Below are 57671 nucleotides of genomic sequence, written 5' to 3'. Positions count from 1 at the left end.
GCACAAGCCAATTCACATAACGGTGTTACATGGTGTAACGCCAGCTTGCCCGCGCTTACCGCCCTACCCCAACAGCCAAAAACATACGACCTAATACTGCTTTCAGCGGTATGGATGCACTTGCCAGAAGCTGAACGACCACCTGCATTGAAACGGTTAGCAGAGTTGCTTTCGGAAAACGGAACTATGTACATAAGCCTTCGGTTCGGCCCAAACGATGAAGCACGGCCTATGCACCCTGTAAGCTATGAGGAATTGGCTATCTTGGCGAAAAATAATGGACTAACTGCACGCAATTTAAACCCGGTTCCGAGTCAGGATAGTTTGAAGCGAGATGATGTGAAGTGGATTACGGTTGAAGTGGTGAAGGGATAATGACTGCTACAAATTATTTGGTTACCGGTAGAAACCAGCAATACCTTCTACATAAAATTCGCGATGCCCTAAAAAACGCTACAAGTATAGAAATAGCAGTTTCGTTTATTCGTATGTCAGGGCTAAGCCTCATCATTCAAGATATTGAAGATGCGATGAATTCAGAAGAACGCGATGTGAAGTTGTCATTGCTGACTTCAGACTATATGAACATAACTGAACCACAAGCGTTAAAGCGTTTGATGTTGCTTAAGGAGCGAGGCGCTGACATCCAAATCTTTGAAAGCAAGCAGGCCACCAGCTTTCATTTAAAGTCATACATTTTTGTCAAAAATAGTGGCGAAGCACTAATTTCAGCCAGAGCATTCGTTGGCTCTAGTAACATCAGTAAAACTGCCCTTACCGACGGTATAGAGTGGAACTATCGAATTGATTACCCGAATGATCACGACAAAGAAGCCATCGCCCGAATTGAAGAAATTCGAAAGCAGTATCGATACCTTTTTACATTGCCCCAAGTTAAGCCATTAACTTACGACTTAATAGCTGATTACGAAATTAGATACAACACAGCAAGGGTTGTTACACCAATTCAATCTGCAGCGTCACTGCCAGATGAGAAAGAGCATGAAATTCCGGAACCAAGAGAACACCAAGTAACTGCACTAGCGGCGCTTAATCAGGCCCGAGAAGATGGTGTTCAAAAAGGTTTAGTAGTACTAGCAACAGGTATGGGTAAAACCTACTTAGCGGCTTTTGATGCTGCGCAGGTAGATGCTAAAAAAGTACTCTTTGTAGCACATCGAGAAGAGATCTTACTTCAAGCTGAGGCTAGCTTTCTTAAAATACACCCAAACAAAAAGGTAGGTAGATACAGTGGAAAACAGAAAGATGAAGAGTATGACTTTTTGTTTGCCTCTATCCAAACCATCGGGCAGGTCACTCATCTAGCTAAGTTTACTGTTACTGCTTTCGACTATATTGTTGTGGACGAGTTTCATCACGCCGCAGCAGGTGGTTATCAACGTTTACTGGAGCATTTCACACCGTCATTTTTATTAGGGTTAACCGCTACGCCTAACAGAACTGATGGGAGCGATATCCTCAAGCTATGCGATAACAACCTTATTTACCAGCAAGACTTGTTTGATGGCGTAAAAGCAGAGGCATTGTGCCCTTTTACTTACTTCGGAATATTCGACAAGGAAGTAGATTACGAGCACCTACCTTGGCGCAATGGTAAATTCGACCCTGAAAAGCTTTCTAATAAACTAGCAACTAAAGGCCGTGCAAAGCATGTGCTTTCTGAGTGGAAAGTAAAGTCGCAAGATGTATCACTGGCTTTTTGCGTGTCCCGTAAACACGCCGATTACATGGCAGATTACTTTAATCAACAAGGTGTAGCAGCTGCGAGCGTCCACTCTGATTCATCTCTTACGCGCAGCGAAGCCCTAGAAAAGCTTAACAACGGCGAAATTAAAATACTGTTCTCGGTAGACCTATTTAACGAAGGCGTTGATTTACCAAAGATAGATACCGTATTAATGCTTAGGCCTACTGAATCAAAAATTCTCTTCCTACAGCAAATGGGGCGTGGCCTTCGTAAAAGCGAAGGAAAAGATAGGCTTATTATTTTAGATTTTGTGGGAAATCATCATAGCTTTTTAAACCGCCCAGAAATGTTGTTTGCTAGCATTATAGATGGACCGCAAAACCGCAGAAAAATAGTCGACCTTGCAAAAAGTGCAAACAAACTACTTCCAGCCGGTTGTTACGTTAACTTCGACTTAGAGTTTATCGATTTCCTTACAAGCCTTTCTGAAGACGAGCTAGATATTCAATACGACAGGTTAAAAGAAACGCTAGGCAGAAGACCCACCTACACTGAGTTCTATAATGCGGGCGCGAGTCTAGAAAAACTTAGACGAAATCGAGGATCATGGTGGGAGTTTGTTGATAGCAAAGGCGACCTTAAAGCTGACGAACTGGAAGTGCTTGAAGAGCACCTACAGTGGTTTAAAGACCTAGCTGTTACTCGTACTTCGAAATGCTACAAGTTGGTGTTACTTACCACTCTGATTGAGCATAAAGCTTTTCAGTCACAGGTAAGTATTGATGACTTAGCAGAATGGGCCCGGCAGTGGTTTTTAGATAACCCAGAATGGATTTCAGACTTACCGGAAAGTAAACAACAACTAGCCTCGTTAAGTAAATCAGAATGGCGAGCCCACTGGCGTACTAACCCGGTAAAATTTTGGTGTACTGAAGAGCCTGAATCGAAGATTGCTTGGTTTGATATTAGTAATCAGCAATTCCATTTCAAACAAAGTATTTCAGCAATTCAACATGATTTGTTTTTATCAATGACCTTTGAGATTAATAAACAGCGCCTTGCTAGTTACAAGCACAAAAGGTTATCTATAACTACTCCTTCTACAAGTAATGTTGTCCAGTTTCCCGAGAGAGTACAACTACCATTTTTCCCAAATATAAAAATAGCTTGCGGTCATTTCAAAACGGGTAATGCCGAGGTATCTGAGCTTGTAAATGCGCCATTTGGTTATGGGAATATAGATAACTCTCGACATTTCATCGCCCGTGCATCTGGTAATTCTATGAACGGCGGTAAGAACCCTATTTATGATGGTGACTACCTGCTTTTAGAGCAAATCACACCAAATAATGCTGGTAGTATTAGCAATACGACAGTAGCCATCGAAAGGCAGGATGAAACTGGCGACAATCAATACTTACTGCGGAAAGTACTTAAAAATCCAGATGGCTCGTATACCTTGAGAGCAGCCAATCCAGATTATGATGACATGATAGCAAGTGAAGAAATGGTGACATTCGCGCGCTTAAAAGGAAAAGTCGACCCACTGGAGCTGTTTGTAGGACACGAGCTAATGCGAGAAGAGATACCGCCACTTTTCAACGAAGAATTTAATCCTGGTAACTGGCAATCTGGTCATGTAGTCCTTAAAGAGAAGAATGTTCAGATTTTGTTAGTTACTTTAAACAAACAAGGAAAAGGCAGCGAACATCAGTACCACGATTACTTTATTGACGATAAACATTTTCATTGGCAGTCGCAAAATAGCACTTCACCAAGTAACAAGCGTGGAAGAGAAATAGTTGAACACCAGAAATTAGGTAGCCACGTTTACCTTTTCGTTCGAGAGGGCAAATTGAGAGGGAAAACAGCTTCACCTTTTATGTTCTATGGCGAGGTGAAATATATTAGTCATGAGAGTGAAAAGCCGATGAATGTGACATGGGAATTATTGAGTCAGTGAATGAGATTAATACCTACTTCTTAATTCAAATACCTTATTAAAGGTTGGATAATATTAACCTACAGTATTTGAGAACAAGGATGTTTAGGTATGCCGAGAAAACACCATTCTATTTCAGATCTTCTTTTACAAGCACCATGGTGGGTATCTGTTGTAACAGCTGCAATCGTATATATCGTAATGGGCTTTATAATTCCATCAATAGAAACTAACAATCAGTTTTTAGATATTGTTTTTAATGCAGTCGCAGTGCCTGCGCCCTTTTTCAGTATTGTATTCCTACTTTTAGCGCCTCTCTCGTTTTTAAACTCCCGTAGAAAAATAGAATTGTTAAACCAGCAAACTAACTTAAATTCAATTCGAAAACTTCACTGGAAAAATTTTGAAGAACTTGTCGCAGAAGCATACAGAAGACTGGGATACCAGGTTACTGAGGGTGGGTTCGGGCCAGACGGTGGTATCGATTTAGAGCTAAGAAAAGACGGAGAGGTTTCACTAGTTCAATGCAAGCATTGGAAGACTCAGAAAGTAGGCGTAAATGTTATTCGTGAAATGTATGGTGTACTTGCTGCTAGCAATGCTACTCAAATCAATATCATTTGTTCGGGAAAATTTACTCAAGAGGCCTATAGTTTTGCAGCCGACAAACCTATATTTCTTATAAGTGGGAACGAACTTGAAGCACTAATCCGAGATATTCAATCGCCTGTAGCCAAATCCGAAGAGAAGCAAGCTTTTTGCCCTCGTTGCGGAAAAGACTTGGTCGAGAGAGTTGCGAAGCGGGGCGTCAATCTGGGCAAAACGTTCCTAGGGTGTTCTAACTTCCCTAAATGCCGTTACACAAAACAGACGTGAACGCGCGACCTTTGCCTCCGGAGTGCAAAGGCCAGCACTCATTTAAAGCGACTAAATTCTTCATCGAACACCTCACGCAGTGGTTTTATCACCCGCTTTTTTTAATACAGTAATTATTGGCGCTAATTGAGTTTATAATAGCGGTTAAACCGTTTTTGAATTACATCGACCAACGTGAGTAGAACATGGCCCATAAAGTACGTTATAAGTTTAAAGGTGTGGCAAAAGAGATTAATTTTTCTTACAGCCGCTATCAAAATATGCATGAAGCCGTGGCCGATGCTGAGGGAATAGATCTTTCCCAGTTCCTGCAAACTGAACAGCAACTATCCGCTATCAGTAAAGACAAAAAAACCGTAAGAAACTTCAGAGATACCGAATTTGTAAAAATGGGGTTTTCTGACTTGTACTTCTTAAAGAACGGTCAAGAATGATGGTGGGCCGATAGGGTTCGAACCGCTGATTCCGGAGTCTGATACCATCAATCAGCTTTTGATTGATGATCTTCAACCAACCCATGAAAAACCTCAATAGCCATATCAAAGCTTTCATCGTTGTTGAAATAAAGCTGACTTAGTCGGCTTTTCTTTATTTTGTAGGTAGCGCTGGCAAAGGCTAGCGCTTCTCTAAAGCTGCTAAACTCTTCATCGAACACGTTAAACACCTGGTGCTGCGGCTTTGACACCCGCGTTGTGCTGCCGTTTATTTCATAGTCGAACCCAGCAAATTGAAGGCGTGAAAGGGTTTCTTTGCCTAATCGCATGCCGCCTTTAAGGCTTATTTGAAATGCCGCGTCCATTTCTTCAATTTCTTCCATGCTCCAGTGGTTAAACACCCGAATAGCCTTTTTGTACTTTTCTGCCAATCGCTTTTTTAAGGTGTTTATTCTGGGTTCTAGGGTGCCGTTGTTTTCATTTTTTAGCAGGTCGAAGCATTCATTGCATGAAGGCACGGAGATGAAATCGGCCTGTAGGTGCCCGCTTTGCCAGTCGTGAATGAATTTTATGGGCGGGATAAAGTCTTGGCGCGCAGTTTCGCAGCCGCAATAAAAACAGCGCCCGAAGTCTTCTGAATTCAAAGCTCGTAGTGGCTGGTAGAATTTTTGGTAATTCTTTACTGACATGCTGCCATTTGCTTGAACGTTGTTGCGAAAAAATAGGGCTATTTATGGTGGTTACGTTAACACAGCACGCCTTTGGTGAAAGTTAATTGTGGCGCTTTAAAATGAAAAAAGCGCCACCTTTTGGTAGCGCTTTGCTTTATAACTTACGGGTCACTTAATCACTATTTAAAAGTTAACCAGTATTTATGACCTGTTCGGTAAAGCCTACAATCGCGATGGCTTACTGTGTGGGTCGCCTTCAATGTGATCTTTCGGCCCACGTGGTTTTGGTTTTGCGGCTATAGGCACATCTTCTTCGGCTTCTTCTTCAAGATCCCAGCTGCCCTCTTCGCTCCACGGGTCGTCGTCTGGGAACTCGCCAATGTTAATTTCTTTTACCGAATAGTCGGGCTGGTAACGCATGTCGTAGTTTGCGGCCCGTACAATTGAAATACACAGCATAAAGGCTACAGCTAACAGTGGTACGCCACCAATTATCGAAGCGGTTTGCAGTGTTTCTAACCCGCCCACAAACATAAGTACGAAGGGCATGAAAGATAGCGCAAAGGCCCAGAATAAACGGTTCCAGCGCAGTGGCTCTTCGTCTACTTCTTTTTGTACAACGGCAGCCAAAATGTATGAAATGGAATCGAACGTCGTGGCGGTGAATATAAGCGCCAGTAGCGTGAATACAGAAATCACTAAGTAGTCGAGCGGCAGCGTATGCAGCATGGCAAAAATGGCCGCTGTTGGGCTTTCTTGGTTCAGTATAGTAACTACATCCAGTTCACCCGATAGCTGTAGGTACAGGCCATAATTGCCCATTACCATGAAGAATAAGAAGCAGCCCATGGTGCCGAAGAACATTGAGCCCGCCACCATAGTACGAATGGTACGGCCCCTTGAAATACGGGCAATAAATAAGCCTACACTTGGCGCGAACACCAGCCACCAAGCCCAGTAGAAAATAGTCCAGTCTTGCGGAAAGTGAGTGTCTTCAAAGCCGTTGAATTCGGCGAACGGCTCTAGCCATGTGGCCATTTTAATGATGTTACTCATTACTCGGCCAAGGGCGTCTAGGCCGGTATTGGCCATAAATAGTGTGGGCCCAACAATGAAGATAAATAGCAGTAACCCTACGGCCAGCCAAAAGTTAATGTCTGACAGCAGCTTAATGCCTTTTTTAAGGCCAACATACGCGCTGTAGCCGAATATGGCGGTACAGGTTATTAGCACGACTACCTGCGTAGTCAGCGATTTAGGTACCCCGAATAGTTCGTGTACCCCTTCGTTTATCATAGGTGCCGCCAAGCCTAGCGTGGTGGCCCCGCCACCTAACATACCGAAAATAAAGCTGATATCGATAATTTTACCTAACCAACCGTGAGCCATTTTCTCGCCGATTACAGGCATGAGGGCTTCGGAGATTTTAAGTACGCTGTGGTTACGTACGTAGTAGAAGTAAGCAATAGGTACCGCAGGAATAAGGTAGATAGCCCAGGCTAACGGCCCCCAGTGAAATATGCCGTAGGCCGCGGCCCATTTCGCGGCTTCAGGGGTTTCGCCTTCTATGTGAAACGGGGGCGCTTGGTAGTAGTACACCCACTCAATCATTGACCAGTACAAGATAGACGCCCCAATACCGGCACAAAATAGCATAGCGGCCCAGGATACGGGCGAGAACTCGGGCTTTTCTTCTGGGTCGCCCAGTTTTATTTGGCCGATATCGCTGAACATGATGTAAACCATGAAGCCACCTGCGCCCACACCGAGTAACAGATATAAAACGCCTAGCTTACTGGTAACAAACTCTTTGGCCGTGGCTACCCACTGGGCGCCTTGGTCGGGCCAAATGATAAGAGGAATGGTGACGGATAATAGAAGAAAGAGTGAGCCAAAAAACGTAGGCTTATCGATTACGCTAAATGCGGTTTCCTTTTCAGTGCTAGCCTTTGATGAGGCTGCCTCTCGGGTATTACTACTCATACACGATCCTTTGTTTTATTTTTATAGATGCCATTATGCTGTACCGCTTTAAACGGGCAATCTTCGAAAACAGTTTATCAGAATAGTGTGAATTGAGAGGGCAATGATTTTTTAGGGAGCTCGCGCGTTGTTAGCAAGTAGTTTTAAAAAAAGGATTATTAACGAAGAGTTATGCGCGTAAGTGCTTTAGCCCAAGTCAGTTGGGCTAAAGCGTTCTTATGTAGACCATACGTTATTTATTCGCGTGCTGAGTTTCAGGTTTAGCCAGCCATTCTCTGCCTTTTAGCATACCTTCCCAATAAATGGGTGGAAGCAACTTTTCTTTTAAATACCATGCTAGGCGCGACGGTTTCGTACCGTCGAGTACCCACGTCGGCATGCTGTTAAGAATTTTTCCGCCGTAGCCAAATTCGGCCAATATCACTTTACCTCGCTCTACAGTAAGCGGGCAGCTGCCATAACCGTTGTAGATGGCTTTATCTGTTTGCACACCGCGCTCGTAAAGCAAGTTATTGGCAACCACTGGGGCTTGCATGCGCGCCGCCGCGGCTGTTTTAGCATTAGGGGCGTTTATGGCGTCGCCAAGGGCAAAAATATTTTCAAACGACTTGTGCTGCAGCGTTGACTGGTCGACATCAATCCAACCAGTGCCATCAACAAGCGGGCTAACTTTGATAAAATCTGGCGGGGACTGGGGCGGAACCGCGTGCAGCATGTCGAATTCAGTTTCAACAAGCGGGGCGTCTGGGTCTGCCACCTTCTTAAAAGAAGCCACTTTTGCTTTGCCATCCACCTTCACCAGCTGGTGTTCAAAGTTAAGCGTTGCGTGGTATTTTTTAACGTATTCCATAAGTGCCGGCACATATTCTTTTACACCAAAAAGTACGGCGCCCGTGTTGTAGAACTCAACGTTAATATCGTTTAGCACGCCTTCTTTAAACCAGTGGTCGCAAGACATATACATGGCTTTTTGCGGCGCACCTGCACACTTAATTGGCATTGGCGGCTGTGTAAATACTGCCTTCCCCTTTTTAAGGTTTTTTACCAATTCCCATGTGTAGGGCGCCAAGTCAAAACGGTAGTTCGACGTCACACCATTTTCACCTAGGGATTCGCTTAAGCCTTCCACTTTATTCCAATCTAGCTTAATGCCGGGGCAAACCACCAAGTGTTCGTATTTAATGGTGCGGCAGCCGTCTACCACTATCATGTTTTCTTTTGGCGCAAAGGCCGCTACGCCGGCTTTTATCCATTTAACATTATTAGGAATAACAGAGGCCACAGTGCGCACAGTGTCGTTAGCGTTAAATACGCCCCCGCCGACTAGCGTCCAGCCAGGCTGGTAGTAGTGCACTTCATTGGGCTCTACTATGGCGATATCTAAATCTGGACATCGCGATTTCAAACTAGAGGCAACAGCAACACCGCCCGCGCCCGCCCCTACAATCACTACCGCATGAGAGTGATCGGCATGGTCGCTGGGTGTTTCACCGCCGTTTTTTAGGCGTCGCACTACCCCGCTTAAGTCATAGCCGGCTTTCTGCGACATACAGAGTATGTCTTCATAAGAAAGGGTTTTGGTTGCGGTCATGGCCCATAACGTAATAGAGCGTGTGCCCGTTCGGCAGTAGGCAAATACGGGGCCCTCTAACTTTTGTAAGTTCGCTTCAAACGTTATTGCGTCTTGCTGGGTTACTTTTCCGCTAACTACTGGCTGATATACGCAGGATAAACCCAGCGACGATGCTTTGGCTTCTATTTCCGCAAAGGTAGGCTGGTCTGCCCCTTCACCATCAGGGCGGTTACAGATAATAGATTTAAACCCTGTTGCTTTTATTGCCTCTAGATCATCCACTGAAATTTGAGGGCAGACAGATAGCTGTTGTGTTACGTTGGCATATTGCATAACTCACCCCTTCAAATGGCATTCACAGGAATTTTGATGAACTGCTTACCACCTTCAGATTTTTCGCCGAACTGGCCGTTTCGAAGGTTTGCTTGAATGGCGGGTAACAGTAATTTCGGTACCGCAAGGGTTGCATCTCTTGCTTCGCGCTTTTCCACATATTCCTGAAGGGTTACTTCTGGACGAATTTGCTTGTTCGTTTCCTTAGCTTCTTTGATAGATACTGTTGATAGCGGGGCTACACCCTCTTTAGGATAATCATGACCAAGGTAAACGGTGGTGTCGTCTGGCAGGGTGAAGAAGCGCTGGATAGTGTTGTAAAGTTGCTCAGCACTGCCACCCGGGAAGTCGCAGCGCGCCGTCCCTAAGTTAGGGGCGAACATGGTGTCGCCTACGAATATTTTGCCGTCTACCAAGAAGCTTGCGCAGGCTGGGGTGTGCCCCGGCGTGTGCCATACTTTTACTTCATATTTACCGATATTGAAGGTGTCGCCTTCTTCGAAAAGCACATCGAATTGACTGCCGTCTCTTGGCGTGTCGTTCGCCGTTTCAAATACGTCTAGCCAGGTATCTAATACCGTTTTAATACCTGAGCCAATACCAATTTTGCCGCCAATTTTAGACTTTAAATAGTGCGCTGCGGTAATGTGATCGGCGTGCACGTGGGTTTCTAAAATCCACTTATTCTTAAGCTGGTTTTGGTTGATGAAGTCGATAACTTTGTCGGCGCTTTCCATTGACGCGCGACCCGAAAAGATATCGTAATCGGCAACAGAATCTATCACGCCACACTCTTTGGAAGCGGGGTCGAATAGCACGTAGGTAAACGTGGCCGTTTTGTTATCGTAAAAGGTTTCAACGTTCATGGGTGTTCTCCTAAAGAAGTTCTTTGGTCATGATGAAAACGGCAATAACTAGCGTGAAGAATGCAAAGAACTTCTGCAAAGCTGCACCGTCTAGTTTTCCCGCTACCTTCGTGGAGACAGCCATCCCAATAAACGTGGCTACCAGCATAAGCGGCAGCAAAGGCATCTCCAATTGAATTCCGGTTTGTAGGTCGCCAATGAAGCCAAGCAACGACTTTAGGGCGATGATGAATAGCGACGCGCCCACCGCATTCTTCATGGGCATGCCTAAAATAAGTACCAAGGCAGGTATAATTAGAAAGCCCCCGCCCGCGCCGAGTATGCCGGTAACAACACCAACTACGGCGCCTTCAATAACTATCAGCCCAACGTTGGGTTGTTTATTCTCAATAACCTGTGTTGCTGGCGCCGATTTGCTGTAAGCCTTTTTTAACATCATGGCAGCCGAGGCCAACATGAGCATGGCGAATAGCACCATGATGCCCAGGTTTTTATCTATGGTTAGCGATTGAACAGAAATGGTTTCGGGAATGGCGGGCATGAGGAAGGCCCGTGTTAGATAAACAGCAATGATGGAAGGTACAGCAAATAAAATAGACGCTTTAACGTCAACTAAACCCTCTTTGAAGTACCTTATTGCGCCGAATGCGGCTGTGGCACCAACAATAAGCAATGAATAGCCGGTGGCGACATCTGGCGTAACGCCCATTAGGTAAACAAGGATAGGCACGGTAAGGATAGAGCCCCCTCCGCCTATTACGCCTAAAACCATTCCCATTAATACAGCAGCGATGTAGCCAAGAATAATCATATCGACACCTTATTTCATTTTGTTATATCATAGAACAAAATATATAATAATGTACATCTCAAATATATATTTAATTTTCGTGCTGCTGTAATATCAAGACAATTGAACTTAGCGTTTATGATAAATTCCATGAAAATCAATACTTTTACTAATTTAGCGTTTCGCGTTTTGATCTATCTTGCGCTGCGAAAAAATCATCTAGTGAAGACAAACGACATTGCTGATGCGTATTTCGTGTCTTTCAATCACTTAAAAAAAGTCATTACGCTGCTTATTGAGCAGGGGTATATCACTGGCACAAAAGGGCGCGGTGGTGGTATTACGCTGGCAAAAGAAGCGGAAGAAATTAATTTAGGCGATGTTTTTCGCCTTACCGTAGAAGACGTGGCATTGGCAGAGTGCTTTGCATCGCCAACGAATAAATGTGTTATTTCCCCCGCGTGTCGCTTGAAGTCAATTCTTCAAGATGCTGCTGATAAGTTCATTAGCGAGCTTGACCGATTTACGCTGCACGATTTAGTGAAAGACAGAGAGGGCGCACTAGCCATGCACCTTGCCATCGATTTTATAGAAGTTGAATAGCAGGCCTTATTTAGGCTGCTGTTCGTAATATGTTTTTATGATAGCGCTTTTTGATTAAGGCATTACACAAGTAGGTTTAGGAGAGAAAATTGGAAAACTGGACATCAACGCCCTTCGAGCCGCTTGCCGGTTTGGCAGGCGGGCTGCTTATAGGTTTATCAGTAGTTTTATTACTGCTTACCCTTGGCCGTATTGCAGGTATTTCAGGTATTGCCGCAGGCGCGATGACACAGCGCGGCATTGAACGCTACTGGCGCTTGGCGTTTTTAATAGGTGTTGTGCTATCTGCCGTGCTTTATATTGGGTTTACCGGCGGTATGCAGGTTCAAACGCAAATGAGCTCGGCGTGGCTGGTTGTTGCTGGCTTGCTAGTGGGCTTTGGTACACGCCTTGGCTCTGGCTGCACATCGGGCCACGGAGTGGCTGGCCTTTCAAGGTTATCACCCCGCTCTATTGTTGCCACGCTCACGTTTATGGGTGCGGCTGTACTTACCACCACAATTATCAGACACCTGTAAATTAACTGAGGAAAGAAAACATGAGAGTAATTATCGCCTCGCTACTTTGCGGGCTGTTGTTTGGCCTAGGCCTGTTAATTTCAGGTATGAGTAACCCTGCTCGCGTGCTTAATTTTTTAGATTTAAGTGCCAACTGGGATGCCACGTTAGCATTTGTAATGGGCGGTGCTATTTTGGTGGCTGCGCCAGGTATGTATTGGGTACGCAAGCGCAACAAGCCTTTGTTTGCCGATAAGTTTGATATACCAACTAGCAAAACTATCGACGCTAAATTGATATTAGGCTCTGCCGCATTTGGTATCGGCTGGGGTATCAGTGGTTTTTGCCCAGGCCCTGCCGTAGTTGCTATTGCGTCGCTTCAAACTGATGTGCTGATGTTTGTAGGAGCAATGATCATTGGCATGCTGGCGCAGCATTGGTTGAAGCCTAAATCGGCATAAAACATAACTGCCTCTTTTTGCGGCTTTATCCCCTGGTGGGGATAAAGTCATAATTATCCCCACCAAGGGATAAACTGTGGCTGCCACTTACAAAAAGTGCAAATGGCTCACTTAACGATTTGCGGTTTTCCCTTTCAATAAGCCCACACCCAAGGCGGCCATTGTTACGGCAATAACGCCGTTTAGATAGTTGAAAAAGGCATAGGGTGCATAGTCGAGAACCTCAACCCCAAGGGTGGCAGAATAGAATGCTCCCGCTGTTGTCCAAGGAACAAGCCCTGTGGTCATGGTGGCGCCCTCTTCTACCGACCGTGACAGCACAGCAGGGTCTAGCTTCTGTTGTTCGTATTTTGCTTTGAATAACTGGCAATTTAATATGATTGAGATGTAGGCTTCGCCCATAGCCACATTGCCCAAAAAACCAGAGGTTATGGTTACCGCAATTAAGCTTGCTGTGCGCTTCACCCGTTTGATAATGCCCGCCAACAGCGCCGATAAAAAGCCTGCACCGTGCAGTATGCCGCCTAATGCGATTGCCATTAAGGCGAGCAGTAAGGTCCAGCTCATACTGCTGATGCCGCCCCGCCCAAGTAGAGCATCTAAATTCGCGATACCCGTATTTTTAGGGGTATTCTCCCAAAGCGCGTTGAGTACGCTTGTGGTATTGGTATCTTGGTAGAAAATGGCGATGATAACGGCAAGCAAAATGCTGAATGACATGGTGACTTCAGCCGGCACTTTTTTAATGCTTAGCACCGTAAGTAGCACCAGCGGTAACAGTGTTATATAGGGTGCAAGGTTATAATGCATGGCAAGCGCTGCTTTAATTTCAAATACCTGACCCGCATTTAAACTTTCGCTTGCGTAGCTAAAACCTATCACTAAAAAAATGACCAATGCGAGAAGGAAGCTAGGCACCGTAGTAAACAGCATACTATACATATGCTTATAGAGGTTCGTGCCCGCACTCATAGCCGCGAGGTTGGTGGTATCAGAAACCGGCGACATTTTATCCCCAAAGGTTGCGCCACACACCACCATTGCCGCCACAATGGGAGACGGTATGTTCATGGCTTCACCAATGCCCATTAACACCACGCCCATAGTCCCCACGGTTCCCCACGATGTGCCTGTTGATACCGACATTACCGCACAAAGAATTAACCCCACTGCCAGAAACACACTGGGATTTAGCCAACTTAACCCGTAATAAATGAGCGTTGAGATAGTGCCGCTTTGCATGAAGCTGGCGATAACCATTCCAATGAGTATGAAGATATAAATGGCCGGCATGGCCCGCGTTAATGCGCTTGTCATTAATTCGCGAATTTGCAGGTACGTGTATCCCAAACTAAAGGCATTCGCTCCAGCCCAAAGCAAACAAAGAAAAATTAATGCATGCAGGCTAATACCCAAGCCGAACAATCCACCTGCTATTAGCGCGACAATGACGCCAAAACAAAGCAGTGACTGAGCAAAACTGGGGCTACGCAAAGATGGAGGCGACGATAGTGACACGTGGGTACGCTTAAAAATTAAGTGGTAAGAACAGTATAACGAACTTGTAATGCGTTGTGATGACTTTCACATGCTTTTAGCTTGAGGGGAAACGTTCATGCTTTCAAAGGGAAATGGCCCGCCCTAGAGGATTCGAACCTCTGACCTCGGCCTCCGGAGGGCCGCGCTCTATCCAGCTGAGCTAAGGGCGGTTTGTACTAACAGTGCAGTCACTGTGTGGCGCATATATTAATGTTCTACGATATTACACATAGGATGCGAACGGGCGTAATGATACTTATGGCACAGGCTGGCATCAACTGATTTATTAAAATCTCTTTAGACCACTTGGTTCTAGTGTTAAAAATCCTTACTTTTTATAGGTAATTGGCCTCAAATAGTTGTTCAGGCCCAATTTACCGTTATAATCTGGTCAGTTATATTTTAAACAAACTCATCCTTGCCTGGAGACAGATGTGAAATTAAAGACTTGGTTAACTGTGGCTGCTACTGCGCTAACTGTTTTTGCAGCACAAGCACAAGAAATGAGTAATGATGAAATTGCCGAGCGTATTAAACCGCTAGGCCAAGTACACGTTGCAGGTGCAGCAGCACAAGGCAGCGCGGCGGCAGCTGGCGGCGCAAAATCTGGTGAAGACGTTTACAACTCAGCGTGTGTTGCATGTCACTCAGCAGGCGTATTGGGCGCACCTAAGTTTCAAAATGCAGCTGACTGGCAGCCTCGTCTGGATGAGCGCGGTCTTGACGGTGTATGGCAAAACGCATTAAACGGTATTAACGCCATGCCTCCTCGCGGAACATGCGGAAACTGTTCTGATGACGAAATTAAAGCAGCGATCGAGTATATGATTGAGGGTATCTAATACCCGCACAATCCCTACAACTTGATGGAAAAAGTAGCGTTTTACCTGCTATTCGGGTAATTTAACCTGTTGGGGTAACGTTACTTTTTAACTGGCGAGCGGAATGTCAAAAGATTCGACGCAATATGAGTTGACGGAAGAAGAGCTGCGCGAACTTATACCGCAGCTTCAGCAACTCACCGACAAGTATAAGCGCGCTGAACGTGTTCAGAAGGCGCTTTTTGATATTTCTGAACTTGCCAGTTCTGTAAGTCACCTAAACCGCCTTTACTCCGCTATTCATGAAATCATTGCAGACTTCATGAACGCAGACAACTTCTTTGTTGCCTTTTACGAACCAGAAACCCACGTTGTCGATTTTGCTTACTTTGTTGATGAGTTCGACGAAAAAACCGTTAGGCAATTACCCGCTGAACAGCTTATGGATGGCATGACCGGTTATATTCTGAAAACCGGCAATCATTTATTTTACAAACGCGATGACGAGGAACGTTTAGCTGCCGAATACGGTATTAAACTTGTAGGCTCGCCACCCGTTGAATGGCTGGGCGTACCGCTAAAACGCGGCAGTCAAGTTATTGGGGCAATGGTAGTGCAAACCTATGATGAAGGTGTGCATTATTCACAAGAAGATTTAGAGGTCCTGCTTTTCGTTTCACAGCATATTGTGACCACGGTAGACCGAGTAAAAAATAGAGAGCTCACCGAGCGTACCATCCGCGAAAGAACCCGTCAGCTGCGAAAAATTAACGATGACCTACAGGAAGAAATTCTTGAGCGCCAGAAAGTAGAGTCGTTGCAACAAGCACTTTTCGAGATTTCTGAGCTGGCCGCTAATCTTGAAGGCGATATGGATGCGTTTTATTCCAGTTTGCATGTGATTTTGGCAAGGCTAATTAGTGCACCCAACTGCTACATCGCCATTCACAATAAAGAAGAGGACTTGTTAGAGTTCCCTTATTTTAGCGATACCAAACAAAGTGAAATTAACGCCAGGCCACTTGGATTGGGGCTGACAGAGTTTGTATTGCGTACTGGACAGGCAGAGCTTATCAACCCGCCAAGGGTACTGGAGCTTGCAGAGTCGGGAGAGATTGACGTTTCGCTAGCGCAAACGATGTTGAATAGCGCAAATTCATGGCTAGGCTCGCCACTTGTTGTTGATGGTGAAATAGCGGGTGTTATCGCGGTACAAACCTACGGAAAACTAGCGAAATACAATTTACGTGATCAAGAGCTTCTCCGTTTTGTATCTCACCATATTGCCGTTGCCATTGAGCGTAAACGCAATACCGAATCAATGCAGCGCTATAACGTGCAGCTTGAAGAACGTGTTAAAGAGCGCACCGCCGAACTTAACCGCACCAACAAATTCTTAAAACAGCAGATTGAAGAGCGTAAGGAAATTGAGCTTAAGCTGATTCACGATGCGCATCACGATGCCTTAACTGACTTGCCTAACCGTTCCATGTTTACCAGCCGCTTGGAGCTTGCCATAGCCAGCAAGCAACGTTACAGCGATAGCATGTTTGCGGTACTGTTTATTGACTTAGACAGATTTAAGGTTATTAACGACACCCTTGGCCACCACGCTGGCGACGAGTTCCTTATCGAAGTAGCCCGGCGTATAACGCTGTGTATTCGCGGCCATGACTTACTGGCCCGTTTAGGCGGCGATGAGTTTGTTGTGCTTCTTGATAACTTTGAAGATGAGGCAGATGTAGAAGAAGTCGCTAATCGCATTATTTCGTCTATTTCTGAGCCGTTTTTACTTGATGGTCGTGAAATGTATTCTGGCGCAAGCATAGGTATCGCTCATCTAGAGAGCTATTATCGCAGCGCAGATGAAGTACTACGTGATGCTGACGCTGCCATGTATCAAGCAAAGACTCTTGGCCGCGGTCGCTTTGTGATGTTCGATAAAAGTATGCGAGACAGGCTTATTGAAGAGCTTGAGCTTGAAAATGAATTTAGGCGAGCACTACGAGAAGAAGAGTTCGACTACTTCCTGCAGCCTGTCATTAAGCTTAACGATAACAGCACGCTTTACAGAGAGATGTATGTCCGCTGGTCACACCCCGCTTATGGCAAGATAGCCAGAGAGCAATTCAGGCAAGTGGCCGAGCAAAGTGGGCTTACATTAGACCTCGATCTGTTCCAGCTCACAAAAGCCTGCGAATTGCTTAACCACTACGCTAAGTCCGATGAGCCTATCAACAAGATTGCGGTGAACGTTTCAATAAACCATCTATTACAAGCCTCTATGGTTAACCAAATGCTAAATGTAATAGAAACCTCTGGCATCACTCCGAATCAATTAGTGTTCGAATTTGATGAAAACGATTTAAACCGACGCTCTCAGTTCATCCTTCCTGCTATCAAGAAATTAAAGCGTGCAGGCGTGACTTTGGTGTTAGACAACTTTGGAAGTGGCTTGGCCTCGCTAAGTTACTTGTTTGCCTACCCCTTCGACTTTATAAAAATTGATCATCGATTTGTGAAGTCGCTTCCCCGCTCTCAACGTAATTTGAAGCTTATTCAGTCTGTCATGCTTATTTCTGAGCATTTGAAGTTTCAGGTTATTGCAGAGGGTGTTGACTCTCAAGCCCAGCTTGATGCCCTCAATGACATTGAGTGCATTTATGGGCAAGGCAAAGTATTGAAGCATGCAAGAGTACTTGATATGGCTTCGTTAGCAAGTTAAAAGTAAGCACTTACTATCATCAAAAAAAACATAAAATTAGCGCTTTTCTCTAATCTCTACTTTTTACTTTTTACTTTTTACTTTTTACTTTTTACTTTTTACTTTTTACCAAGAATATCTCGAAGATTAGCGATACCCACCTGCCCTTTTTGCTGACGCTCTTCTTTGGTAGCTTTGGGCTTTTGATTTTCCCACTGGAGATCATCGGGCGGAAGTTCGAATAAGAACCGGCTCGGCTCTGGATTAATGACTTCTCCGAACTGCCGACGCTCTTTGGCATGGCTGAAAATAAGTTCACGCTGGGCTCGGGTAATGCCTACATATGCAAGCCTACGCTCTTCTTCAACATTATCCTCATCAATACTGCTTTGGTGAGGTAACAGTCCTTCTTCCATGCCCACTAAGAATACAATAGGAAACTCCAAACCTTTGGAAGCATGCAGGGTCATGAGCTGAACTTGGTCCCCTTCCCCGTCGTCTTCGCCTCGCTCCATCATGTCACGAAGAATAAGACGGTTCACCACCTCAGTTAGCGTCATAGGCTGATCTAGGTCGTTGCCTTCCAACATGTCGTTAACCCAACCAAATAACGTACTTACGTTGGCCATGGCCATTTCAGCGGCTTTGGGGCTGGCACTCGTTTCATACAACCACTCTTCATATCCCATGGTGCGGATCATCGTACGAACGGCTTCTGCGGTATTGCCACGCTCTGCGTTATCCGATAACTCCACCACCCAGCGTGCAAAGGCAGAAACTGAATGAAAGGCTTTATCGGGCAGCACGCTATTTAAGTTAGGGTGCGTCGCCGCCTCAAACATTGACACGCCCAAGCTATTGGCAAAGTTACCTAGTTTCTCAAGCGTGGCGCGGCCTATACCTCTTCCAGGCGTGTTAATGATACGCAGCAAAGCGTTATCATCGTCCTGATTCACTAATAGTCGCAAATAGGCCATGATGTCTTTCACTTCGGCCCGGCCAAAGAAAGACATACCGCCGCTTATCTTGTAAGGAATGCGGTTGCTCATTAGCAGTTTTTCGAAGATACGGCTTTGATGATTTCCGCGATACAAAATGGCGTAGTCTTTAAATTGAGTGCGGTTCATAAACTTATGAGCCAGCAATTCTGCCACTACACGCTCGCCTTCATGCTCTTCGTTTTTCGCTTCGATGACTTTTAGCGGTTCACCGTACTGCAACTCTGAAAACAGGGTTTTATCGAACAGGTGCGGATTGTTTTGGATAAGAATATTCGCGCAATGCAGGATACGGCCTGACGAGCGATAGTTTTGCTGCAGCTTAATAACGTTTAAACGGGGAAAATCCTGCTGTAACAAATGCAGGTTCTGTGGCTTTGCGCCCCGCCACGAATAAATAGACTGGTCGTCGTCGCCAACCACGGTAAAGCGTGCGCGCTCGCCCACCAATAATTTTACTAGCTCATACTGGCTGGTGTTAGTGTCTTGATATTCGTCTACCAGCAGATAGCGAATTTTACTTTGCCACTTTGCTCTTATTGCTTCACTGCTTTTTAGCAGTAGTGTGGGAAGCAAAATAAGGTCGTCGAAGTCTAGCGCGTTGTAGGCCTTTAAATTGTCTTGGTATCGCTTGTAGGCTTCTGCAAACTCTCGTTCACCCGTGCTGGTTGCTGACCGTAATAAGGCATCGGGCAAGATAAGGTCATTTTTCCAATTTGAAATGCAGCTTTGTAAAAGCTGAAGCTGATCTTTGTCGCCATCCAGAGTGTCAGACGTTAAATCATTTAGTAGAGCAAACGAGTCTTTATCATCGAACAACGAAAAGCCTGGTTTTAACCCTAAGTCTTTCACGTGGGCTTTAATAATGGTTAAGCCCATAGTGTGGAAGGTAGACACTTTGAGCCCGCGCGCCTCGGGCTTGCCCAAGGTCTGCGCCACACGCTCTTTCATTTCACGAGCAGCTTTGTTAGTAAAGGTAACAGCCGCAATATACCGGGCTGGCATATCACAGTTTCGCACTAAATGAGCAATCTTGTTGGTAATTACACGGGTTTTACCACTGCCTGCCCCAGCCAGCACCAAACATGGCCCAGACACATAGGTTACGGCAGATTCTTGAGCTTCATTTAGTTTCATTTAATTCCTAAAACAACGTTCACGAGGGTTCAACACAGTTTTCATTGCATGTCGTGTCGATACCGATAGAATAGCTTTAATATTTTGAGCTGCGCATTATAAGGGAATTCCATGTTGGATCCGAAGAAACTCGAAGATTTAGCGAAACAAATTGCTGATGCCGTACCACCCGGCGTAAAAAACATGGCTGAAGAAGCTGAGGCCCGCGTAAAAACTGTTTTGCAGTCGCAGCTATCTAAGCTTGATTTAGTGACGCGTGAAGAATTTGATATTCAAAGCCAGGTGCTTATTCGCACTCGTGAAAAACTAGACGCGATGGAAGGCCGCATTGCTGAGCTTGAAGCAAAACTAGCAGAAAAGTAGACATTGGTACTTCTAGAAACCTGAAAGCGCCTTTACGGCGCTTTTTTGTTGAACTATATGAACCGAAATATTAAATCTATAACTGCTCTTTTTTCCAAGGTTTTTTAAGCCCTTGGAAGGCTACATCAAGATCTCTAAACCTTTCTGTTCAACAAGGTTTAAAAGCTTTAGAGATGTGCCTCGAGGCTTTTTGCTTCCTTGCTCCCACTGCTTTATGGTCGAAGGCGTAATATTTAAATAGGCAGCAAAAACGGCTTGGCTTACTCTGGCTCTTTCACGTATAGCTTTTATCCGCTGTCCGTCATATTGCTCAACTTTAGGTAAACATAATGCATCGAATTGATACATTGTCTGCTTATCCATAATTCCAGCTTCGCTCAGATCTTTTGCCGTACGGTGTACTACATCTAAAATGCCATCTTTCATGTTATCTCACCTCTTCAACACTACCTGAATCAATAGCTTTTTTAAGCTGCTCATCGCTATAGTTAAATAGCTCTTTAGCTAAGAGTTTTAAAGCCTTCATGTCTTTGACACTAACGTTCGAACGAGTACTTTTGGAAAAGCCGTAGATAAAAAAGGCTTTAGTATCAACTTGAAATGCTATTAGGGTTCTTAAACTTCCACTTTTACCTCGCCCACCACTAGGACGGGTTTCTTAAAAACATTCGCACCTAAATCTGCGTCAACTAATCCCTGTTGCATCTCTGCAATCGCTACTTTTAGCAAGCTATCTGATAAGCCTTCTTTGCTCGCCCATCTCTTAAACCACTTTAATTTATATATGCGTATAGATTCCATTCGACACCAAAAGTATAACACTTAGTATCACACTTTGTGCACAAATTTTAAAATACTCAGTGTAGTAAAGCGTGTACCTGTTTAAGCTAGCAAACACTTTAAACAGGCTATCGATTAGGAAAAAGGGGACTTTGGTACAGGTTGAAGCAGGCTTTTAGCGCTGTAATTTATAAAAATTATACTAGCGCTAAATAGCTACCAATGTTGTTGATAAGTTTTACCTTACTAAACCAAATAAAAGTGAAGTGCTGTACCTAGGGTAACGGCTAAGCCGATATAGTGGTTTTCGATAAACGCGGTAAAGCAGCCTTCACGCTGGCGGCGTTTAATAAGTTGATATTGACGCACACATAGTAAAGCCGAAAACAGAACGGCGATATAGTAAGGCCAAGTGGCATTAATAGCGCAGCCTATAAACCATAGAATGGTTAGCGCCAGGGCTTGTAGCAGCATGACTATCAGCACGTCGTTTTTACCAAACAATATGGCGGTAGACTTAACACCTATTTGCAGGTCGTCGTCGCGGTCTACCATGGCGTACATAGTGTCGTACGCTACTGTCCATAGTAAGTTGGCAACGAACAACCACCACGCGTAGGTAGGTACACTTTCCAACACTGCCATAAAAGCCATAGGAATGGCCCAGCCAAAGGCGGCCCCCAAAACCACCTGCGGTAAGTGGGTATAACGTTTCATGAAGGGATAGCTTGCAGCCAGGAGCAAAGCAATAACCGACAGCGCAATGGTTTGCCAATTGAGAAACAGCACAAGCACAAATGCTATGGCGATAAGCACGCCAAATAGCTGTAGCGCTTGTTTAGATGTGACCTCTCCGGTTGCCAACGGTCGCTGCGCCGTGCGCTTTACGCTTCCATCCACTTTTCTGTCTGCATAGTCATTAATCACGCAGCCTGCTGAACGCATAACGATAACGCCAGCTACAAAAATTAGCGTTATACCTAACGACGGCAAACCCTGAGCAGCCATTAAAAGCGCCCACAGGGTTGGCCATAGCAGTAAGTAAATACCTACGGGTTTATCTAAGCGCATGAGTCGCGCGTACGCATTCCAATTGTGTTTCATAATTGTTTTTCGCTTTGTATGTTACTGCCCGCGGGCTGACGATACGCCGGACAAGCCGGAAGGAAAACCTCGGCCACTATCATGCTGTAACTGTCTAACGTAAACAACGACCGTCTACCCCACAAAGTTTCATTGCTATTTATACCAAATTGCGAAGCCGAAACCTGACATACTTCAAAAGCAGAGCGGATAAAGCGCGCATCATTGAAAAGACGCTTTCCCAACGGCTCTTGACCTAGGTTCGATAACTCACTATCAACAAATGCTTGGGGAATGATAGAGCGCGCAAATACCCAAGGGGTGTGATCGCCACACAGCAATATTTCCCGGGCTTGATAGCTGGTTTGACCGTTAACGTGCAAAAGAGACAGTTCGTTACTATGAGGGGTTTGAGTTTGTTGACCTAGTAGCTCTAACGCAAAATGTTCGCTTGATGATTGCACACGCTCGGTAAGTGAACCCGTGTCTAATAGCCAGCTGTTAAGCTGTAAATGAGGAATTGTGACGTCAGACGGTGCTTGCCAATTAACCGGCAGACCCACTGGAAAAGTGGCATTAAAACTCACACGAAAAACCCGAATAATGAATCTGTTAGTATGATAACACGTCATATTCAAATATTTTCATTAGGTTAAACTTTTGCAGTAGTGTGTTTAATCTGAGTTTTGCTAAACTACTAGAGAATTTTTAACTTTGGTGTTCCGGACTTCACTATGCTTAAGTCGTTAGTTTTACGTGTTTTTGCACTTGGTTTGTTGGTTATCTGCAGTAACGCGGCAGTGGCTCAAGATAAATCCAATTTTGCCTATTTAAGTTTAGAGCCAGAAATTGTTACAAACTACATTAGCGACAGTGCACAAAAGCTAGGCTACGTTCGCGTATCTGTGGAATTGATGATCAACGATGTGAGTCAATTGGAAATTGCCGAGCACCATCTACCTTTGCTGCGTTCGACAGCAATTGAGATATTCGGCCAACAGCCAGCGGAAAAGGTCAAATCACTTACCGGCCGTGAAGACATCCGTCGCTCTATTCTGAAAGCTCTTCAAGAACACATGCTTCAAGAAACCGGTGGCGAAGTGGTGAAAAACGTTATCTTCACGAAGTACCTTTATCAAGGCGGTTAAGCTATTGAGCTATTGAGCTATTGAGCTATTGAGCTATTGAGCTATTGAGCTATTGAGCTATTGAGCTATTTTCAAGAGTGTATAAATAAGCGAGCTTTCATTGAGCTCGCTTTTTTGTATCTATTGAAGCTTATACCAGTCCGCATAGATAGGATTGCTTCAGCCTTTGACTGTAAAATTACCCATTCGTAATAGACGTCACTGATAACGGTTTGCTATTGCTAACGCTTTTCAGAGCCTAAGCTTAACGCCCCTGCCAGTAAACAGCCTGAAATAAGACCCGCCGTATGTGCCGCATTTGCCATATTTACCCAAAGAATGTCAGCGTAACCTAAAACTAACCATACCAGCATGAAGCCAACTATCGAGTTTGGTAACGACAAGCCCCAGCTTGGTCGTAACCAGCCCAACCACCACACGAAGCCCATTACGGCATAAACCACCCCCGAAAGTCCGCCAAACAAATATAAATTAGCCTGAACCGGGTCGCTAAAGATAGCTTGAGCGGCATTTGAAATAGTTGCCGAGACTAAGAACACGATAAGTAGCATACTCACCCCAAGCGTACGTTCTATCTTGGCGCCTAGCATGCCCCACCAAAGCAGGTTAAATATAATGTGTAATGCTGAGAAGTGAATAAACGCTGGTCCCAGCAGTCGCCACCACTCATGATTTTCCGATAAGACTGAGAATGGCTGCATGAGCAGATGTTGTGCAATAGGCGAAAATAGCCCTAATAACGACAACGTATAAACCGCAACACAAAGAAGAAACACGACTGAGGTAAAAGGCGCTTTTATTGCATCGTTAATGATGTTTTTCACTGAGAAGCCGCTACCAGAAGGCGCTAACTGAACATTTTTACCACTGTCCCAGGCTGCTTGCTGATATTTAGGATGAGTTGGGTTTGACAAAAAGTCTTCTGCAATAACTTTTGCGCGATCGACATGTGCATGATCATCAAGCACAACAACAAACTCTTTATCACTCTGCATTACCGTTGCCGATATACTCTGGCTGGTTAGGTAGTTAGCCAGAAGGTGCGCGGGACTTTGTTGATTAAACGCAATTAAAGGATGGCCCATAAGCTACTTGTTACCCTGAAGCATGAAATGAATTAACGCGATATAACGTTGAATGAAGGTGTAATACATAACACCTTTATACTGGAATGTATTACGTGTGAAAAGCATAAAACAAAGGTGCACATTGTGCACCTTTGTTAAATGATTAGGCCGTTTCTACCGGGTTAGCTAATCGCCAAGCTTCAAACCCACCATCCATACTATAGACGGTTTCAAAGCCCTGCTGAGCTATTACCTGCGCAGCCTGTTGACTACTTACGCCGTGATAGCAAACAACCACCACAGGCATGTCTTTAGGCGTCTGCTCGATAAACGCAGCAAAGTTGTCGTTGTTTAACGGCGAAGCATTCGGCATATGCCCATTAGCAAATGATTGAGGATCGCGTATGTCCACAATGGCGACGTCGCCTTGAAAATTTGCCACATCGTCTACGCTAATGTGTGTAAATGTTGTCATTATTGCCAGTCCAGAATAACTTTACCTGATTGTCCTGACCCCATGGTATCAAACCCTTTCTGAAAGTCATCAATAGAAAAGGTATGGGTGATAATGGGTGATAAATCCAAACCACTTTGCAGCAGGCTTGCCATCTTGTACCAGGTTTCAAACATTTCTCGACCGTAGATACCCTTTATCACTAAGCCTTTAAAGATAACCTGATTCCAGTCAATAGCCACGTCTTGTGGCGGAATACCTAGCATCGCTATTTTGCCGCCGTGGTTCATTTTGTTAAGCATGTCTCTGAACGCAACAGGCACCCCTGACATTTCAAGGCCTACGTCAAAGCCTTCTGTCATACCCAGGTCGTTCATCACATCTTTTAAATCTTCTTTGCTGACGTCAACAGCGCGGGTCGCGCCCATTTTCTTAGCAAGTTCAAGACGGTATGGATTAATATCGGTGACAACAACGTGACGTGCGCCAACGTGCTTTGCCACTGCCGCTGCCATGATACCAATTGGACCAGCACCAGTAATAAGTACGTCTTCACCCACTAAATCAAAGCTTAATGCCGTGTGGACTGCATTTCCAAATGGGTCAAAAATGGACGCGAGATCATCACTGATATTGTCTGGTATTTTAAATGCGTTGAACGCAGGAATTACCAAATATTCGGCAAAAGCGCCTGGACGATTAACGCCTACACCTTCAGTGTTACGGCATAAATGCACACGCCCAGCACGACAGTTACGGCAGTGACCACATGTAATGTGACCTTCACCAGATACGCGATCGCCAACGTTGAAACCTTTTACTTCTTGGCCCATGCCGACCACTTCGCCTACATACTCGTGACCCACTACCATTGGTACTGGGATCGTATTTTGCGACCACTCGTCCCAGTTGTATATGTGCATGTCGGTACCGCAAATAGCGGTTTTGCGAATTTTAATCAGCAGGTCGTTATGGCCAACTTCAGGCTTTGGCGTATCTTGAAGCCAAATGCCTTTTTCTGCTTTCGCTTTAACTAGAGACTTCATGAAATCACTCCCATTTCACGACCAACTTCGATAAACGCATCAATAGCTTTATCAACGTGCTCTAAGCTGTGGCCTGCTGACATTTGGGTACGAATTCGAGCTTGCCCCTTTGGCACCACTGGGTATGAGAAACCAATAACGTAAATGCCTTTTTCAAGCAGCTTGTCTGCCATTTCGCTTGCTAAACGCGCATCGCCTAGCATAACTGGGATTATCGCGTGGTCTTTACCTGCAAGCGTAAAGCCCGCCTCTTCCATACGGTTACGGAAATGGTTGGCATTTCGCCATAGATTAGCGCGAAGCTCATCGCCGTCTTTCATCATTTCAAACACTTTAAGTGATGCAGAGACGATAGGTGGCGCTACAGAGTTAGAGAAAAGGTAAGGACGAGAGCGCTGGCGTAACCATTCAACCACTTCTTTCTTGCCCGACGTGTAACCGCCCGACGCTCCGCCTAGCGCTTTGCCAAGAGTACCTGTGATAATGTCTACACGGCCCATTACGCCACAGTATTCGTGGCTTCCTTTACCATTTTCACCAAGAAAACCTGTGGCGTGACAGTCATCAACCATTACCATGGCATCGTATTTGTCAGCTAGGTCACATATTGAGGCAAGGTCGGCAATTACACCGTCCATTGAGAACACACCGTCTGTGGCAATTATCTTAAAGCGCGCGCCATCAGCATTCGCTTGCTTGAGCTGTTCTTCTAGCGCCGCCATGTCATTATTGGCATATCGATAACGCTTCGCTTTAGACAACCGCACGCCGTCAATAATACTGGCATGGTTTAATGCATCAGAAATAATAGCGTCTTCAGGACCAAGCAGGGTTTCAAACAAACCGCCATTTGCGTCGAAACACGAAGGGTAAAGAATTGTATCTTCAGTGCCTAAGAAGTCACTAATGGAGGCTTCAAGTTCTTTGTGAATGTCTTGAGTACCGCAAATGAAACGTACGGAAGCTACACCGAATCCATGGCTATCAAGGCCGTTTTTAGCCGCTTCTATCAAGCTTTCATTGTTTGCTAAACCAAGGTAATTGTTTGCACAGAAGTTAATAACGTGCTCGCCACCAGCAACACCGATATCCGCTTGTTGTTGCGACGTGATAACACGCTCTTTCTTGTACAAACCATCTTCTTTCGTGGCTTCAATTTGCGATTGCAAATGAGAGATAAATGCCGCAGACATGCCATTCTCCGAGTGTAGGTATATAAAAACCTGTAGTGTAATGAAAGCAGGTTGAAGGGTATACACCCATGCGTTGTATTTAATGGGTTTTTCGACTAAGTTTGTAAATTATTCAACACACTTGAATGTACAGACATCTGCTAACGCATTGCTACGCGAAGTCTTTCCAAAGGTTGTACTCTACTTTGCTGTCCAGCACGGTCCATATATCTGTTTCTGATACCGGCTTACTAATGAGGTAGCCTTGCCCAATATCGCAGTCAAAACGACACAGCAGTTCATACTGCTCACTGGTTTCTATACCCTCTGCAACAACCTGCATGCCCATGTTACGCACCATAGATATAGTGGAGTGCACTATATTCCTATCGTCGGCGCTACTGGCGATGTTGGCGACAAATGAACGGTCGATCTTAATATAGTCTGCGGGCAACGATTTTAAATAGCTTAGCGATGAATAGCCGGTGCCAAAATCATCGATGGCAAGCATACATCCCATGTCTTGAATGGTTTTCATAATGCTGGTTGCACGCTTGATGTCAGAAACGAGCACGGTTTCAGTCAACTCTAAACACACTTGGTTTGGCGCTATGTCGTTTTTGATGATCTGCTGCTGCAAAAATTCAGGCAGCGTGGGATCAAGAAATTGGCCTGCTGACAAGTTAATTGCAATCTTGATATCCGCATATCCATTGTTTTTAAACTCGCGAATTAAATGGGTTGAACGTGCTATAACCCAGTAATCTAATTCAAGCATAAACGAAGTACTCTCAAGCAACGGAATAAACTCCGCCGGTGAGATTTGACCCTTGGTTGGATGGCACCAACGCAGTAACGCTTCAAACCCTACTAACTTACCTGTATGCATTTCTATTTGAGGCTGAAGCGCCAGGCTGAACTGGTTGTCTCTAAGTGCTTCTCTCGCCTCAGACTCTAATTCCACCTTTTGCATGACTTTTAGGTTCATGGTGGCATCATAAACTCTAAACGCTGCGCCTTTTTTGGCTTTGGCTTCATACATAGCAATATCAGCGTGGCGTAAGAGCTCAACAGGTGTGGCTCGTGCATGACTGGTTATGGCAATACCAATGCTGATAGAGACATAAAACGTCACACCATCAACCATTATCGGCTCTTTGAACTCGTCGATAATTTTTTGCGCAACCTTATCAATGTGCTTCTTGCTTTCAATATTCGATAACAAAATAACGAACTCATCGCCGCCAAATCGTGAAGCGATATCAGATTCTCTAATGGGCCGAGAAATGCGCATTGCAGCAGCTTTTAATAACTTATCGCCCACATCATGACCATGACTATCATTCACTTTTTTGAAGTCATCCAAGTCCATAAACATAAGTGCCACTAACCGTTCGTCTCGGATAGAACCCGCCAGCTGCTTCTCTATTTGAAAGGTCAGCATATTTCTATTAGGCAAGCCTGTAAGCACATCGAACATAGCCATTTTTTCAAGTTTCGCGGTATTGATGGCCATTTGACCGTCAAAGCTTTCGAGTTGACGGGCTAGGTCGTTGGCCGCCTCTTCTACAACATCTAGCTCATCAGTCAGTTTGAAAATAGGAGACGTTCTGCGCTTAGCCGCACTGGTGTAAAATTCACTAAATTTGTGCTCAGCTAACATCGGTAACCGCTCGCTTATGCCTAAAAGCCGAGTGCGATATTGATTTAAGAACAGATAAAGGAGCGATGAAAAAACTAAGAAAAGCGCGGTCGCACTTGAAATAACTACATATTGATACTGCTCATTTTGACGCACGGTGGCAGATACATCTTGTACTATCAGCAAATAAGGCCGGTCGCCCGTGGCATGTTCAAACGGCAACAAACTCACTAGCAGTTGTTTATTTTCAAGCTCTGTGTTGAGCCCTTTTATCACCAAATTATCAATACGCCACGCCGGTGGCAAAGCGTTGAAAAGCGACTGCAGATACTGACGGTTTGCTGCGGAGACTTGGCTAGCTATTGTAAGGGCTACCGATTTATTCTGTGTTTCTCTTGCTTGAACGATGGCCACTTTGTGCACATCCGTTGCGCGGCTGAATAAATAGAGTAATTCACGCATGGATGTTGATACAACAACGATAGGAATAACATCACTATCAGCCATAACCGGAATTGAAATGTGGTGAGTACACACATTGTCACACGTCAATAGCGAACGACTTTCAAAGGTGGCTCGAGTGGTATCTACGAGGTTTTTAATTTTAGTATCAACAGCACGGCCAGGGCTCCCTACCACGCCGCTTTCGTCGAATAACAACAGCGACTCAACTTGGTACGTTAAGGTGAGATATTCATTAAGATTACTTAACGACTGTTGTAGTTCATCTACGCTAGTTGTGTAGGCATCATTTCTTCGGCTAATGAGGTCGATAAGGGTGACCATACGTCCGTGAAGTATGTCTTCAAAAAGCTGGACGCGACGATGGTTGGCTATTTGACCCTCGCGCTGCTGAAGTAGCACGCGAGCGTCAGATTCTTGGATCAAAACAGCCGATATAACGATAGCAACGGTTAAAACCATTGCCAGCAAGATGAGGATGGTTTTGGTAGTAAAAGATACCTGAACCTTCATTTTATCCCTTAAAACCAATACATCAGTTGCAAAGACCACATTTCCCAATCTTTGTCAGCATGGGATGCAACATCTATATTCAACAAACTTACCACACGTGTCGCTCCCTCAACCCAATGATATTCCCCTTGTAGTCGCCATTTCGGCGCAATATCCCAACGCAACCCTAATGTATAGGTATCCTGATAGCCAAAATAAGCCGGTATTAATCCGCCAGACATTGCCTCTAATTGTTTTCCGTTTCTGTCTGACGTGTCATTAACGTATGTATCATAGCCAATAAGCCCGCTTACGTCGTTGTTAAACAAATACCTAAATTGAACGAAACCGCCTTCACCTGTGCGTTTTGAAACAAAGTTAGGAGAGAATAGGCCCTGACTGTCTTGCGCTTCTCTGATTAGTTCAGCAGAGATTTCCCAACTTTCGGCAAAATATTGCCCTGAGAGCATGATTCGTTCAATGTTTGCCCCACCGGCGAGCCGATTGTCGTCTTCAGAAGGCATATATCGAAAATCTGAATTTAACCAGCTTGCACCTAGCTTCCATGTCATTGATGACGGCTGCCAAAACACGCTAGCTTGATGAACGAAATCCTGTTTTATTTTTCCCTTGGCCTCTTCACCTAGCAAAAAGTCTCGTTGCGAGTCATTGATATTCGACCGTCCATAGCTCCAGTTCAGTTCCCAGATATTATCTTCTCCAAAGTGGGAAAAGCTTGTTTGGATTCCGTTACTGCCAAGGGCGACATCTCGAAAGCCATCGAAGTAGACCGATTGAGGAAGTACGGAAGTATAGCGTGTCTGCGGTACGTCTCGCGTTACCGAGTACAGCCAATGCCTATTTTTAAAGCGACCTGCATGGATTTGGCCACGCCACCCGCCGGGTAAGTTTGGCAGTTTCCAATCTACAAACAAGTAATCGAGACGAACCCCTTGCTCAAATCGATTGCCACCATCTAGGTAGTTAATTTGTCCAGCAATAGAGATATTCTCAGCCAGTTGATAGTAGCCATTGAGTCCAATCTCAGTAAGCTCCCCTGTGACATCGTCATTATCGGTGATAAAACTGCTGTCTTTTGACTGGGTAATACCTTGGGAAATATAACCATGCCAAGAAAAGTCGGAGGACGAGGCAAAGGTATTGAAGCTGGCGAACCATAACGCGAACACAGACCATTTTTTCATTATAAATTAACCTCTACCCGTCTTAGCTTCACAATATCAGTGCGCTCGACATAACCAATAGCGCCAGGGGTATTTTCTAATGCGTCAATTAACGCTTGATACGAGATTACTCTCACTGGCGTAACTCCCTGACCTGAATAGGTGATTTGGTCCCACAAGCGAGACAATTGATAGGGAAACATTTGAAGTATGTCGCGACAAAACTGTTTATGCAGCTCGTCTCTGTCTTGAAGTACGAATACGGTAATTTTAGTGCCGTCGTCCCAATATTGACGCTGCCCCGTAAAAATTTGGCGAAGCTCAGAACGGCTTAGCTTTGCTATCATAACACTTTCGTTAACCATGACGTTAAGCTCTGATGCATAAGCTTTAGGCACACCTAAACCCAGCCCTGCTATTATAAGCAGCACAAGTTTAAGCTTCTTTAAAGCAAGCAAGTGAGTGAGCCACCGCAACGCTGGCTTTTTCATTCAGTAACGACTCCCTGTTATGTCGGAGGTACACTTTGCAAAGCTAAGTGTAGATAATAGCTGATTGTTTTACCTTACAACAAAGTAAATCACCGGATAAATGGTTCAACTTTCTTCTTCACCATCTCTACTGAAATTTTTTCCATTAATGCACTGCCTTTAGCACGCGCTCCCCACGGAAGATTTTCCCACGACTTCCCTTTTTGCGCTTCGATACACTCGTCGTATACCGACACTACCTTATCGAGATCTAAATAAGGTCCTGTACGTCGTGGATTAGAGTGCGCATAAAGCCCTATCACAGGTGTACCAACGGTCGTCGCCATGTGGGCAGGTCCTGTATCAGGAGCGATAACAAGGTGGGCATGCTTTAACAGCATCAGGAGTTGATGCAATGACGTTTGCCCAGTAAAGTCTTTTAGCGGATATTTTACGTTAGCTTTAATTTCATCGGCGGTTTGCCGATCTAATTTTCCTGGACCGCCACATAATATCACGCTGACTCCCGCCTGTTGGATATAGTCAGCGATACTTGCGTATCGCTGTGGCAACCAATTTCTTTCAGCCTTGCTGGCGGCAGGAGAAATAACCACATATTTCCCAAGTACATTGGCCTGCTCAGCCCCCCATGCTTCGTCTTCTGGACTTACAGGTATATTCCACGTCAATGAGTCTGACTCAGGTACGCCTAATGCATCGGCAAAGTCCATAAAACCTTTAAGAACGTGAGCGTGTTTTGTTGCGGCAATACGCTTATTGGCAAACAACCAATGCAATTCTTTACTTCGGGCCCAGTCAAACCCAATGCGCTGTTTTGCGTTAATCACTCGCGACGCCATATTGGCGCGCAAGGCCACCTGCATCATCAAAAGCGCATCAAAGGTCTCATTTGCCACGGCAGCCTTTAACGATTCAACGGCAGCTTTTCCCTGTGATTTATCGAAAATAATAAACCGTATATTTGGCATCAGCTTAACCAGCTGATACTCCACTTTTCCAATAACCCATGTGATTTCAGCATCGCGCCACTGTGTTTGAATTCGAGTGACCATGGCGACGGCATGACACACATCACCTATGGCTGATAAGCGCATTAAACAAATCTTTTTTCCCACAGAAGCTCTCTCGTTGCTGAAAAACTAAAATAAATCGTTAGAATGTGAAATTTACCATAAGTTGTGGGCAACATGGCGACAATACGACGAGACATCGGTGCTGGACACCACTTTATTTTCGACGACACTTTAGTCACGCAGCCCAACACAGATATGTTTAACCCCGAGTTTTGGCATGCGCAGAGCAAAGTAACCGGTCAGGCGAAAGGGCGCGGTACCACCATCTTTATTGAGCACGAGAGCCAACAGTGGGTTTTACGTCATTTTAAGCGCGGTGGGTTGGTTGGCAAAATACTTAGCGATCAATACGTGTTTCTTGGTGTGGAACGTTCACGTCCCTTTGAAGAGTTTAGACTACTTGAACTTATGCAGGCCCAAGGTTTGCGAGTTCCTGTTCCGGTGGCCGCACGCATTCATCGCAGAGGCCTCATTTATCGCGGCGATCTCATTACGCAGAACATCCCTAATAGCCGGGATTTGCATCATGTGCTTTGCCATCAATCCCTTCAAAAAGAGGAGTGGCACAAAGTAGGACACGCGCTTGCGGCCATGCATAACTGTCAGGTGTATCACCACGATGCTAATGTCCGAAATATCATGATTGATGATGACAAGCAGATATGGCTTATCGATTTTGACCGCTGTTATAAACGAGAAGGTGAACACTGGAAACAAAGTAATTTAGACCGTTTATTGCGATCTTTACGAAAAGAAAAAGGTAAAAATACGGTTTTTCATTGGGAAGAGATACATTGGCATTGGTGTATGGAAGGTTATAAAGCCACCATCGCTAATTAGTATGTGCTTATGTGGCAGTCTTGCTAGCAGCGCTCTACTTCCGTGATTATTATGCTACATTAACCACGGTCAACACATAAATCACCTACAACGATAAGATTTTACCTTATGCACACACGAGCACTTTATCCAGGCACTTTCGACCCAATTACTAATGGGCACGCCGACCTCATCGAACGCGCATCGCAGCTATTTTCCCACGTCATTGTAGCTATTGCGTCTAATCCAAGTAAAAAGCCGCTATTTACGTTAGAAGAACGCGTAGAAATGATTAAGAAGGTCACCGCCGATTTACCCAATGTGGAAGTCGTTGGTTTTACCGGCTTGCTCGCTGATTTTGCCGACGAGCAAAATGCTACTATTTTAATTCGGGGTCTACGGGCTGTGTCTGATTTCGAGTATGAATTTCAATTAGCAAACATGAATCGACGCTTGAACCCCAAGCTTGAAAGCGTGTTTCTAACGCCTGCAGAAGAAAACTCATTTATTTCTTCTACATTGGTTAAGGAAGTTGCATTGCATCGAGGAGCGGTAAACGGTTTTTGTCATCCGGTTGTAGAGCAAGCGTTAAGAGATAGACTGGGTAAAAAAGACTAAGCGTCTAAAATCAGCGTTGGCAGCGGGTACAAAAGAATGTATTGCGCTGCCCAATGACCTTGCTTTCTATTGCCTTACCACACACCTCACAAGGTTCGCCTTTGCGTCCATATACGTTAAGGTGCTGCGCAAAGTAGCCTGGTTTACCATCGGTCTGCGCAAAATCTTTTAAGGTGGTTCCACCTTGCTCAATGGCTTTGGCTAATACTCGTTTAATTTTTGCAGTGAGCACTTTATAGCGGGCTGCGCTTATATTGCCAGCGGCTCGTCGCGGATCTATACCGGCCAAAAACAATGCTTCGTTTGCATAGATGTTTCCCACACCCACAACAATAGCATTATCCATAATAAAATTTTTGACTGGGCCTTTTCGGTTACGCGATAACGTAAACAAGCGTTCATCGTCGAAATCGTCTGTAAGTGGCTCTGGCCCCAAGTTATCGAGCATAGCAACCTGTGCATCAGGAGCCTGATACAACACTGCACCGAAGCGCCTAGGGTCGTTCAAACGCAAACATTTGCCTGTGTTTAAAACAATGTCTACGTGATCGTGTTTGATTACCGGTGTCGATGCATCAATGACCCGCAACTTGCCCGACATGCCCAAATGTAAGATTAGCGTACCAGTAGCCGTTTCAATGAGTAGATATTTCGCTCGGCGTTTAACGGCCGTAACCTTCTGTCCTTCAACGAGGGACACCTCGTTGGGTATTGGCCAGCGCATTCTTCGCTCACGAACCACCACTTCGGTAATCGTATTACCAATAAGATGTGGAGAAACGCCCAAACGGCTCACTTCAACTTCCGGTAACTCAGGCATTCATTCAATCCAGGGTAAAAGTTTATCAAGTTCTGTATTGGCTAATGTGTACCAATTATTTTCAAATTTGATCACTGTCGGTGAAGTATTTGGATAGATGGCATATACAAGGCCGTTAGCGTCACCCGCCAACCACACAACAATGATATAAGGCTGAACGTCGGATAACGCTTCAGGAATAGAAGTTGCCGGTGTTAATACGCCGCGCTGCCAGTGAGAGAACTGCATATCCGGGGCCGTGGTTAAGTTGTTAATTTGCCCCTTTTGACGCCATTGCTGCCCTACTCGCTCTAGGCTGTTTCCATCGTGCTCTATTTTTAATACGTAAGCATCTTCTGGCAGTAAACTGCGGGTCTGCACAATATTGCTTTTAGGGCGGAGACTGTCTAGATTAAACAGCGCGATCATTATAAGCATAGCGATTATTACAACATTATTCATCGCTCGCTGGGAGAGTCTAGTCACGCTTTATACCCATCCAAATTACAGTAATCCATATCGCCATATACTAATACCTCATTCGAACAGACGCTAATTCAATTCCATAAAAGTCGTCAGTAGGGTAACCCGTTCGTTTTTCAAGATGGTGGATCGTACTTTATACTGCGATCTATTTGGCGTTTTAAGAAGGATCTACTTAGATCTTATTAGAAAATTAAGTTTTGCAGATGTGTAGAAGCAAAAAACCCAGCAAAAGCTGGGTTTTCGTGGAGACAAAAGCAAGCTAATTACTTGATTTTGGCCTCTTTGAACATAACGTGCTTACGCACAACGGGATCATACTTTTTGATCTCCATTTTGCCAGGCATGTTACGCTTGTTTTTATCAGTGGTGTAGAAGAAACCTGTACCTGCTGAAGAAACTAGTTTAATTTTATCACGCATTGTCGGCTTCCTTAGATTTTCTCACCACGGGCACGGATATCAGTTAGTACTGAATCAATACCTTTTTTATCGATGATACGCATGCCTTTAGCAGACAAACGTAGTTTTACAAAACGGCTTTCGCTCTCAACCCAAAAACGGTGTGTTTGAAGGTTTGGTAAAAAGCGACGACGAGTCGCATTTCGTGCGTGTGAACGGTTATTACCAACCGTTGGACGCTTACCTGTTACTTGGCATACTCTTGACATTGTATTTGTCTCCAGAACAACGATAACTGTCGCGTCAGTTAATCCCAAGCGCTCAAACAGTGGTTGGGTCAAATGACGTATTACTATAAATTAGAGGGCGCATTTTATACAGCAAAGGCAGGATCATTTCAATAAGAAAGTACAAAAAGGTTACTTTTACGTACGATTTTTGCGCAAAATACCACCAACACTCTTTTTCGTGGCGTGTATTGTACTTTTCTCTCGCAAGTTAAGCTACGAATAAATTAACGCTTTGCATTTTAAATTTATATTCTTAATTAATCGCACCAGACATAAATATGTCACTAAAGATTAGCAATCTTGTCATGTTTGAACTCTAGCATCAGGGATCACCTGTAGTAGTTATCAGCAACTTTGCTATCTATGATCACTCATAAACACAACACGCAAACCATGCCCGCGGTTTACCTTATTAATTTAGACAGAAGTACAGAGAGACTTCAAAAATCTAGGGCGCTTTTGGAAAAACACAATATATTGTTTGAGCGCGTCCCTGCAATTTGTGGTCGTTCGCTGTCAGAGGATTCTTGCCTAGAGCACTACTGCCCTAATTTAAACAAGGCTCGCTATTATTATAATTTGACACCTGCTCAAATTGGCTGTTTCTTAAGCCATCGTGAAGCATGGCGTCGCATCGCCGAGGGAGATGCTGATTACGGCATTGTTTTAGAAGATGACTTTCTCATAGAGGGCGACGTGCACAAAGCTTTTGCCACGCTAAATGGCCTTACCCATGAGTGGGATTTAGTTAAACTCAGCGCTTATGCAAACAGAACACGGCCGATCGCCAAACAATTTTTTATCAACGACGAATTCAATCTAGTCGTTCATAAAAAGCCAATGAGTGGTGGCGCAGCGACAGCAATTTCTAAAAAGGGAGCGCAAAAGCTCTACGCCTCTACCACTAAATTTGGCAGGCCTTGCGATACAGAAATTCAACATTTTTGGGAGCATGGCATTACTGTTTTATCACTAATGCCTTATCCATTTGCGCAAGATGTAACTTGTGACAGCACTATAGCGTGCCGTAAGAAATCAAAAGACGACAGACGTCCTCTACGCAGGCTTTCACAACAAGGTTATCAATATTTGCGCAATAAAAGCGAAGTGAGTAAGCAACTTAGAAACTTAGCTCTTCAATTACACGCTGAGTAAACGCAAAAAAAAACGCCACATTGTGGCGTTTTTTGTTTAATCGTAAAAAGGTGACCTGGTTTCTGTGAGGTCTATTAACCTTGAAGGACGACGCAATAACTGCCCACCATCGCGAGAAATAGGCACCCAAGGGAATAACCCACGACCTTTAGACGGTTCTAATAAGAACAAATCTGTTGGGATGGAAATATAAAAGCCTTTAGTAAAGCTTCCTTCTCCATATTCCTCTGAAGACACATCTGTGAACGCGGCATAAGCTCCAACGATAATGCCGCTGTCAAAGCGCTTGGCGTAGTCGATATTTACGCCTTTGTCTTTTGCTAAGAACTGACCCGCACTTACAGTAATTTGCGTATCATCTAAGAATTCAGGCTGCCAATATACGCTCGCGTGACCCGTGATGGTGTCGTAATCCTCCAAGCCTGTTTGACTGTAAGGATCACGTTGTTTTACGTAGTTAATGTCTACGCCATAGGCAACATTGCTATCAACAGGGCGATACAATACTTCACCACCTACACCAGCGAACATGGTTTCGAGATAACCAGCATACGCCTGTACAAAAATATCCTCAGCGACATTGTCTTTGTAATGCAGAATGGCCGTGTCTAACCACACATCGTTTTCAGACACGTATTCACGAACCCGTGTACGAACACGAGGTAACGATACGTCTTCGCCGTCAACTAGGTAGTTAAACTTGTCAAAGTTATCAAGAAGCGTGACTCGCGCACTACTCATAACCGAGAAGTTTTCATTGAAGGCATAGCCACCGTTTAACAGCAGACCGGTCTGATACAAAAAGAAATCTTCCGGGTTGCCAAACGATTGAGTAAAGAAGAAATCAGCGCCATAGAATATCCCTGATGTATTTTCAGGATCGTACGCGTCTCTAATCTCTTCAGATGGTGACGTTCTTATATATGTTTCTTTTATGTCGGCGTCCACTGACTCATATCGCGCTGCAGCGATGAAGGCTTCCGCATCTATTTGCGTATCGACCATCGGCAGACCACCGCGGTTATCTATAATATGATACGTTTTTACGCTGTCAGGTAGTTCTGAGGCAGCGACACGACCCACACGTTCAATGGCTTCGTCTTCGTCACGATATTTTAGCTGAGTTCCGTAAAAGATAGCGCTGTCTTCTTTAATTTCAGCATCAGATAAGATAAAGCCACCTGAATTATACAAATCGTTATAAAGTCGAGGTTTATCGACGTCTTTCACATTAGAAGGTGCGTTTCTACCCATCAAATTGCGCGGGTCTTTATCAAACTTTATCTGCGATGCCGTATTCATATTAAAGCGATAGGTCACACCAAAACCAATCGTATTCCCTCGTTGGTAGTTCAACGAGAAATCGAAGTCTTTGTAGCGGTAAACCGCGCCAACATTCCAGCGAGAATCCTGCTCTAAACGACCCGCTCTGTCACGAGAGTAATCGTTACCCTCAAACTCTAGTTTAAGCGTTAACGGCTCCCATGGTGTTTGATACTCTACTCCCCCAAAGAAGGCGGTAGTGCCTTTGAAGAATTGGTCGTAATCAACCTTGCCGCCACGGCCTGAAAAGCCGCCAGGACGTTCACAGAAGCTATCTTTAACTTCACAAAAAGGATTAGTAATGTCGTCTGCTGTACCTAAATATCCCCAGCCCAAGCCTAAGTGAAAATCGAATGGACCTACAGATTTACTAGCGTTTACGTATTCGCTTTCAAAAAAGCCCGTTCCGCCGAAATCCCGAAAGCCTACGCTGATATCTGGTAGGTAGTAACTTTCTTTCCACAGCCTGAATTTAACATCTAACCCCTTATCTTTAAGGGTTTGATCGCCACTGAACGAGTCTACTTGGCTATATAATCGCGTACGCACGTCAGTATAACGAGCGGTGGCCTCCATCCAATCATAAAGCTGTATGTTTACCGACCAAAAACGGTACTCGCCGTTATCGGTATAGTTAATTGCCATTCCACCTTCATCGCGCATACGAGCGGTTGGCGTTTGGATTAGACCGTTACCGCCTTGCACCATTTGCGACGGCGTAACCTGAATTTGCGTGTCGGCAAACGCGGTGGAAGAAAGTGCGCTTCCAATAACGAGCGCAAGTGTTTTTTTAGTAAAAAGTTGTGGCGCACTCATTGAGGTAGAACCCTATGTACTGCTAACGCGGCGACGCGCTTATTTAATTGCTTAAGTTTATCGCTGAAAAGCTCTGAAGATATAGGCACATAAACCTGACTACCCGGCATAATTTGGGCAAAGTCTAAATTCCAGTAAGCAATCCCTTTTTCTTCAATGTTACCCATTGGGTCGATTACATAAACGTGACTTCTGTCAGCATCAACTGCCTTTTTAACCGTGTGCACTGCCGTATAAACCGAGGTATCACTTTGATGCTTGTAAGCGCCGGGCTTTACCACTGCACCAGAGAAATGCACAACATTCGGTCTTCCATTTAAACGAATCCAGTATTTTCCGGGCTGGAACATTGGGTTATCTTCAAAGAATAACCGAGCACGGTTGTAGGAGATTGGCATGTCGATTCGGGTAGACACTGTCCATGACGCAACCTGCTCGTACAAATTCTCAAGCGCTTCATGAGTTTTAGAATCTTTATCAAACTGAGCTAAAAGCGTTCTAATTTCAGACAACGCAATTTCTTTCTCGCGTTCCGCTTTAGAATTAGATAAATCAAACGCAGATGCACTTGGCCAATACCAGTCACCATTGTCGGCAACAATAGATAGTGCACTAGACAGTCTTATAGGCCTGTCAAACTGATATGTTTGCTTGTTTATCATTATGCTAACCATGTTGTCGTCAGCATACAGTGAACCCGCTGCAGTAATGCCTAATGCAGCAATTAGCGAAGAGATAAACTTCATTATTGTGCCGCTCCTTGCTTAGTCATTTCACGCACAATTCGACTCAGGTAGACCATGTCGTACACATCCCCTTCGGGGCTAAACTGCTGTGTTGAGGCCAAAAGCTCTTTCGAATACTGATGCAAAAAGTAAGTATTTTCCCAAGACAATCCCACATCGATAAAAGGGGTGTATTCTGAAAATGACACGTGCTCAACAACTTTGATTACAGGCACAGAAAACCCAAGATATTCACGAGTCTCTTCTCCCTCTATTCTCCACGATGAGTCTATTGGTATGCCATATCCAATAGCAGCAATATCAACCTTGCGATCCCAGCTAAACGGTAAAACGTTATTGGTTGCAAGTGGGTTATGTTGCAGGTTGCCTGTGTAATAAAGGTCGTTATCTAAGCCTTCTGTTTTAACGATAATGCCGTGGTGCATAGTGAAAATTACTCTGTCACCTGATACCCATCTGTACTTGTCACCATCAATGTAGGCTAATGCAAGCGAGGCAGTATCTCGTTCACCCGCTTTAATTTGCATAATATCTGCTTTACTCGCCGCTATTTCCTCGACCGTGTACGAGACACTTCGGTCTTTCAAAGCGAGCTTGAGCGTATTGTAATAAGCGAGTGTTGTGGTTGAACACCCTGAGAGAGAAAAACAAAGAAAGCCTAGAATGACTGATAGAATGTGTAGTTTCATTGAGGTACGCCGACTAAAACTAAAAACAAATAATTTTGCTATATAAATAAAAAAAGCCGCTAAAAAAAGCGGCTTTTTCGAATACTCTTAGATTTACTGTACGGTCGGCGCGTAAGTAAATGTAACAGGCACAGTAATTGTCTTAGTTACAGTGCTAGTACCAGAAGTAGTTACAGTAACAGTGTTAGTTGTACCAACACATACGCCATCTACTAGTGGATCGTCACCTTCACACGTAGGTTGAACTGGATCAGTTCCACCGTTTCCTGGCGCGTCTGCAGAGTTGTTGTTTGCAACACCAGCGATAATGCCAGCAGCAACAACACCAGTAGCGATCATGCCGCCACTTACGCCACCAATACCTGAAGTACCACCTTCGTTATCTTGTGCGTTAACACCCGCTACCATGGTAGCAGCTGCAAACAATGCAATAATTGACTTCTTCATAACAGTCCTTTAATAAAATTACCCACTAGGTCCTATGCTAAATCATTTTCAACCATTTGACTAGATTATAATCGACAAATGACTTAGGTTTCTTATGTTAGCAAGCCTCGCTGTGCGAATGAAATAGTTTCTTTGTCTCCTACCACAAAATGATCGAGAACAGGTACGTCGATCGACGCCATGGCATTTTTGATCTCTGACGTTAGGCGGATGTCAGCATGACTAGGTTCAGCAACGCCTGAAGGATGATTGTGGACTAAAATGATCGCAGCCGCGTTATCGATCATAACTTGTTTGATCAATTCTCGAGGATACACTGCAGCGCTGTTGATCGTTCCATTAAACATGGTGCGAAAAGCAATGAGTTGATGCTGACTATCCAGCATCAAAAGCGCAAATTTTTCTCTTTCACAGTCTCTTAATTTAGCCTGCAAATAGCGTTTCGTATCATCAACATTATTAAACACATCCTGTCGTTTGAGCTTTATCTCTAGATTGCGTTTGTAAATTTCAAACCCCGCTTGGAACTGTGCATACTTGCATGGGCCAACACCGGTTATTGTAGAGAACTTTTCTTTTGACGCCGTGGCCACCCCGCGCAAGCACCCGAGCTCATTCAATAGCTCGTGAGCCACAGCCACCGCGCTTTTTCCCTTAACGCCTTTTCCTAACATGACGGCAATAAGTTCTGCGTCACTTAAACTTTCTGCGCCATGTTGTAACAACTTTTCTCTCGGCCTTTCGCTTTTCGGCCACACCTTTATTGACATACTCTCGGTCCACCAGCTCATTCAAAGTGAGTTTATAGATGAATACCCACGTATTAACGACTGTATTAAAGGTCTGTTTCTCATCTGGCATAAAGCAATTGATAAAAATTAAATAGGCTAGTTTGGCGACATCGACTTTCGTTCAGCTATCCGATTTTTTGTCACCATGGTAGGCTAATATCAATATTTAGATTTAGTGTTCTTTTATGTCTATTGCTAATAAAAACATTTTGCTGGGCGTGACTGGCGGTATTGCTGCCTACAAAGCTCCCGATATGGTTCGAAAGCTTACCGCGTTAGGCGCTAATGTTCGTGTTGTTGTAACTGACTCTGCCGCAGAGTTTGTGAGTCCATTAGCATTACAGGCCGTATCAGGCCATCCAGTCCATCAACATCTGTTAGACCCCGCAGCAGAAGCTGCTATGGGGCACATTGAGCTTGCTAAATGGGCCGACATTTTATTGATTGCTCCGGCAACGGCTAACACGTTGGCAAAGCTCGCTCACGGTATGGCTGACGACTTACTTACCACGTTGTATTTAGCAACAACGGCAACGCTCTACATAGCTCCGGCGATGAACCAGCAAATGTGGAAAGCGGTAGCTACGCAGCGCAACATCGCGTGTTTAGAAGAGCATGGGGTCACGTTTATCGGTCCGGCGAGCGGTGAACAGGCGTGTGGAGATATAGGCGCCGGGAGAATGGTTGAACCTGTCGATATTGCTAGCGTATTGAACACTGCCAAAGACAATGCATTTCAACGCTTTCCTGCACTACAAAACCTAGCGGGAAGAAATGTGATGATTACCGCTGGGCCGACAAGAGAGCCTTTAGACCCGGTGCGTTATATATCAAACCATAGTTCGGGCAAGATGGGCTTTGCTATCGCAAAAGCTGCATCAGCGGCAGGCGCTAACGTCACATTGGTCGCAGGTCCAGTGTCTCTTAGTACCCCTGCTAACTGTTCTCGCATTGATGTTGTGACTGCCGATGACATGCTATCGGCGTGTGAAAAGCTCACACCATCCACAGATATCTTTATCAGTACCGCAGCCGTTGCTGATTATAAAGCCTCGACTATCGCCGATAACAAGATTAAAAAAACAGGTGATGAGTTAACACTTACTTTTATTAAAAACCCTGATATTCTAGCAAAAATATCTGGAAGACCTGACAGGCCATTTTGCGTAGGCTTTGCAGCAGAGAGCCAACACGTTGAAGATTATGCACGTTCAAAACTAGTCAAAAAGAAGCTAGATATGATTGCTGCAAATGACATTACTGTGGACGGTCTTGGATTTAATAGCGATAAAAATGCGCTGCACGTAATCTGGAAAGACGGAGATAAACGTTTTCCAGCAACGAGTAAAAATGAGCTGGCGGAACAGCTAGTTGCACTTATTGCAGAGCGTTTTGCGCTTAGTAATAAAAGCTAACAGATACTTATTAAGTGTCGATAATAAAAACGATAAAAATAAACGCTTTGGTGTAAGCCAATTTAACATGGAGCCCGAGTTGCTGTAACTCGGTAGCGGAGGAATTACTTTCGTCATGCCTGCTGTCAAAAAAACAAATCGCAGAGCCCAAATTCTGCAAGCACTCGCTGGAATGCTAGAAACCAGCCCTGGTCAACGTATTACTACGGCTAAATTAGCTGAAAAGGTAGGGGTGTCTGAAGCGGCACTCTATCGCCACTTTCCAAGTAAAGCGCGCATGTTTGAGGGACTCATTGAGTTTATCGAAGAAACGCTCTTCACACGTATCAATAAAATTGTGAATGAAGAAAAAGACTCGCTTACGCGCTGCCAGCTTATCTTACATCTCATTTTAGGCTTTGCGGAGAAAAACCCAGGCATTACCCGCATCTTAAATGGTGATGCACTTATGGGCGAACAAGACCGTTTGCGCGCGCGTATTGCAAAACTTTTTGAGCGTTTAGAAACGCAGCTCAAACAAGTATTGAGGGAGCGCAAACTACGCGAAGGTAAGACACTATCCGCAGATGAAGCGATTATCGCCAATATGCTGATTAGCTACACTGATGGTCGCATTAACGGCTTTATTCGCAGCGGCTTTACCCGCAAGCCGACAGAGCAGTTCAATGAGCAATGGGCTACGTTTAAACAAATGTTTGTTCAGTGATAAATATGGGCCCGCTGTTGCGAAAGTTCGCTTTTTAATAGCGCAGTGCGACCGTTGCTTAAAAGCGATTAATTATGAAGAGTATCCCAATTTTTGTAATCAATATGGAAGCCTGCGTTGAGCGTTGGGAGTCAACATCTTCGAAGCTCATCGCACTGGGTCTTCATCCTATTCGGTTTAACGCAACCGTTGGACGGGTGTTGAGCAACGAAGAAATTGAACAGCATTATGATGCTCATGCAAATCGTAAGTATCACCATAGAAATCTTACCGTGGGAGAGATAGGTTGCTATATCAGCCATCAAAACCTTTGGATGAAGATCTCTGAAGAAAAAATACCTTACTGTCTTATTTTAGAAGACGATTTGTGTATAGACGATAAACTTCCGTCTCTGCTTAAGCATGTTGAACAGCTTAAAGGCTGGGACATGATTAAATTATTCGACAACCGCGATAATCTGTTTATCGACTCAATGCCATTAGATAATACTTTTACTCTAGGTAATTTTTTTAAAGTTCCAAATTGCACAGCAGCATATGCGTTAAGTTTATCTGGTGCTGAAAAATTACTAAAACGTAAGCTATTTTTTCGGGCCGTAGACGTTGATATACAGTTCCATAGCGAGGTGGGGATCAGTGTTGTTGGAATTCGCCCGTACCCCTTCACTCAGGACAAGACGTTCGTCAGTGAAATAGGTGTTGTAAACGGTGGCCGCCACTCTAATCACAGCTCCTTTTGGCGAAACCTAAAATTCCGTATAAAGATGTACTTTGAGCGTAAAAAGCTTTCTGCAGATTTGACAGAAATTAGCCAATAATTAAAAACGCCGGCCTTCATTAATGAAGGCCGGCGCTAGTCATTGCTATTTAGTCAATACATGTTATTTACTAAACGTCTTTCCAAAGAAGTCACCCTCGTTCCACTTAGGCTTGTTCTTCTGATTTGCCAATGTCCAGCCGATTTGCGCGTTCACTTTTGTAAAAGTTTCGGCAGCGTTCCAGTTAAACGGCTGATTTAGATCATCGCTTGGCTTGTGGTAGTGGGTAGATAAGAACTGACCGAAGACTTTGCTACCATCTACATTAGGATCTTTTGACTTAAGACCCGGCACCATAAATACTGAAGGTACGCCTTGTTTTACAAACGCATAGTGATCTGAGCGTGTGAACAAAGCTTGCTCTGGCCATGGATCTGGGCTTAGTTCGATATCGGCATTGGCTGCGGCTTTTTCCACTGAGTCTTGCAAATCACTATGATTAGCGCCAAAGGCAATAACATCGGCAAACTCGTAAGTCAGAATAGGCATATCCAAGTTTACGTTCGCCACCATCGAAGTAACGGGTACCGTTGGGTTACGGGCGAAATAGTCTGCACCTAGCAGGCCTTTCTCTTCACCAGTTACCGACACAAACAAAATTGAGCGCTTTGGCTTTTCTTCCATTTCGCTAAACAGGCGTGCAGTTTCTAACATGACAGACGTACCCGATGCATTGTCCATAGCACCGTTATTGATGTTGTCTTTCTTCACTGTTTTTGCAAAACCAATGTGATCAGAGTGAGCAGAGAAAACCACGTACTCGTCTTTAAGCTCCGGGTCTGAACCTTCAAGCACACCCACAACATTTGGGCTTGTGATGGTGTCGTGTACGCTCGTCTTGCTGATATCAACTACGCCGTTTAACGCAAAGCCTTGCGGTACTTTGTCAGCTTCAAGAACTGCATAAACGTCATCAAGACTCTTTTCTGCGCCTTGAAACAGTTTACGTGCAGCCCCTTCACTCATGTAAGCGCCGCCTTTAAGCTGAGAAAAACTATTCGCAGGCTCGCCATTATCGTCTAACCACGCCATACGCGGTGTATGAATGTAGTTCAAGCGGCTCTGATACGGGCGCACTTTCTCGTTTTTAGGCGTAGTGATAGTGATCATGCCGATAGCGCCATTGTCTACCGCATACTTTTGTTTTTGATAGCCCGACGCGAAGTGAGCGCCCTCTTCTGATGGAAAGTCGCTTGGCTTACCCGCAAGCGCTACAACAATTTTTCCTTCAACATCTAGGCCTTTATAATCGTTATGAGATAACTCGTCAGCCACAATGCCGTAGCCTACGAATACCATCTCACCTTTTACATTGGCTTCAGTGCTAAGCAAGCTTGGGCTAGCTAAATATTCTTTCGGGTAATCAAAATCAACGGTTTCGCCGTTTTGTGTAAATGTAAACTTAGGTGATTCTTGAACCAGATTGGCTTTGCGAAACGATACATTTTGTATGTAGCCATCTGTGCCTGCAGGCTTCAAACCATATTTGGCAAATTCGGTCGCAATATAAAGCGCCGCGATCTCATGACCTCGAGAGCCAGTATCACGCCCTTCAAGTAAATCGTCTGCTAAGAAAAACAAGTGCGATTTGATTCGCTGTGTATCAGGGTTGAAAGCATTATCTGTCGATGCGTGGTTATGTGCTGTTGCAGCAAATGTAATTGCTGTCATTGCACCACCAATAAGGAGTTTTTTTATCATTTTAATTTCACCGTATAACTAAGTGTGCGTCATAGTAACGCAGTTAATACGAGAAATACCATCAAACAGCTTTCGTTTACCATGTGTTTCCTACCGTTGCTCGCATTTTAGGAGCAAGGTAAAATTATCAGCCACATGCCGGCTCGATTTCCGGATTTTGTTATTTTTTAGTGAAGAGCAGCATCTATGTCGAAAGACGATATTCTTTACCGCGTTCAATTTACCAGCAATGGCGAACGCTACGAATTGTATGTAAAAACCCTTATACAAGGCGCTTTGTTTGGCTTTATAGAAATAGGTGACTTTGTGTGGGATACCCACACAAGTGTTGTTGTGGACCCTAGTCATGAAAGACTAAAAAACGAATTCTCGGAAGTAACAAAAACGTATGTTCCGATGCACAACATTTTGCGCATTGACGCTGTAAATAAAAAAGGTTCGGCCAAAATTACTAAATTAGAAAATAAATCTGATAAAGTAACGGCATTTCCTAGTCCAATATATACACCAACAAAAGAGTAACCGCCGGACCCAGCCGGTAAAGGTTGCCGGAGATCCCTATGTATCGCTACGTATTCGCGGCATTACTATTAGTTTGCAGTATAAGCACCACAGCAAAAGAATTGAACGATGAAAGCTTGTACCAACTTCTTGATGAAATTTGGCAATACGAGCTTTCGGTTTCGCCACTTTTAGCCTCCAGAGAAGGCGATACCTCACTCGCTCACGTGTTACCAGATAACTCTCCTAAAGCCTTGAAAGCACAAGATGAGCAATGGCGCGCTTTTCAAAAAGCCTTAAGTCAGTATGAAAAAGAGAATATCTCTACTGACGCTTATATTGCCTTGCTAATGCAGCAATATCGTTTAGCTAATTATGTGGACGAATATACCTATCGCGCGCACTTGGTACCCATCAATTCAGAATATGGCTTTCACGGTGCGATGGCCTCGCTTCCTAATTTATCAACCTTTAAGCGCGTAGAAGATTATCAAGCCTACATTAGCCGTCTAAACGCGCTAAAGCCTTACTTCGACCAACAAGTTTCGTACATGAAACAGGCGCTAAAAGAAGGCTACACGCAACCTAAAGTCGTGTTGAAAGGGTTTGAAAACTCAGTGGCGTCTTACATTGTTGAAAAGGCTGAAGACAGTGGTTTTTATTCTCCATTTACCCGGTTTCCTGAGTACTTTACTGCCGAACAAAAATCAGCGCTAACGGAACAGGGTGAGGCAGCCATAAACAGCAGCGTGTTGCCTGCATATCAAATGTTCTACGACTTCATGGTAGATGAATACATTCCCAATGCCCGTGAAGATATTGCCGCAAATAACTGGCCTGATGGTGTGGCGTATTATGCTAATAGAGCAAAGCATTACACTACTACTGATATGACCCCGCAGGAAATACATGATTTAGGGTTATCAGAAGTAAAACGCATTCGCGCGCAAATGCAACAAATTGTGGATGACCTTGGCTTTGATGGCGACATTAATGACTTCATTACGTTTTTACGGGAAGACCCGCAATTTTATGCCACCAGCGCTGAAGATTTGCTGAAAGAGGCGTCATTTATTGCAAAGAAAATGGACGCAAAACTCCCTTCTCTTTTCGAGTACCTCCCAAGAACGCCCTACGGTGTAGCGCCTGTACCAGACGCTATCGCGCCTAAATATACAACGGGACGTTACATCCATCCTAGCCGCGATGACCAGCCAGGCTATTACTGGGTAAACACTTATGCCCTTGATAAGCGCCCTTTGTATGCCCTACCTGCACTGACCTTACACGAAGCGGTGCCAGGCCATCACCTTCAAATATCGTTGGCAGCAGAGCTTGAAGACTTACCTATGGTACGTCGCAACACCTATATTTCAGCCTTTGGTGAGGGCTGGGGTCTATACTCAGAGTTTTTGGGCATAGAAGCAGGTATTTACGAAACGCCTTATGACAACTTTGGCCGCTTAAGCTACGAAATGTGGCGTGCGTGTCGTTTAGTGGTTGATACTGGTATGCATACGATGGGCTGGAGCCGTCAACAAGCTGTGGACTATATGATGGAAAACACCGCGCTTTCTGAGCACAACGTTAATACAGAAATAGACCGCTACATTTCATGGCCTGCACAGGCGTTATCGTACAAAATTGGCGAAATTAAAATTAAAGCGCTGCGTGAAAAAGCAGAGACTGCACTAGGACAGCGTTTTGATGTTCGTAAATTTCATCGCGCCGTTTTGGAAAATGGTTCTGTGCCACTTTTTATTTTAGAACAACACATAAATACGTTTATAGAAGAGCAAAAGGCAAAATAAGATGTTCGTTGCATTTGGTGTTATTGGATTACTTATCCTGTTTTTAATTTACTTGGTACTACGAACGCAGAACTTACAAAAAGAATTGGCGCTATTGCGTCATTCAAATAAGCAAACTAGCAGCAAAGTAACTTATGCTTATCGCAATCTTGTTCTCGTCACAGACGCATTAGAAAAGAACCTTACTGCGCGCGTAGAAAGTGATTATAAAAGTCGTCTTATCGAACAATCGCAATATCAAATACTTCACTCGCTAATGCGAAATTTCTCGACCATTGTAATGGCGTGCTGTGAGAAAGGTATGTCGCTTGAAGAGTCTTTAAATAAAGCGTTGCTTAATGAGGACGTAACGCTTGAAGACGTTCGCGATATGGTAAAAACACTGCCCAGCAATGCGCGCATGGTATGGGCAAAAAATACCGCAGATGGTTTTATCGCGTTTTGCCAAACGGTTACTGCACCGATAAATACCACTAAAGCCAATAAATCAGCAGCGGCCTTACAAGAAAGCTAGTCCTGCTTACTGATTTGCAAAGGTAGAGCATTATTAGGGCCTTCTACTCTTTTCGTATGGTAAAGAGCAGCCAGGCCCTTAATAGCCATTTCGTCTTGAATTGAAAATTTAAACGCTTGTCCGCCCCTTGACACTTCCCTTCTTCTTAAAGATTTAATCTTTTACCTTTTCAAACTAATCAATAAGTTAGCATTAAAAGCTTCAAGGCTTGAGCCTTTAATCTTGAAAAGGATCATTGCTGCACTATAATACTGTACATAAATACAGTTCATTTTGAGTGCCATGAATAAACCGTTATCCGTGCTTAACAACCACCCTCATATTTGGCGGGCCAGAGAACAAAAGCAAAATGAAACAAAGTTTTCATTAGGTTTTCCGCGACTAGATAAAGCGCTTAACGGTGGCGTTGCTTCTACAGGCTTAGTGCGTATAGCTTCTCTGACTGGCGTTGGTGAACTCTCATTGTTTAAAGACGTAATATGCCAGCATCGTACTCATAAACTCGTTGTATTTATCAATCCTCCAGGGCGTTTGCAGTCGCCGTGGTTAGAAAATTTAGGCCTTAAGACGCAACAAGTACTTGTAGTAAAAACGCATACACAGCAAGAATCATTGTGGGCGGCAGAGCAATGCCTAAAAAGTACAGCTTGCCATTGCGTGGTGCTGTGGAGTAATACAATAAGCCAAAAGGAAGCCCGCCGTTTACAGGTAGCTGCGACACATAACGATGCCCTATGCTTGCTTTATACTCCGGTGCATCGGCCGCTGTCATCGTCAAGTAAACAACAAAACAGACCATTAAGCAGCGCCCAAGCTTCTAGTGACGATGCGCTACCTATTACTTTAGATCTTTATCTGCAAGGAACCCCGCACGCTTTATCGGTAAATATTCGCAAACAGCGTCATGGATGGCCTAAGGATAACATCGTTATTTCACACAAATGGACGCCTGACAATAACGCCATTAAGTGGGCGATGACGCACAATACGCTTTCTGATCAGGCGCTACACTCAGTGAGCTGACCATGCTATGGGCTTATATTTACTGCTACCAACTTACTTTAGATAGTCATAATAGAGCGACTAGGCGCACAGCTGCACATTATCAAGAGTCTTGTGTCGGTGCTAACCATAAAGGTTCGTCACTACCTTTAAGCACACCCGTTGTCGTCTACTGCAGTAAAATAAATAAAATTGTTCAATGCAATGATATTGCAAAGACAGAAGGTATTGAAATCGGGCATGGTTTAGCGCAAGCAGCTGCACTATGCCCTTATGTACATGTACTGCCTTTCAATGAAGAAAACGAAAGGCATATGCTTACGCAGTTAGCACATCGGCTTTATCCGCTTGCATCAGACATTGTGCTAGATAGTCATGCCTGTGCAGGCGGACTAGCTATAAGATTAGACAATTTAACCCATTACTATGGTGGTCATGAGCCTCTATGGAAAACCCTCACGCAGGCGTTATCGGAGTCTGATGTTCGCTACCACTTTGGCTGTGCGTGGACAATAGAAGCGGCAAAGGTACTGGCACTTCAAAAGTACAACACTTACGTATGTACACGTGATGACATAAAAAAAGCGTTAAATGCATGCCCTCTTTCTCTTACTGCACTGGCGCCTAAAGTTATAGAGTCGCTGGCTAGAGTGGGAATTACTAGCGTGCAACAGTTACTCGACATGCCTGTCCAAGAGCTAGGTCGACGCTTTGACAATAACACCATTATGTATCTGACTGCACTGAGAGGAGAGACGTTTCCCCGCGTTACGCTATTTAGGCCGCTAGAGCGTTTCGATAACTTCTTACTGTTACCCTTTGACGTAGAAAACATACAGCACTTAACGCCTTTTGTTACCCAACAACTTGAGCATCTATCTCATTATTTACGAGCTAGAAATTTATACACATCAAACGTGGCCATATACATTCAATTTAGAGAAGCGCCGCCCATGAATATTGAGATCCAATCTGCGCTACCTCAGTCTTCTGTTAAAAGCTGGCTGCCGTTATTTACCCTTAAAATTGAAAACCTTGTATTGCCTGAACCCGCTACTGCTGTTGAGCTTAAATGCCATCAATTTGAAGAAATAGATACTCATAATGGCGACTTTTTCAGCGATCGATTTAATGATGTGGCACAAAAGCAACTAATTGGCCGCTTAAACGCTAAGCTAGGTGATAAAAGCACTTTTCAACCTCGCGCAGCCAACAGTCATCAGTTTGAATATATGACGGTAACCGAACCGAACGTGCCTGAATATGCTTATGCTTGCGATACTGCGCCTACTTTTACCTTTGATGTTCCTACGCCACTTACTCAACCAACACAAATTTGTTTTGGGCCCTTACGGTTAAATAGCGAATGGTGGCACGACCGTCCTACCAAGCGCGATTACTTCATTGCGCAGACCCCTCAGAGTGTCCGGTTATTGGTGTTCAAAGATGAAGAATCTCGATGGTGGGTACAAGGGCTTTTTTGTTAGGTATATGTGGTTAGGGTAAGCACGTTAGCATGAAGTACAGCGAACTATTTTGTCAAAGCAACTATAGCTTTCTTTGCGGGGCTTCTTCTCCTGCTGAGCTAGTTACCACAGCGTCTTTTCTTGGCTACGAGGCTCTCGCTATTACTGATGAATGCTCTGTAGCAGGCATAGTGCGAGCCTTCGATGAAATTACCCACCAAAAATTACCTATCAAGCTTATTGTGGGCAGTTACTTTGTATTTGATGAGACCTTATCCTTTGTATTGTTGTGCCCAGATAAGGCTGCCTACAGTGAGCTATGCCGAATCATCACTAATGCGAGGCGCCGTTCTGAAAAAGGTGAGTATCAACTAGCCGAATGGGATTTACGCACCATTCGACACTGTAAATTTATCTGGTTGCCCAGTGGGAAGGAAACCCAAGATAAACATTGGGCAGAATGGCTGCTAAAGCACCCCAGCATAGACGTCTACATAGGTGCGCAGCGCTTACTAGATGGACGTGATCATCATAGGTTTGCGCACTATAACGCTTTGCAATCTACCTACTCATTTCCTGTTATTGCGTGTACGGGTGTATTGATGCATCACGCAGATAGGTTGCCACTACAGCATGTTTTGCACGCCACAAAAGTTCATACCAGCGTTGACGAGATAGGAAGAAGTGCATTAAGTAATGCAGAACGTAGCTTACGCACCATACATAAAATTAAGAAGCTATATCCTGAAAAGTGGGTGGCGAATACTAATGCTCTTAGCCAATTATTTACGTTTTCTTTAGAGGAGTTGCGCTATCAATACCCTGCCGAACTTGTTCCCAAAGGCTACACACCTACGTCTTATTTAAGAGAGCGTGTGGAAGAAGGGATTAAAATTCGCTTTCCAGAAGGTATTACTACGGAAATTCGGCAGACCATTGAAAAAGAGCTTACGCTGATTGCCGAGCAAGAGTATGAATATTTCTTTCTAACAATTTACGATATCGTCCAGTTTGCCAAACAACAGCGCATCTTATATCAAGGTCGTGGCTCTGCGGCGAACTCTGTGGTTTGCTATTGTTTAGAAATTACCGCCGTCGACCCTAGACAAATTAGCGTACTTTTTGAACGCTTTATTTCAAAAGAGCGCAATGAACCGCCTGACATTGATGTGGATTTTGAGCATCAACGCCGTGAAGAAATTATTCAGTATATTTATAAAAAGTACGGCAGAGAAAGAACTGCTATCGCCGCGACTGTGATTTGTTACCGCTTTAAATCAGCATTTAAAGATGTGGGAAAAGCACTAGGCTTTAGCGAATCTCAACTGGACTTTGTTGTTAAGCAAATAAACCGTCGGGATAGCGTTATACCGTGGAAGTCCCAACTAGCCAACCTCGGTTTAAATCCGCAAGAGAAACGAGTACAACAGCTTATTAACTTAACCGAATCTCTATTGGGCACGCCAAGGCATTTGTCACAGCATGTAGGCGGGTTTGTGATAAGCGCGGGCCCATTGTATGACTTAGTTCCTGTGGAAAACGCAGCGATGGAAGCTCGCACGATTATTCAGTGGGATAAGGACGATATAGAAACACTAGGTCTATTAAAAGTCGATGTGTTGGCTCTGGGTATGTTAAGCGCTATTCGCCGGGCTTTTGCCCTCATTAATAAGCAATACCCCGTTCAGACAAGCATTCCCTTCATCACTAAACTTGGCGATGACAAACAGGTTTTCGATATGATTTGCCGCGCTGATACCGTCGGCGTTTTCCAGATAGAGTCAAGGGCCCAAATGTCTATGCTGCCAAGGTTAAAACCTCGTCGGTACTATGATTTAGTAGTGCAAATTGCCATTGTTCGGCCAGGTCCAATTCAGGGGGATATGGTGCACCCTTATTTAATACGCCGTCACGGTAACGAAACTATCGAGTATCCTTCAAAAGAAGTCGAAAAAGTGCTGTCCCGTACTATGGGCGTACCTATTTTCCAAGAGCAGGTCATTCAACTTGCTATGGTTGCCGCAGGCTTCAGTGGGGGTGAAGCTGACCAACTTCGTCGCGCTATGGCGAGCTGGAAAAAGGACGGAAGGATTTTCGAGTTTAGAGACAAGCTGATCAAAGGTATGACAGATAAAGGTTATGACAATACTTTTGCTCATAACTTATTTGAACAGATTAAGGGGTTTGCAGGGTATGGCTTTCCAGAGTCGCATTCCGCTTCTTTCGCAGTATTGGCTTATGTATCTTGCTGGCTTAAGTTTTACTTCCCTGTAGAGTTTTATGTGGCGTTATTAAACAGCTGGCCAATGGGCTTTTACACGCCGTCACAGCTAGTGCAAGATGCAAAGCGGCATAATATTCACGTAGAAGCCCCCTGTGTGAACAAGTCTGACACTGAACATACCCTAGTTATAGTAAACCAAGAAAAGCGCATACAATTAGGACTTAAGCTTATCAAAGGGCTTAGCGAAACGTCGTCCCAACAACTTGTAAAGAACAGACCTAACAAGGGGTATGTCAATATAGAACAACTACACCAGCTGTCGCTCAAGAGTAATGAGCTAGAAGCGCTCGCTAGCGCCGATGCACTGCGTACCATTTCAGGTAACCGCTATGAAACACGCTGGAGAATAATGGATACGCAAACGCGCTTACCGCTGTTCGACGCAGAAGAGAAATATACTGATGAAAACATCAGCACATTAAATGTTTCGCCCTCTGATGCTGAAAATTTACTCGAAGATTATGCATCGACAGGACTATCCGTTAATAACCACCCAATTTCATTACTTCGACAACAACATCAGCTCAAAGATATTAGCTGGTCTAACTCCCTCGTTACTAAGAAAAATAAATCAGTAGTTAAAGTTCTGGGTGCCGTAACGGGCCGTCAAGCGCCTGGTACAGCCGCTGGCGTTACATTTCTTACCTTAGAAGATGATATTGGCAATATGAACGTCGTCGTATGGCAATCCACAGCCAGAGCGCAGCAACAAATCTTTTTAAAAGCTAAGCTTTTGCAAGTTAATGGCATTATTGAACGCTCCAAAGAGGGAGTGATACATATTATCGCTGGTAAACTTATTGATCGCACACCTTGGTTAGAACAAATATCGCTTAACTCACGGGATTTTCATTAGGCACTTTACTCTTATGTAATAGCACCTTAATTTCTTTATTCCGTGCTTTTTCTTTATCAAGAGGCGAGTTAATTGCTTTAAATACCAAAGTGATTAAACTTAAAGCGTTTTGTGAATAACTGAGATCATTTTGGAGTTTAAATGATTCGATGGATTATGCTTTTCTGTGCCTCCCTGCTAAGTGTTAATATCTATGCTAAAAAGTACATTATTGGGGCTCAGAATTTAGCATACTTTCCTCACTACGACTTTGCCTCCACCGCTGATAAAGGCGTCGCATGGTCTGTTTTAGAAGCATTCTCCGACGCTTCTGGACATGAATTTATTTACGTAAGTTTACCAATACGAAGACTTCAGCTTGAACTGGTTAAAGGTAATGTAGACTTTGTTTATCCTGACAACAGCGGATGGTATAACAGCACTACCACGTCGAAAGACAAACACTTTTCTTCTCCCCTTACTCATGCCATGACAGGAACTATTGTTAAAAAAGAAAATGTCGGAAAAGGTATTGGGGCGATAAAACATCTCGCCATGCCATTAGGGTTCACACCTGTTAATTGGCAAATGCGGATAAATAATCAAAGCACTAAAATTATATGGGTAAACACTATTCAACAGGGAATGGATCTTTTACATCAGGGGCGTGTAGACGCCCTCGATTTAGAGTATTTTGTGAGCCAACACTCCTCATCGCTTTACTTTGAGAAAGATGTATTTACTTTAGATATGACCCTTCCACACAATGAAATACCTTTCTCTCTATCTACGCTTTATCACTCCGATGTTATTGCTGAACTAAATGATTTTATATCCTCAAACCCCGAATTAATTGATAGTATTAAGTTAAAGTACGGCGTAATGGACTTTGAAAAACTAACACAGCAGCTTTTAAATGAACAAGGATTGCAAATTGAAGAGGTTTGGCAATAGCACACACCGTATTATTCAGACTATATCGATAATACTTTGTGTTTCATTTTTTTCTTCGACTATTAAAGCCGACACCTACATCGTAGGCGCTCAAAATATTGAATATTCCCCTTATTACAATTTTTCTTCACCCCATGAAAAAGGTTTAGGATGGGCCATACTGGAAGCGTTTTCAAAGCACAGTGGGCACCAGTTTATCTACCTAAGCATGCCCGTTAAACGCCTTCAAATTGAATTAAAAAAAGGGAATGTTGATTTCGTTTTTCCAGATAACCCTAGATGGAACGACCCTATAACATATAGCGTTGATAAGGCTTACTCTCTCCCACTGGTAGACACTTTTGCTGTGACGTTAGTAAAACCAGAAAACAAAGGTAAGGGCATTGGCTTTGTCAGTAACCTCATTATTCCCGACGGATTTACCCCAGCTAAATGGAAGAAACAAATCAACGAAAATACCGTAAACGTAATTGGTGTGAACAGCGTCTATGAGGGGTTATCACTTCTAAACAAAGAGAAAGCCAATGCCATGGATATAGAATACAACGTAGCTCAACGTATTCTTCGTCGATATCCTAACATTGGCGAGTTCACTGCTGATCTAACGCTTCCGTACAACACGGTGTCTTTCTCCGTTTCCACACTAAAACATCCTGACATTATTCACGAACTCAATACGTTCCTTAATTCCAACTCAAAAACCATCAATGAAATAAAAAATAAGTATGGTATTGAAGAAACTAAGCAGTTAACTCAGCGACTGATGAAACAACAAGGACTTACAAAAAACGTCCTGTGGCCAGCCTTGTAATAATTCCATAACCGCAGTAAATAACACATAAACAGTAACTCAAATGAAAGAAAGAAAGATTTAACGCACTGATATAAATATGTTTTATAGTTGGAAGGAATCTTGCTGATTGATTAACAATTCAAGGAGCAACTATGAAATCGATACTACTTCTATTATTTTCTTTTTTTTTCACTTTTACTGCGAATACGGTGCAAGCTCGACAGACTGTAAGCGTTGACTATATGCATGGGTTCGATGGCATCGACGGAATGCGGTTCGCCTATAGACCTTTAGAACAGGAACTTGTAACCGACTGGCTTGGCGATTTAAAGCTGTACTGGGAAGTGAGCGCGGTAATCTGGGAATACGGAAAAGACGATACGCACAGCACAAGCTATGCTGCATCCATCACTCCCGTTTTCATGAAGCAAGTTGCTACGCTAAATAATCAATACCCGGTGTATATTGAGGCAGGTATTGGCGCGAGCTATATTGGTGATCAAGAAGTGGCGGGCAAAGATATTGGGTCAAATTATCAATTCGAAGATCGTATTGGCATCTTTGTGGAGCTTGATAAAAAGCAACACGTAGCGTTGCGATATATGCATTTTTCTAACGGCGGGTTTAACAATGACAATCCTGGATTGGACTTTCTAAACTTGTCATACGCCTACCACTTCTAAACGCAAAAAACCCGCCATTAGGCGGGTTTTTCTTAATGGGACCTGGCAGTGTCCTACTCTCACATGGGGAGACCCCACACTACCATCGGCGCTAATACGTTTCACTTCTGAGTTCGGAATGGGGTCAGGTGGTACCGTATCGCTATGGCTGCCAGGAAAAACTGGTTTGCAGCTTATTAGCCGCGTAAAGTTGAGCGCTATCAACTTCAATGAATTCTGTTAGCCTAAGTATATAAAAATACAGTGGCTTCTATATAAAGCAAAAAACCCGCCGTTAGGCGGGTTTCTTTTAATGGGACCTGGCAGTGTCCTACTCTCACATGGGGAGACCCCACACTACCATCGGCGCTAATACGTTTCACTTCTGAGTTCGGAATGGAGTCAGGTGGTACCGTATCGCTATGGCTGCCAGGAAAAA

Annotated in this window: 54 protein-coding genes, 1 tRNA gene, 2 rRNA genes and 1 pseudogene (1 of these 58 running past the window's edge); 26 read left to right on the top strand and 32 right to left on the bottom strand. The window is 44.2% G+C overall.

Translation table 11 applies throughout. The annotated features are described in order from the left end of the window. The 4 genes from C6Y39_RS03005 to C6Y39_RS02990 form a co-directional block, all read left to right on the top strand. A protein-coding gene (locus C6Y39_RS03005; RefSeq protein WP_240618792.1) for a class I SAM-dependent methyltransferase crosses the window boundary here: on the top strand, window positions 1-375 show its 3' portion. The gene continues 315 nt to the left of window position 1, outside the view; the window shows 375 of its 690 coding nt (coding positions 316-690); its start codon lies beyond the left edge, outside the window; it ends in the stop codon at window positions 373-375. After that, the gene (locus C6Y39_RS03000) at window positions 375-3671 is read left to right on the top strand and encodes a DUF3427 domain-containing protein (protein ID WP_105929849.1); all 3297 of its coding nucleotides are present in this window, start codon (window positions 375-377) and stop codon (window positions 3669-3671) included. Before C6Y39_RS03005 ends, C6Y39_RS03000 begins: the two co-directional genes overlap by 1 nt. Window positions 3672-3761: 90 nt before the next feature. Further along, a complete protein-coding gene (locus tag C6Y39_RS02995) occupies window positions 3762-4526 on the top strand; it encodes a restriction endonuclease (RefSeq protein WP_105929848.1) in 765 nt (254 codons plus the stop codon). Window positions 4527-4711: 185 nt separating this feature from the next. After that, window positions 4712-4960, top strand: coding sequence for a DUF2960 family protein (locus C6Y39_RS02990; protein WP_105929847.1), 249 nt, complete (start codon window positions 4712-4714; stop codon window positions 4958-4960). A 47-nt stretch (window positions 4961-5007) separates the two neighbouring features. Here the strand turns inward: C6Y39_RS02990 and C6Y39_RS02985 are convergent, their stop codons facing one another. The 5 genes from C6Y39_RS02985 to C6Y39_RS02965 form a co-directional block, all read right to left on the bottom strand. Further along, window positions 5008-5649 (bottom strand): hypothetical protein, encoded by a 642-nt coding sequence (locus C6Y39_RS02985; protein ID WP_105929846.1) that lies wholly within the window; start codon window positions 5647-5649, stop codon window positions 5008-5010. 204 nt (window positions 5650-5853) lie between these two features. Beyond that, window positions 5854-7614 carry a BCCT family transporter gene (locus C6Y39_RS02980; protein WP_105929845.1) on the bottom strand — a complete coding sequence of 587 codons (1761 nt, stop codon included), beginning with the start codon at window positions 7612-7614 and terminating at the stop codon, window positions 5854-5856. A gap of 232 nt (window positions 7615-7846) precedes the next feature. Beyond that, entirely contained in the window at window positions 7847-9520 is a 1674-nt protein-coding gene (locus tag C6Y39_RS02975) for a bifunctional protein tyrosine phosphatase family protein/NAD(P)/FAD-dependent oxidoreductase (RefSeq protein WP_105929844.1), read from the bottom strand. Window positions 9521-9531: 11 nt separating this feature from the next. Then, window positions 9532-10386 (bottom strand): MBL fold metallo-hydrolase, encoded by an 855-nt coding sequence (locus tag C6Y39_RS02970; protein ID WP_105929843.1) that lies wholly within the window; start codon window positions 10384-10386, stop codon window positions 9532-9534. Window positions 10387-10396: 10 nt separating this feature from the next. After that, complete coding sequence (locus C6Y39_RS02965; protein ID WP_105929842.1) at window positions 10397-11197, bottom strand: sulfite exporter TauE/SafE family protein; 801 nt, start codon at window positions 11195-11197, stop codon at window positions 10397-10399. 129 nt (window positions 11198-11326) lie between these two features. Between C6Y39_RS02965 and C6Y39_RS02960 the strand changes: the two genes are divergently transcribed. The 3 genes from C6Y39_RS02960 to C6Y39_RS02950 all read left to right on the top strand — a co-directional run bounded on the left by C6Y39_RS02960 (window position 11327) and on the right by C6Y39_RS02950 (window position 12737). Then, window positions 11327-11779 (top strand): RrF2 family transcriptional regulator, encoded by a 453-nt coding sequence (locus tag C6Y39_RS02960; RefSeq protein WP_105929841.1) that lies wholly within the window; start codon window positions 11327-11329, stop codon window positions 11777-11779. An 89-nt stretch (window positions 11780-11868) separates the two neighbouring features. After that, complete coding sequence (locus tag C6Y39_RS02955) at window positions 11869-12297, top strand: YeeE/YedE family protein (protein ID WP_105929840.1); 429 nt, start codon at window positions 11869-11871, stop codon at window positions 12295-12297. 20 nt (window positions 12298-12317) lie between these two features. Next, a complete protein-coding gene (locus tag C6Y39_RS02950; RefSeq protein ID WP_105929839.1) occupies window positions 12318-12737 on the top strand; it encodes a DUF6691 family protein in 420 nt (139 codons plus the stop codon). Between the two features lie 111 nt (window positions 12738-12848). On the opposite strand, the gene nhaC is transcribed toward C6Y39_RS02950, so the two are convergent. Further along, window positions 12849-14255, bottom strand: coding sequence for a Na+/H+ antiporter NhaC (gene nhaC, locus C6Y39_RS02945; RefSeq protein WP_105929838.1), 1407 nt, complete (start codon window positions 14253-14255; stop codon window positions 12849-12851). Between the two features lie 114 nt (window positions 14256-14369). After that, window positions 14370-14446 (bottom strand) — tRNA-Arg (locus C6Y39_RS02940). A gap of 264 nt (window positions 14447-14710) precedes the next feature. Between C6Y39_RS02940 and C6Y39_RS02935 the strand changes: the two genes are divergently transcribed. Both C6Y39_RS02935 and C6Y39_RS02930 read left to right on the top strand, forming a co-directional pair. Beyond that, window positions 14711-15118: a c-type cytochrome gene (locus C6Y39_RS02935; protein ID WP_105929837.1), complete on the top strand. Its 408-nt coding sequence runs from the start codon at window positions 14711-14713 to the stop codon at window positions 15116-15118. Between the two features lie 103 nt (window positions 15119-15221). Further along, the gene (locus tag C6Y39_RS02930; protein ID WP_105929836.1) at window positions 15222-17822 is read left to right on the top strand and encodes a sensor domain-containing phosphodiesterase; all 2601 of its coding nucleotides are present in this window, start codon (window positions 15222-15224) and stop codon (window positions 17820-17822) included. 98 nt (window positions 17823-17920) lie between these two features. Here the strand turns inward: C6Y39_RS02930 and rep are convergent, their stop codons facing one another. Continuing rightward, window positions 17921-19936, bottom strand: a complete 2016-nt coding sequence (gene rep / locus C6Y39_RS02925) for a DNA helicase Rep (RefSeq protein ID WP_105929835.1) — start codon at window positions 19934-19936, stop codon at window positions 17921-17923. A 111-nt stretch (window positions 19937-20047) separates the two neighbouring features. Between rep and ubiK the strand changes: the two genes are divergently transcribed. Next, window positions 20048-20299 (top strand): ubiquinone biosynthesis accessory factor UbiK, encoded by a 252-nt coding sequence (ubiK, locus tag C6Y39_RS02920; protein ID WP_105929834.1) that lies wholly within the window; start codon window positions 20048-20050, stop codon window positions 20297-20299. A gap of 120 nt (window positions 20300-20419) precedes the next feature. On the opposite strand, the gene C6Y39_RS02915 is transcribed toward ubiK, so the two are convergent. The 4 genes and pseudogenes from C6Y39_RS02915 to C6Y39_RS02900 form a co-directional block, all read right to left on the bottom strand. Further along, on the bottom strand, window positions 20420-20725 hold the full coding sequence (locus C6Y39_RS02915) for a helix-turn-helix domain-containing protein (RefSeq protein ID WP_105929833.1): 306 nt from the start codon (window positions 20723-20725) through the stop codon (window positions 20420-20422). A 1-nt stretch (window position 20726) separates the two neighbouring features. Next, window positions 20727-21100 (bottom strand): annotated as a pseudogene (locus C6Y39_RS02910) (type II toxin-antitoxin system RelE/ParE family toxin). Between the two features lie 225 nt (window positions 21101-21325). Continuing rightward, complete coding sequence (gene ubiA, locus C6Y39_RS02905; RefSeq protein ID WP_105929832.1) at window positions 21326-22183, bottom strand: 4-hydroxybenzoate octaprenyltransferase; 858 nt, start codon at window positions 22181-22183, stop codon at window positions 21326-21328. Next, a complete protein-coding gene (locus C6Y39_RS02900; RefSeq protein ID WP_105929831.1) occupies window positions 22180-22749 on the bottom strand; it encodes a chorismate--pyruvate lyase family protein in 570 nt (189 codons plus the stop codon). The genes ubiA and C6Y39_RS02900 overlap by 4 nt, the downstream gene beginning before the upstream one ends. A gap of 147 nt (window positions 22750-22896) precedes the next feature. On the opposite strand from C6Y39_RS02900, the gene C6Y39_RS02895 reads away from it, so the two are divergent. Further along, window positions 22897-23310, top strand: coding sequence for a flagellar basal body-associated protein FliL (locus C6Y39_RS02895; protein ID WP_105929830.1), 414 nt, complete (start codon window positions 22897-22899; stop codon window positions 23308-23310). Window positions 23311-23531: 221 nt separating this feature from the next. Here the strand turns inward: C6Y39_RS02895 and glpG are convergent, their stop codons facing one another. From glpG to C6Y39_RS02855, 8 genes are all read right to left on the bottom strand, one after another. Continuing rightward, a complete protein-coding gene (gene glpG / locus C6Y39_RS02890) occupies window positions 23532-24395 on the bottom strand; it encodes a rhomboid family intramembrane serine protease GlpG (RefSeq protein WP_105929829.1) in 864 nt (287 codons plus the stop codon). Window positions 24396-24540: 145 nt separating this feature from the next. After that, complete coding sequence (glpE, locus tag C6Y39_RS02885; RefSeq protein ID WP_105929828.1) at window positions 24541-24852, bottom strand: thiosulfate sulfurtransferase GlpE; 312 nt, start codon at window positions 24850-24852, stop codon at window positions 24541-24543. Continuing rightward, window positions 24852-25877, bottom strand: a complete 1026-nt coding sequence (tdh, locus tag C6Y39_RS02880; RefSeq protein ID WP_105929827.1) for an L-threonine 3-dehydrogenase — start codon at window positions 25875-25877, stop codon at window positions 24852-24854. Before tdh ends, glpE begins: the two co-directional genes overlap by 1 nt. Continuing rightward, entirely contained in the window at window positions 25874-27070 is a 1197-nt protein-coding gene (locus C6Y39_RS02875) for a glycine C-acetyltransferase (RefSeq protein WP_105929826.1), read from the bottom strand. The genes tdh and C6Y39_RS02875 overlap by 4 nt, the downstream gene beginning before the upstream one ends. 151 nt (window positions 27071-27221) lie before the next feature. Then, complete coding sequence (locus tag C6Y39_RS02870; RefSeq protein ID WP_105929825.1) at window positions 27222-29666, bottom strand: bifunctional diguanylate cyclase/phosphodiesterase; 2445 nt, start codon at window positions 29664-29666, stop codon at window positions 27222-27224. Window positions 29667-29674: 8 nt separating this feature from the next. Then, entirely contained in the window at window positions 29675-30850 is a 1176-nt protein-coding gene (locus C6Y39_RS02865) for a hypothetical protein (protein WP_105929824.1), read from the bottom strand. Further along, window positions 30850-31320, bottom strand: coding sequence for a hypothetical protein (locus C6Y39_RS02860; RefSeq protein ID WP_105929823.1), 471 nt, complete (start codon window positions 31318-31320; stop codon window positions 30850-30852). The genes C6Y39_RS02865 and C6Y39_RS02860 overlap by 1 nt, the downstream gene beginning before the upstream one ends. Window positions 31321-31409: 89 nt before the next feature. Continuing rightward, entirely contained in the window at window positions 31410-32414 is a 1005-nt protein-coding gene (locus C6Y39_RS02855) for a glycosyltransferase family 9 protein (RefSeq protein WP_105929822.1), read from the bottom strand. 93 nt (window positions 32415-32507) lie between these two features. Here C6Y39_RS02855 and C6Y39_RS02850 point away from each other — a divergent pair, with 93 nt between their 5' ends. Then, window positions 32508-33233 carry a 3-deoxy-D-manno-octulosonic acid kinase gene (locus C6Y39_RS02850; RefSeq protein WP_205664129.1) on the top strand — a complete coding sequence of 242 codons (726 nt, stop codon included), beginning with the start codon at window positions 32508-32510 and terminating at the stop codon, window positions 33231-33233. Between the two features lie 108 nt (window positions 33234-33341). Next, on the top strand, window positions 33342-33830 hold the full coding sequence (coaD, locus tag C6Y39_RS02845) for a pantetheine-phosphate adenylyltransferase (RefSeq protein WP_105929820.1): 489 nt from the start codon (window positions 33342-33344) through the stop codon (window positions 33828-33830). Between the two features lie 10 nt (window positions 33831-33840). Here coaD and mutM read toward each other — a convergent pair whose 3' ends face one another. The 4 genes from mutM to rpmB form a co-directional block, all read right to left on the bottom strand. Beyond that, the gene (gene mutM, locus C6Y39_RS02840; protein ID WP_105929819.1) at window positions 33841-34650 is read right to left on the bottom strand and encodes a bifunctional DNA-formamidopyrimidine glycosylase/DNA-(apurinic or apyrimidinic site) lyase; all 810 of its coding nucleotides are present in this window, start codon (window positions 34648-34650) and stop codon (window positions 33841-33843) included. Next, window positions 34651-35115, bottom strand: coding sequence for a hypothetical protein (locus C6Y39_RS02835; protein ID WP_105929818.1), 465 nt, complete (start codon window positions 35113-35115; stop codon window positions 34651-34653). It lies immediately after the preceding gene. Between the two features lie 263 nt (window positions 35116-35378). After that, the gene (gene rpmG / locus C6Y39_RS02830; protein ID WP_012516577.1) at window positions 35379-35534 is read right to left on the bottom strand and encodes a 50S ribosomal protein L33; all 156 of its coding nucleotides are present in this window, start codon (window positions 35532-35534) and stop codon (window positions 35379-35381) included. An 11-nt stretch (window positions 35535-35545) separates the two neighbouring features. Beyond that, window positions 35546-35782: a 50S ribosomal protein L28 gene (rpmB, locus tag C6Y39_RS02825; RefSeq protein ID WP_012516576.1), complete on the bottom strand. Its 237-nt coding sequence runs from the start codon at window positions 35780-35782 to the stop codon at window positions 35546-35548. A gap of 384 nt (window positions 35783-36166) precedes the next feature. Between rpmB and C6Y39_RS02820 the strand changes: the two genes are divergently transcribed. Further along, window positions 36167-36958: a glycosyltransferase family 25 protein gene (locus C6Y39_RS02820; RefSeq protein WP_105929817.1), complete on the top strand. Its 792-nt coding sequence runs from the start codon at window positions 36167-36169 to the stop codon at window positions 36956-36958. 36 nt (window positions 36959-36994) lie between these two features. Here the strand turns inward: C6Y39_RS02820 and C6Y39_RS02815 are convergent, their stop codons facing one another. The 5 genes from C6Y39_RS02815 to radC all read right to left on the bottom strand — a co-directional run bounded on the left by C6Y39_RS02815 (window position 36995) and on the right by radC (window position 41749). Beyond that, entirely contained in the window at window positions 36995-39097 is a 2103-nt protein-coding gene (locus C6Y39_RS02815) for a YjbH domain-containing protein (RefSeq protein ID WP_105929816.1), read from the bottom strand. Then, complete coding sequence (locus C6Y39_RS02810; RefSeq protein WP_105929815.1) at window positions 39094-39843, bottom strand: capsule biosynthesis GfcC family protein; 750 nt, start codon at window positions 39841-39843, stop codon at window positions 39094-39096. The genes C6Y39_RS02815 and C6Y39_RS02810 overlap by 4 nt, the downstream gene beginning before the upstream one ends. Further along, window positions 39843-40532 (bottom strand): YjbF family lipoprotein, encoded by a 690-nt coding sequence (locus C6Y39_RS02805; protein ID WP_105929814.1) that lies wholly within the window; start codon window positions 40530-40532, stop codon window positions 39843-39845. The genes C6Y39_RS02810 and C6Y39_RS02805 overlap by 1 nt, the downstream gene beginning before the upstream one ends. Window positions 40533-40625: 93 nt before the next feature. Further along, window positions 40626-40979 carry a hypothetical protein gene (locus C6Y39_RS02800; protein WP_105929813.1) on the bottom strand — a complete coding sequence of 118 codons (354 nt, stop codon included), beginning with the start codon at window positions 40977-40979 and terminating at the stop codon, window positions 40626-40628. A 92-nt stretch (window positions 40980-41071) separates the two neighbouring features. After that, window positions 41072-41749 carry a RadC family protein gene (gene radC / locus C6Y39_RS02795; protein ID WP_105930008.1) on the bottom strand — a complete coding sequence of 226 codons (678 nt, stop codon included), beginning with the start codon at window positions 41747-41749 and terminating at the stop codon, window positions 41072-41074. A gap of 206 nt (window positions 41750-41955) precedes the next feature. Here radC and coaBC point away from each other — a divergent pair, with 206 nt between their 5' ends. The 3 genes from coaBC (at window position 41956) to C6Y39_RS02780 (ending at window position 44709) form a co-directional block, all read left to right on the top strand. Continuing rightward, window positions 41956-43185 (top strand): bifunctional phosphopantothenoylcysteine decarboxylase/phosphopantothenate--cysteine ligase CoaBC, encoded by a 1230-nt coding sequence (gene coaBC, locus C6Y39_RS02790; RefSeq protein ID WP_105929812.1) that lies wholly within the window; start codon window positions 41956-41958, stop codon window positions 43183-43185. Between the two features lie 115 nt (window positions 43186-43300). Beyond that, the gene (gene slmA, locus C6Y39_RS02785) at window positions 43301-43891 is read left to right on the top strand and encodes a nucleoid occlusion factor SlmA (protein WP_105929811.1); all 591 of its coding nucleotides are present in this window, start codon (window positions 43301-43303) and stop codon (window positions 43889-43891) included. Between the two features lie 74 nt (window positions 43892-43965). Beyond that, window positions 43966-44709, top strand: coding sequence for a glycosyltransferase family 25 protein (locus C6Y39_RS02780; RefSeq protein ID WP_105929810.1), 744 nt, complete (start codon window positions 43966-43968; stop codon window positions 44707-44709). A 63-nt stretch (window positions 44710-44772) separates the two neighbouring features. Here C6Y39_RS02780 and C6Y39_RS02775 read toward each other — a convergent pair whose 3' ends face one another. Continuing rightward, entirely contained in the window at window positions 44773-46410 is a 1638-nt protein-coding gene (locus C6Y39_RS02775) for a M28 family metallopeptidase (protein WP_105929809.1), read from the bottom strand. 186 nt (window positions 46411-46596) lie between these two features. Between C6Y39_RS02775 and C6Y39_RS02770 the strand changes: the two genes are divergently transcribed. The 9 genes from C6Y39_RS02770 to C6Y39_RS02730 all read left to right on the top strand — a co-directional run bounded on the left by C6Y39_RS02770 (window position 46597) and on the right by C6Y39_RS02730 (window position 57253). Next, window positions 46597-46932 (top strand): DUF1820 family protein, encoded by a 336-nt coding sequence (locus C6Y39_RS02770; RefSeq protein ID WP_105929808.1) that lies wholly within the window; start codon window positions 46597-46599, stop codon window positions 46930-46932. A 38-nt stretch (window positions 46933-46970) separates the two neighbouring features. Beyond that, window positions 46971-48722, top strand: a complete 1752-nt coding sequence (locus C6Y39_RS02765) for a DUF885 domain-containing protein (protein ID WP_105929807.1) — start codon at window positions 46971-46973, stop codon at window positions 48720-48722. A gap of 1 nt (window position 48723) precedes the next feature. Next, window positions 48724-49236: a hypothetical protein gene (locus tag C6Y39_RS02760; RefSeq protein WP_105929806.1), complete on the top strand. Its 513-nt coding sequence runs from the start codon at window positions 48724-48726 to the stop codon at window positions 49234-49236. A 282-nt stretch (window positions 49237-49518) separates the two neighbouring features. After that, window positions 49519-50259, top strand: a complete 741-nt coding sequence (locus C6Y39_RS02755) for a recombinase RecA (RefSeq protein ID WP_105929805.1) — start codon at window positions 49519-49521, stop codon at window positions 50257-50259. Window positions 50260-50261: 2 nt separating this feature from the next. After that, window positions 50262-51725 (top strand): Y-family DNA polymerase, encoded by a 1464-nt coding sequence (locus tag C6Y39_RS02750; RefSeq protein WP_105929804.1) that lies wholly within the window; start codon window positions 50262-50264, stop codon window positions 51723-51725. Window positions 51726-51754: 29 nt separating this feature from the next. After that, a complete protein-coding gene (locus C6Y39_RS02745; RefSeq protein ID WP_105929803.1) occupies window positions 51755-54844 on the top strand; it encodes an error-prone DNA polymerase in 3090 nt (1029 codons plus the stop codon). A gap of 141 nt (window positions 54845-54985) precedes the next feature. Next, window positions 54986-55777 carry a type 2 periplasmic-binding domain-containing protein gene (locus tag C6Y39_RS02740; RefSeq protein WP_105929802.1) on the top strand — a complete coding sequence of 264 codons (792 nt, stop codon included), beginning with the start codon at window positions 54986-54988 and terminating at the stop codon, window positions 55775-55777. Beyond that, window positions 55758-56588: a type 2 periplasmic-binding domain-containing protein gene (locus C6Y39_RS02735; protein ID WP_105929801.1), complete on the top strand. Its 831-nt coding sequence runs from the start codon at window positions 55758-55760 to the stop codon at window positions 56586-56588. The genes C6Y39_RS02740 and C6Y39_RS02735 overlap by 20 nt, the downstream gene beginning before the upstream one ends. Before the next feature lie 134 nt (window positions 56589-56722). Next, a complete protein-coding gene (locus C6Y39_RS02730; protein WP_105929800.1) occupies window positions 56723-57253 on the top strand; it encodes an acyloxyacyl hydrolase in 531 nt (176 codons plus the stop codon). Window positions 57254-57293: 40 nt separating this feature from the next. Here C6Y39_RS02730 and rrf (C6Y39_RS02725) read toward each other — a convergent pair. Further along, a 5S ribosomal RNA gene (gene rrf / locus C6Y39_RS02725) occupies window positions 57294-57409 on the bottom strand. Between the two features lie 141 nt (window positions 57410-57550). Beyond that, window positions 57551-57666 (bottom strand): 5S ribosomal RNA (gene rrf / locus C6Y39_RS02720). Between the last annotated feature and the right edge of the window lie 5 nt (window positions 57667-57671).

Origin of the sequence: Alteromonas gracilis (genome assembly GCF_002993325.1) — a bacterium.
Lineage (GTDB): Bacteria > Pseudomonadota > Gammaproteobacteria > Enterobacterales > Alteromonadaceae > Alteromonas > Alteromonas gracilis.
Note: the sequence above shows the minus strand (reverse complement) of the source record. Positions and strands in the feature narration are given on the sequence as shown.

Excerpts from the sequence above, each read along its gene's own strand:
- C6Y39_RS02815 (WP_105929816.1), bottom strand. The coding sequence starts at position 39,097 with ATGAGTGCGCCACAACTTTTTACTAAAAAAACACTTGCGCTCGTTATT.
- rpmB (WP_012516576.1), bottom strand. The coding sequence starts at position 35,782 with ATGTCAAGAGTATGCCAAGTAACAGGTAAGCGTCCAACGGTTGGTAAT.
- rpmG (WP_012516577.1), bottom strand. The coding sequence starts at position 35,534 with ATGCGTGATAAAATTAAACTAGTTTCTTCAGCAGGTACAGGTTTCTTC.
- C6Y39_RS02975 (WP_105929844.1), bottom strand. The coding sequence starts at position 9,520 with ATGCAATATGCCAACGTAACACAACAGCTATCTGTCTGCCCTCAAATT.
- coaD (WP_105929820.1), top strand. The coding sequence starts at position 33,342 with ATGCACACACGAGCACTTTATCCAGGCACTTTCGACCCAATTACTAAT.
- C6Y39_RS02990 (WP_105929847.1), top strand. The coding sequence starts at position 4,712 with ATGGCCCATAAAGTACGTTATAAGTTTAAAGGTGTGGCAAAAGAGATT.
- C6Y39_RS02895 (WP_105929830.1), top strand. The coding sequence starts at position 22,897 with ATGCTTAAGTCGTTAGTTTTACGTGTTTTTGCACTTGGTTTGTTGGTT.
- C6Y39_RS02740 (WP_105929802.1), top strand. The coding sequence starts at position 54,986 with ATGATTCGATGGATTATGCTTTTCTGTGCCTCCCTGCTAAGTGTTAAT.
- C6Y39_RS02780 (WP_105929810.1), top strand. The coding sequence starts at position 43,966 with ATGAAGAGTATCCCAATTTTTGTAATCAATATGGAAGCCTGCGTTGAG.
- C6Y39_RS02985 (WP_105929846.1), bottom strand. The coding sequence starts at position 5,649 with ATGTCAGTAAAGAATTACCAAAAATTCTACCAGCCACTACGAGCTTTG.
- C6Y39_RS02855 (WP_105929822.1), bottom strand. The coding sequence starts at position 32,414 with ATGCGCTTATCAGCCATAGGTGATGTGTGTCATGCCGTCGCCATGGTC.
- C6Y39_RS02870 (WP_105929825.1), bottom strand. The coding sequence starts at position 29,666 with ATGAAGGTTCAGGTATCTTTTACTACCAAAACCATCCTCATCTTGCTG.
- C6Y39_RS02730 (WP_105929800.1), top strand. The coding sequence starts at position 56,723 with ATGAAATCGATACTACTTCTATTATTTTCTTTTTTTTTCACTTTTACT.
- glpG (WP_105929829.1), bottom strand. The coding sequence starts at position 24,395 with ATGGGCCATCCTTTAATTGCGTTTAATCAACAAAGTCCCGCGCACCTT.
- C6Y39_RS02960 (WP_105929841.1), top strand. The coding sequence starts at position 11,327 with ATGAAAATCAATACTTTTACTAATTTAGCGTTTCGCGTTTTGATCTAT.
- ubiA (WP_105929832.1), bottom strand. The coding sequence starts at position 22,183 with ATGAAACACAATTGGAATGCGTACGCGCGACTCATGCGCTTAGATAAA.
- C6Y39_RS02980 (WP_105929845.1), bottom strand. The coding sequence starts at position 7,614 with ATGAGTAGTAATACCCGAGAGGCAGCCTCATCAAAGGCTAGCACTGAA.
- C6Y39_RS02930 (WP_105929836.1), top strand. The coding sequence starts at position 15,222 with ATGTCAAAAGATTCGACGCAATATGAGTTGACGGAAGAAGAGCTGCGC.
- C6Y39_RS02755 (WP_105929805.1), top strand. The coding sequence starts at position 49,519 with ATGAATAAACCGTTATCCGTGCTTAACAACCACCCTCATATTTGGCGG.
- C6Y39_RS02820 (WP_105929817.1), top strand. The coding sequence starts at position 36,167 with ATGATCACTCATAAACACAACACGCAAACCATGCCCGCGGTTTACCTT.
- C6Y39_RS02950 (WP_105929839.1), top strand. The coding sequence starts at position 12,318 with ATGAGAGTAATTATCGCCTCGCTACTTTGCGGGCTGTTGTTTGGCCTA.
- C6Y39_RS02810 (WP_105929815.1), bottom strand. The coding sequence starts at position 39,843 with ATGAAGTTTATCTCTTCGCTAATTGCTGCATTAGGCATTACTGCAGCG.
- tdh (WP_105929827.1), bottom strand. The coding sequence starts at position 25,877 with ATGAAGTCTCTAGTTAAAGCGAAAGCAGAAAAAGGCATTTGGCTTCAA.
- C6Y39_RS02915 (WP_105929833.1), bottom strand. The coding sequence starts at position 20,725 with ATGAAAGATGGCATTTTAGATGTAGTACACCGTACGGCAAAAGATCTG.
- radC (WP_105930008.1), bottom strand. The coding sequence starts at position 41,749 with ATGTCAATAAAGGTGTGGCCGAAAAGCGAAAGGCCGAGAGAAAAGTTG.
- C6Y39_RS02765 (WP_105929807.1), top strand. The coding sequence starts at position 46,971 with ATGTATCGCTACGTATTCGCGGCATTACTATTAGTTTGCAGTATAAGC.
- C6Y39_RS02805 (WP_105929814.1), bottom strand. The coding sequence starts at position 40,532 with ATGAAACTACACATTCTATCAGTCATTCTAGGCTTTCTTTGTTTTTCT.
- C6Y39_RS02850 (WP_205664129.1), top strand. The coding sequence starts at position 32,508 with ATGGCGACAATACGACGAGACATCGGTGCTGGACACCACTTTATTTTC.
- C6Y39_RS02995 (WP_105929848.1), top strand. The coding sequence starts at position 3,762 with ATGCCGAGAAAACACCATTCTATTTCAGATCTTCTTTTACAAGCACCA.
- C6Y39_RS02760 (WP_105929806.1), top strand. The coding sequence starts at position 48,724 with ATGTTCGTTGCATTTGGTGTTATTGGATTACTTATCCTGTTTTTAATT.
- coaBC (WP_105929812.1), top strand. The coding sequence starts at position 41,956 with ATGTCTATTGCTAATAAAAACATTTTGCTGGGCGTGACTGGCGGTATT.
- C6Y39_RS02865 (WP_105929824.1), bottom strand. The coding sequence starts at position 30,850 with ATGAAAAAATGGTCTGTGTTCGCGTTATGGTTCGCCAGCTTCAATACC.
- mutM (WP_105929819.1), bottom strand. The coding sequence starts at position 34,650 with ATGCCTGAGTTACCGGAAGTTGAAGTGAGCCGTTTGGGCGTTTCTCCA.
- C6Y39_RS02875 (WP_105929826.1), bottom strand. The coding sequence starts at position 27,070 with ATGTCTGCGGCATTTATCTCTCATTTGCAATCGCAAATTGAAGCCACG.
- glpE (WP_105929828.1), bottom strand. The coding sequence starts at position 24,852 with ATGACAACATTTACACACATTAGCGTAGACGATGTGGCAAATTTTCAA.
- C6Y39_RS02860 (WP_105929823.1), bottom strand. The coding sequence starts at position 31,320 with ATGAAAAAGCCAGCGTTGCGGTGGCTCACTCACTTGCTTGCTTTAAAG.
- C6Y39_RS02965 (WP_105929842.1), bottom strand. The coding sequence starts at position 11,197 with ATGATTATTCTTGGCTACATCGCTGCTGTATTAATGGGAATGGTTTTA.
- C6Y39_RS02745 (WP_105929803.1), top strand. The coding sequence starts at position 51,755 with ATGAAGTACAGCGAACTATTTTGTCAAAGCAACTATAGCTTTCTTTGC.
- rep (WP_105929835.1), bottom strand. The coding sequence starts at position 19,936 with ATGAAACTAAATGAAGCTCAAGAATCTGCCGTAACCTATGTGTCTGGG.
- C6Y39_RS02750 (WP_105929804.1), top strand. The coding sequence starts at position 50,262 with ATGCTATGGGCTTATATTTACTGCTACCAACTTACTTTAGATAGTCAT.
- C6Y39_RS02775 (WP_105929809.1), bottom strand. The coding sequence starts at position 46,410 with ATGATAAAAAAACTCCTTATTGGTGGTGCAATGACAGCAATTACATTT.
- slmA (WP_105929811.1), top strand. The coding sequence starts at position 43,301 with ATGCCTGCTGTCAAAAAAACAAATCGCAGAGCCCAAATTCTGCAAGCA.
- C6Y39_RS02770 (WP_105929808.1), top strand. The coding sequence starts at position 46,597 with ATGTCGAAAGACGATATTCTTTACCGCGTTCAATTTACCAGCAATGGC.
- C6Y39_RS02970 (WP_105929843.1), bottom strand. The coding sequence starts at position 10,386 with ATGAACGTTGAAACCTTTTACGATAACAAAACGGCCACGTTTACCTAC.
- C6Y39_RS03000 (WP_105929849.1), top strand. The coding sequence starts at position 375 with ATGACTGCTACAAATTATTTGGTTACCGGTAGAAACCAGCAATACCTT.
- C6Y39_RS02800 (WP_105929813.1), bottom strand. The coding sequence starts at position 40,979 with ATGAAGAAGTCAATTATTGCATTGTTTGCAGCTGCTACCATGGTAGCG.
- ubiK (WP_105929834.1), top strand. The coding sequence starts at position 20,048 with ATGTTGGATCCGAAGAAACTCGAAGATTTAGCGAAACAAATTGCTGAT.